Consider the following 57,671-nt stretch of genomic DNA (forward strand, 5'->3'; position numbering starts at 1 on the left):
AACTCAAAATCGACAAAAACGGAAAAAGATCCAGAGAGAGGTAGGGTACCCCACAGGCCGCTAGAAGTACCAGGGCAAAAATCAGATTAAAGAAGTAAGCGATTTTATTGAAAAATGAAAGTCCCTTCATAAGCTAATCTTCCTTGCCGGCCTTGAAAAGAAAGTCCTTTTCCGCTTTGGAAAGACTTTCGTAGCCCGACTTGCTGATCTTGTCTAAAATAGCATCTATCTTTTTTTGATGGGCTTGCTTGTCGTAATTAGCTTTTGAGGTGGTAGCGGTCGATTGTCTGTTCTTGTACACCGTTTTCATGGGGGCTTTCTTTTCGGTTTTTTTGAAAAGGTTGGCTATGGCGTCTATCATTTTTGAAAAACCTTCACCTATGTCCTTTCCATTGTATAGCTGTTTGGCGTACATATAACCTAGAAGGGCACCGCCCAAATGCGCTATGCGTCCTCCAACATTACCTCCCATGGGAATCTGTACCAAATCCATCAGAACAACGAACAGGCCTATTTGCCAGAGCTTTACGTTAAAGAAAATTAGACGGACTTCTTGATTGGGGATGTAGGTACACACAAATATAAGTACGGCCATGACCCCGGCGGATGCCCCGATAAGGGAAGCGTTGATGTTTATTAGTGTTGGGAAAATGTTATAGCTTAAGAGAAATAGGAGTCCACCTAAAATAACGCCCAAAAAATAAATGTTCAAGAATCGCCTGCCGTCAAAAAGATTAAGTAAAATACGGCCCGCCACGTAGAGCACGTACATATTCCAGATAATATGGAAAATTCCACCGTGCAAAAAAGAGTAGGTCACAATGGACCAAGGTTGCGTTAAGAAGTCGAAGAAATCTTTGGGCAGGGCGAACCATTCTTCAAACCTAGGGCTAATAAGCGCCGTAATAAGCCCCATAACGATAAAAACGATAACGTTAATTACTATGAGCTTTTCGGAAACGCTCAACCGGGCATACTGATATTTTAAGTCTCCGTTCGTCATCTTAGTTCCAGCGGTTGTTATTAAACTGATTTTTTTTCCAATACCACATCATTAAAAAGCCGAATAAAGCACCGCCAATGTGGGCAAAATGGGCAATGCCTTGACCGAAAAGACTATATCCGGTTACTCCTGAAAATAAGTCCAATCCTATTAAAACGGGAATAAAGTATTTCGCTTTAATGGGTATGGGAAGGAAAATCAAGAAAAGCTCACTATTGGGGAACATCATTCCAAAGGCTACCAAAACGCCATAGATGGCTCCTGAGGCCCCTACGGCAGGAGTGCTATAGGCCGATAAGAAATTGTCTATGGTGCTTTTCGAAGCAATATTGTACCAATCGGGACTGTATTGGCCCGAGGAGATAATCTCTAAGACGTTGGCTTCGGTCATACCACTATTGACCAAGGCCTGCATGCCTTCGTTAAAATAGTAATAATTGACCCCTGTATGGATCAGTGCCGAACCAAGGCCGGCGGAAAAATAGAAAAATAAAAACTTGTTACGCCCCCATAACTGTTCTAGGGGAGTGCCAAAGGCCCATAAGGCGTACATGTTAAATGCAATGTGGGTGAAGCCGCCATGCATGAACATGTGTGTGATGATTTGATAGATTTCAAAATGCTCGTTCTTGGGAAACCACAAGGAAAACCACTGGTACATTTGGTCGCCGTACAAATAGGTGGCCACAAAAAACAGAATGTTGATGATGAGCAAATGTTTTATGGCTTCTGTAAGTCTTCCCATTTATATGAATTTTTTATCGATGTCATTTTCGGTAATGGTAATATATACCGGTTTATTAAACGGACTTACCATAGATTCCTTACAGGCAAACAGGTCGTTTACCAAGGCAATTTGCGAGGCGTTGTCCAATGTTTCCCCAGTTTTGACCGCCAAAGTCTTTGCCAGGGTTTTTGAAAGTATGTCCGTATGCGAAAAACTATCGTCGGTTACCTCTTGTTGGTAATCCGATATCAGTTGGTCCAATATCATGCCAACTTCGCTTTCGGCCACTAATAGGGGTACTCCGGTAACCGTAATCGATTCACCTTCTATGTTTTCGAAAATGAAGCCGATGGAAACCAAAATATCCTGAATTTCTTTGAGGGCATTGATTTCCGACTTTGAAAAAGAAAGGTGTAGGGGGAATAATAATTGCTGGCTTACCCCTTGTTTTACCGTACTGTTCTTTAGGAATTTCTCGTAGAGGACCCTTTGGTGTGCCCGACTTTGGTCTATGACGACCATCCCTGATTTTATCGTTGTTACAATATATTTTCTTCTGATTTGGAAGGTGGTGGTAACCGCTTCTGTGGTTTCTTTTTCACCTTCAAAGATAGAGCCTGTAATAGTATCGGATTCAAAACTGATACTACCGGGTTCGTCATCGGTGCCCATTTTTGACTCAAGGCCAACGTATAAACTTTCCCAATTGCCGGAACTTTGCTTTTGATAGCTTCTCGAAGCAGGGGACGGAGACGGGCTTTTGGTTTCTTGAAAAGGATTGAAGCCCGCATCTACCGTTACCTTGGGGGGCACGGCGGATTTGTCCTTGAACTCGTATGGGGTCTGTAAATTTGGGTCGTGCTCGAAGTCTAGGGCAGGGGCCACGTTAAATTGGCCCAAGCTGTGCTTTACCGTAGACCGTAAAATGGCGTACAGGCTGTGCTCGTCGTCAAATTTGACCTCCGTTTTGGTCGGGTGTATATTGATATCTATAGAACTTGGATCCACCTCTAAATAAAGAAAATAACCTGGGTAAGAGTCCGATTTTATCAGTCCTTCAAAAGCTGCGACTACGGCATGGTGTAAATACGGACTTTTAATAAATCTGTTGTTGATAAAGAAGAACTGCTCGCCACGGCTTTTTTTTGCGAATTCGGGCTTGGTAATAAACCCTTTTATTTTTACTATCGGAGTTTCTTCCTCTACAGGTACTAATTTTTGATTGGTACGGCTTCCGAAGATATTTACGATACGCTTTCGGTAATTGTCGGAAGGAAGGTTGAAAAGCTCGTTCCCATTATTGTAAAAGTGAAAGGCTATCGAAGGATGGGCCAAGGCCACACGGTGAAATTCGTCGGTGATATGCCTGAGCTCGACTTGATTGCTTTTTAGGAAATTCCGTCGGGCCGGAATATTGAAAAACAGGTTTTTTACCGCCATAGACGTACCCTTGGGGGTAACGCTGGCTTCTTGAAAAACGATTTTACTGCCTTCAATTTTGATATGGGTACCCAATTCCTCGGATTCGGGCCTGGTCTGCATTTCTACATGGGCAATCGCCGCAATGGAAGCCAAGGCCTCGCCGCGGAACCCTTTGGTATTCAGGTTGAAAAGGTCTTCGGCCTTCTGTATTTTAGAAGTAGCGTGACGCTCAAAACTCAAGCGTGCATCGGTCGCACTCATGCCCATACCGTCATCGACAACTTGAATGAGGATTTTCCCTCCTTCTTTAATGATGAGTTTTATAGTGGTGGCACCGGCATCAATAGCGTTTTCAAGCAATTCCTTGACCACCGAGGCAGGGCGTTGAACCACTTCACCCGCTGCAATCTGATTAGCAACATGGTCCGGTAAAAGTTTTATGATATCTGCCATTAGTTAGGAAAGAATATAGAAAGGTCAAAATCGATGATAAAAAGTACGATCAGTACTAAAATGGCCAAAATGATGGCCATACGTATTTTTAGGTTGTTGTCGCCTTGGCGTCTCATGTCGGCCATGGCGTTACCGAATTTCCCTTTTAGTCCTCTTGGGGCATTGAGCGTACTTCTATATTGGTCGAATTTTGGTTCAATTTTGAACGGATTGCCTTTTCCCTTATCGTCAAAATAACGAGGGGCGTATCCAAACTTCTTGTTGCGCTTTAAGCGCGTGAATTTACTTAGCATTCCCATGAACTTCAAAGTTACTTAAAATCAAAAAATATGCCGTCTTGCCAATGCCAAAATTTGTTAACAAGAGCCCGATAAGAGGTGAATTGAAGAAAAACGTAGTAATCTACTCCTTGGTTTGTAGTGTTTTAAGTTGTTGTAGCCCGAAGAGTTGGAGTTTCAAGATGTTAACCGCGTCAAAAGAGGCGGACATATCCGGAAGGGTGCACTTAAAAAGTTTGGGGCGGTTTAGGACTTACTTGCCTAAGCAGGCCATTTGAATGGCGGCAATGGCGGCTTCGGTACCTTTGTTGCCGTGCTTTCCTCCACTGCGTTCCTGTGCTTGTTGCAAATTGTTGTCGGTCAGTACACAGAAAATTACAGGGGTGTCCAGTTGTACGTTCAAATCCTTGATGCCTTGGGCAGTAGCGCTACAAACAAAATCGAAGTGCTTGGTTTCGCCTTGAATAACGCTTCCTATGGCAATAACGGCATCGACCTCTTGTGTGGTGGCCATCTTTTTGCAGCCGTAGGTAAGCTCAAAGCTTCCGGGTACGTCCCAACGTAGTATATTCGACTCAAGCGCACCGCAATCCAAAAGGGCTTCAATAGCCCCGGAGTACAGGCCTTCGGTGATTTCGGTATTCCATTCTGAAACAACAATCCCAAATCGAAGATGCTTCGCATTTGGGATTTTGGTTTTATCGTAAACCGAAAGGTTCTTATTTGCCGTAGCCATTAATTGGAGGTTTTAGCCATTCCTATAAAAGCATCCACGGTACGGGCCTCATCGGAAGATGAATATTCATCTTTGATTTTCTGAAAGTATTTCAAAGCCTTGTCGTTTTGTTTCAATTCAAGTGCCGTAACACCGGCCTTGTATAAAAACTTAGGTCTAGTGTAATCGTTGTTGCTATGGGTGATCGCTTTGTCGTAATACTCCAAAGCATCTTCGGGTTGTTCCAATTGCATAAAGGCATCACCAAGTCCACCTTTGGCCAAAGCCCCTAGAATATCGTCTTCAGATTTGAAATCCTCAAGGTGCGAAATGGCTTCTTGGTACTTTTGCATGTTCAAATAGGCCATACCTGCGGAATAGTTGGCAAGGTTGGCAGCTTTTGTACCACTGTACTCATCGATGATGTCAAGAAAGCCGTATTTGCCCTCTGCGCCGTTCAAGGCGAGGTTGTACAGCGAGTCTTTTGCTGTTGGGCTGTTCAATGCTTGGTCAAAGTATTGTTGCGGGTAGTACATTTCATTGGCCGCATTCGACTCTTTTGGTTTTTCTACGAACTGTACGTAGGCCAAATAGCCAAGAACACTGATTGCTACTACACCAATTACCCCCAAAATATAGTTTTGGTTGCTGGCTACCCATGCTTCTGTTTTAGAGGCGCTTTCGTCAAGCGTACTAAAAACTTCTGCAGTTGCGCTTTCCTGTTCTGTAACTTCTTGCTCTTCTGCTTTGTCTTTCGGTTTGAAGCCCCGCTTTTTGTATGTTGCCATTTTATTTTTTATTGGTCGCGCAAAAATAATGGTTTTATCGAAAACCGAAAGGGTATTTATTCGTTATTTTTGATGTTTTCGAAACGAACCCTATTTTAATTCGAAATTTGGCACATGTTTTTACGCAAATTATCCCTTATAAATTACAAGAATTTTGACTCCAAAGATTTTGAGTTCGACTCAAAGATCAACTGTATGGTGGGGCCGAACGGGATAGGGAAGACTAATGTGCTCGATGCGATCTACCATCTTTCCTTTGGTAAAAGTTACTTCAATCCGGTGTCGACGCAAAACATTCGTCACGACGAAGATTTTTTTGTAATCGAGGGAGAATTTGAAAAAGAAGACCGTCAAGAGAAAATAGTTTGCAGTTTAAAACGTGGATCTAAAAAAATGATCAAGCGAAACGGCAAGGCCTATGATCGGTTGTCAGACCATATCGGTCTATTGCCACTGGTAATTATCTCTCCGGCCGATAGGGATCTTATTATCGAAGGGAGCGATACCCGTAGAAAGTTTATTGACGGTGTTATATCGCAATCCGATAAAAACTATCTTCAAGACCTTCTGAAATACAACAAGGTATTGGCCCAACGGAATTCCCTTTTAAAATATTTTGCGGCTAACCATACCTTTAATAAAGATACCTTATCGGTATATAATGAGCAGTTAAACGATTATGGTAGCAAGATTTTTGAAAAGAGGATAGGCTTCCTTGAACGTTTTATCCCTATTTTTAAGGAACAGTATGTCGCTATTTCCGGAGGGCACGAAGAGGTCTCCCTACGTTATGAAAGCAAGCTAAAGGATCAAGGCTTGTTGGCACTTCTTGAAAGTAATGTGGAAAAGGACAAGGCCTTGCAGTATACCAGTGTAGGGGTCCATAAAGACGATTTGGGCTTTGAGATATCAGGACACCCGATTAAAAAGTTCGGTAGTCAAGGTCAACAAAAATCTTTCTTGATCGCATTGAAATTCGCACAGTTTCAATTTATAAAGATGCAATCGAAAACGACGCCCGTTTTATTGTTAGACGATATTTTTGATAAATTAGACGAGCATAGGGTGTCACATATTGTAGCATTGGTGAACAATGAGAATTTTGGACAGATTTTTATAAGCGATACCCATGCCGATAGAACGGAAGCTGTGGTGAAGCAGATCCATCAGACCTATAAGCTGTTTCGGTTGAATGGTTAAGGTGATGCTTGTAGACAAGTTGTAAATATTGATAGAATAAGGATGAAACGATTTTTTTTAATAGGATGTGCTTTTTTGTTTTTGGGATGCTCTTCTAGGGTGTCGGTAGATGATCTGAACAAACTCAATGGCTATTGGGAAATTACCCGGGTCACTTTTGCTGACGGAAACACCAAGGAGTACAAGGTGAATACCAGTGTAGATTATATCAAGGTCGAAGACCGGAAAGGATTTAGAAAAAAGGTACACCCGAAATTGAACGGTACCTTCGAAACTTCCGATGATGCGGAAACTTTTACCGTTGTCGAAGAAGGAAAAGGTCTTTCCATTCGGTACAAGACCGAACTCAGTGAGTGGTCGGAACTATTGACTGAACTAGACGATGATGTCTTTTCGGTAGTCAACCCAGAGGGTATCCGCTACGATTACAAACGATTTGAACCTATTTCAATTCAATAAAAGATGGCAAAGAGAAGAAACGAGAACCTGAACATGAGCGAGGCTTTGCAAGAATTTATAAAGGAAAACCGCTTGCAGAAGGGGATGGACAAGGTAGATGCCCGTGAGGCCTGGCGTAAACTTATGGGTAACGGCGTGAATAATTATACCACCGACATTGAGCTACGGGGCGACACCCTTTTTGTGGCGCTATCTTCGTCGGTTCTTCGTGAGGAGCTAAGTTTGGGCAAATCTAAAATCGTAACCATGCTCAATGAAGACTTGGGCAAAAACTTGGTGAAGAAACTGGTGTTACGATAAAAGCCCGCAAATATCAACGAATTGATGTCTACGGGCTTTGTATTGATAAGAAGTGTTCTGTCTTTAGTAGATTTCTCTTCCTGAAAAATGAAACGAACCTTCTATGGCAGCGTTTTCATCACTATCGGAACCGTGTACGGCATTTTCTGCGATATCGGTAGCGAACAATTTCCTGATAGTTCCTTCGGCAGCTTCGGCCGGGTTGGTGGCACCGATCAATGCACGGAAATCTTCAACGGCATTGTCTTTTTCTAAAATGGCCGCAACGATAGGGCCTCGGGTCATAAACTCTACCAATTCGCCAAAGAACGGACGTTCTTTGTGGATCGCGTAGAACTCTTGGGCATCACGTGTGCTCAATTGCGTATATTTCATGGCGACGATTTTGAAGCCAGCGGAACTTATTTTTTCCAAAATAGCGCCAATATGGCCATTTTCAACCGCATCGGGTTTAATCATCGTAAAAGTTCTGTTCGTTGTCATTTTAAAAATTTTTTGCAAAAATACGTTTTATTCATCAACAGGCAACTTTTAATAGGCTTGATGTAGTTCTCCCATTATCTTTAGGCCGTCACCGAGCATTTGCATGTGAGTTTCCTTGGTTTTAAAGTTAAATCGGATGAGGCCGAAACTCTTTGTGGAGACGACCTTTCCGACCCTAAACGGATTGGGTTCGTTCTTGAATCGGGTATACGAATGTGTAAGCCCGCTACTCGTAAAATCGATAAGGGGGTAGGGCAGGTCTTCAATTTCCGTTTTGGAAAATTCCGAAATATGTCGGTCTCCAGATAGGATCATAACTCCTTTGGCCTTAGAATCTACGATGAGTTTTTTAAGTTGGTCGACCTCATGGGGAAAGTTGCCCCAGGTCTCAAAGCCGTGTTCGTTCGACAGTATTTGTATGCTGCTCACCAGAACGTTGAAATCGGCCTTCGAATTTTGAAGCTCATTGGCGAGCCATGTCCATTGGCGCTCGCCCAAGACCGTTCCGTCGCCATAAGCGTTCGGTTTGGTGCGTTTCTTGGTCTTGGTGTCGGGCGTTAATGGCGTTCTAAAATATCGGGTGTCGAGTACGATTATTTTTATACTTCCTTGAGGGGTGTTATAGGTATGTGAAGTATATACACCTTCTTGGGTTCTTCTAGGGTCATTTTTTTCAACGCCCATAAAGTTTAAAAATTCTTGTTGGCTTTCCTTCTTTTTGTAAAAGTCGACACCGCCGTCGTTAAGTCCGTAATCATGATCGTCCCAAGTACCTATAACGGGAGTGCTTTCCTTTAGTTTCTTGTAGCCTTCTATGGTATTCTGTTGCTCGTACATGGCTCTTAACCGTTGCATATTGTCGGTATCCGCATAAATGTTATCTCCGCCCCAGACCCATACATCCGGTTGGGTTTTCAGGATGTCGTCCCAGAGAAAGTTGGTTTCGTCCTGCTTGTTGCAAGAGCCGAAGGCCAAGGTGAAATCGGCCGTAACGGTGCTATCTAAATAGGTTGCCGGGTTGTCCATTGGGGTGTGGCTTTGTGGTTTACAGCCAATGGTCATAGAGATCAAGCAAAAGACGATGTATTTGTAGCGCATGGTTTCGTTTTGTACGTTAGCACAAAAATAAGCGATTGTCTTAAAAGGACTACGTTATTAAATTGTATATTTACAAGCATGAATTTGGAGTCTATAAAAGCGGTTAAGCAACTACTTTCCCAACCGCAAAAAATCGTAATCGTACCGCATAAGAACCCCGATGGTGATGCCATTGGTTCAACTTTGGCCCTATGGCACTACCTGACCGACAGGGGGCAAGAGGCCGTTGTTATCGCGCCCAATGATTACCCAAAGTTTTTAAAATGGATGCCCGGAAACGAGAATATCTTGAATTTTGAAAGGGAAAATGGCCAGGCGAAGGATAAAATTGCCGAGGCTACCGTAGTTTTTACATTAGATTTTAATCACTTGGGCCGAATAGGGCAGATGCAGTCGGTTTTAGAAGATTTGACGGTGCCTTTCGTTATGATAGACCATCATCAGGCTCCTTCTGATTATGCCGAAATCATGTACTCCGATGTTTCAATGAGTTCAACCTGTGAAATGGTCTATAACTTCATCGAATTTTTGGGTGACGTGGATAAGATCAGCCTCGAAATCGCAAATTGTCTGTACACGGGAATCATGACCGATACAGGTTCTTTTAAATTTAGGTCCACTACCGGAAGAACCCATCGTATAGTGGCCGATTTAATAGACAAAGGCGCCGAAAATACACAGATACACCATAGGGTGTACGATACGAATACACCGGGGAGACTCCATCTTTTGGGGTGTGCCTTGAAGAATATGGTGATTTTGGATCAGTACAGAACTGCATATATTACCCTAAGTCAAGAAGAACTTGACGCCCATAAATACCAAAAAGGCGATACCGAGGGGTTTGTGAATTACGGACTTACGCTTGAAGGTATTATATTTGCGGTTATTTTTATTGAAAACAAAGAAGAAGGTATTGTAAAAATCTCCTTTCGATCTATTGGAGATTTCTCGGTAAACGAGTTTGCCAGGGCCCATTTTGAAGGCGGTGGACACAATAATGCGGCAGGAGGAAAGAGTGACAGAAGCCTTAAGGAGACCGCCTTATTTTTTGAGTCTTTGTTAGTGAACTATAAAGAGCAATTGACGGCATGAGAATCGTAAGTGTATTATTTTTAATCGTATTGGTCGGTTGTGGAGGCCCTGAAGCTCGAAGACCTGTAGAGGTAAAGTCAGGCAGTTTCTTTAAGCAATCGGTAAAACGGAGCAAAGAGCTTTTGGCCAAAGAAGAGAAGATGATCCAAGATATTATCGATCGCGATACGGTACACGAATATGCCCATAGTGCCAGCGGCTCGTGGTTCTATTATGACGTTAAGAACGATACCGACGAATATACGCCCCAAACCGATGATTTGGTGGTGATGAGCTATAACTTGGTCGGCTTTAATAACGATACCATTTATAGTATGGACGATATAGGGGTCTTAAAATACAAAGTAGATAAGCAAGAATTGTTTCCAGGCTTGCGTAACAGCGTAAAAATGCTAAAGGAGGGAGAGACTGCTACTTTTTTGTTCCCCTCGTCATTGGCATACGGCTATCATGGCGATAACGATAGGATCGGAATCAACGTGCCGGTCAAGGCAACCGTTTCGGTAATGAAAATCGAAAAAAAGGAAGACCAAGAAGCGGCCGAGTAATCCCCATAAATATTAAATCACAAAAGAAATTATAAACAAAGAATTAAAACATGAGAAAATTCTATTACTTGATTACCCTAGCCGTATTGCTAGCCAGTTGTAAAAGTCAATATGCCGAATTGGGCGATGGTCTTTTTGCCGATATACATACCACTAAAGGTGATATTATTGTAAAATTGGAGTACAAGAAAACACCGGTTACCGTAGCAAACTTCGTTTCCTTGGCCGAAGGAAAAAACCCTTTTGTTACCGATAGCCTAAAGGGAAAGAAATTTTATGATAGCATCATATTCCATAGGGTGATCAAAGACTTTATGATTCAAGGGGGCGATCCTACGGGTACCGGTAGGGGCAATCCTGGCTATAAGTTCAAGGATGAGTTTAACGATTCTTTGGTACACGATAGAAAAGGGATACTATCTATGGCAAATTCCGGACCCAAAACGAATGGGAGTCAGTTTTTTATCACCCATAAGGAAACGCCGTTTTTAAACGGAAGACATACCGTATTCGGTCATGTGATAGAAGGTTTGGATGTTGTGGATTCCATTGCCAATGTCGAGACTTCCCAAGACCGAATGACCCAAGATCGACCTTTGGAAGACGTGGTTATGACCAGTGTGGAAATCGTGAGGAATGGTAAAGAGGCCAAAAAATTCGATGCCGTTAAGGTCATGACCGATTATTTTGCCGAAGAGGAAGCACTGATTGCCGCCTTTAATAAAATGAAAAGTGAATTTAAGGCCGAACTCGAAAAGCAAAAAGCCGAGGCTGAAGAATTGGCCAGTGGTCTGAAAATTATGAGAACCAAAGATGGGGGGGGAGATACGCCTAGAACTGGGCAACAAGTATTGGTTCGCTACGCCGGTTTCTTAGAGGATGGAACTTTGTTCGATAGCAATTATGAAGAAGTGGCTACCAAATACAACCAATTCGATGAGAGAAGGAAGCAAGGAGGAGGTTACGAGCCGATACCTATGGAATACAGTCCTGATGCCGCCCTTATTCCTGGTTTTAAGGAAGGACTTTTAAATATGAAGGTAGGGGACAAGGTCAGAATTTTCATTCCGTCACACCTCGGTTATGGGGAACAAGGTGCAGGGCCCATCCCACCAAATTCAAATTTGGTATTTGACCTGGAAATCACCGGTATAGCTGAATAAGCTGTTTTAAAGAAAAGTTAAAAACCCGCATAAAGCGGGTTTTTTTATGCTTTGAAAATCCAAAAACATAAGTATATACGTACAACTATTGTGGTATTAAAGGCTGGTTGTAAGGTAACAGACTGGCCTTTAGTAATATGAACTTAACCTAATAATTTAAAAAGTAGAATTTATGAAAATGATTAAATTAATTTGTGCTGTTGTATGTATGGTTTTGGTTGGATGTGACCCGAATCCGGATACCGAGGAGGTCTTGGTAGAAGACGATGTTACGGTCAAGGCGGAAGATGTGCCTTCTGAAGAAACCGATGATTGCCATGATGGCGACGATACTTCAAAAAGCACGGTGGTTGCCGAGTACGGGCAGCTTAGTGTAGATGGGAAGTTTATGGTAAACCAAGATGGTGAAAAAGTACAATTGAGGGGTATGTCTTTGTTCTGGAGCCAGTGGATGGGCCAATTCTATACCAAGGAGGCCGTGAAATGGCTCAAAGATGATTGGAACGTAACCATTGTACGCGCCTCTATGGGGGTTGAGGACTCAGATGGTTATCTATCCAATCCAGAAAAGGAAAAGGCAAAGGTCTTTGAGGTAATTGAAGCGGCCATAGAAGAAGGGATCTATGTTTTGGTAGATTGGCACAGCCATCACGCCGAAGATCATCTTGACGAGGCCAAACGTTTCTTTGCCGAAGTGGCCGAAAAATACGGATCGCATCCGAATATTATTTATGAAACCTACAATGAGCCTTTGGGGGTTTCTTGGACACAGGTGTTAAAACCATACCATGAAGCGGTAGTGGCTGAAATTAGAAAGTACGACCCTGATAATATTGTGGTCTGTGGAACGCGAAACTGGTCTCAAGCCGTAAACGAAGTGGTAGGGAACGAACTTAATGATCCCAATGTGATGTATACCTTGCATTACTATGCTTCTTCCCATAAAGAAGATTTGCGTAATGCGGCACAGGTGGCCATAGACAATAATATACCCTTGTTCGTAACTGAATACGGAGTAACCGAATATACGGGCAATGGTTATATCGATGTAGAATCGGTAGAGCAATGGTGGAAGTTCTTAGATGATAATTCTATTTCTTGGTGTAATTGGTCGATAGCCGATAAAGAGGAAAGTTCGGCTGCACTTAGGCCAGGGGCGAGCGGTCAAGGCGGTTGGTCTGAAAGCCAGCTTACCCAATCAGGACGTATGGTCCGTGCCGAAATATTGGCGAAGAATCCTAAATTTTAGAAAGACGTGGATTGAATCAAAGCATAGTCAGAAAGGGCTTTGTTAGGCATTTGTGCCTGCGCGTTCAAAACGGTAGGGCCCTATTCTTAAACTATAGTTGTTTATCGTCTTTAGTGGTACAGGGACAAGGGATTCAAGCACCTTGTCCCTGTTTTTTGTGCTAACTGCCAAGTTTTTTGTCTTTTATGTGCAGTTCGTCTAAAAAATCATAATACTTCGCATAGATCTCCGTTTGAAGCATCTATAAACCCTAAATCTTATAACCTATGAATTGGTATTTAAAAGTTTTACAAAACTACGCTGGCTTTGGAGGTCGTGCGCGAAGAAAGGAGTATTGGATGTTCTTTTTGTTCAATTCGCTTATCTCATACGGGCTGTTGATTTTAGCTGGCCTCCTTGAAGTACCTGCACTTGGCTTCTTGTATATGGTCTACGCCTTTGGTGTTCTGATTCCCAGTATAGCGGTGGCCATACGTCGTATGCATGATGTGGGTAAGAGTGGGTGGTTTATCCTAGTGCCTATTTACAATTTGATTTTAGCCTGTACGGACAGCGAAAAGGGCGATAACCAATATGGTCCCAATCCGAAGGCGGAAGAAGTATCCGATTTGCAGAAAGTTTAATTATGGTCGATATATTGTAAAAAGGGGCCTGTCAAACGACAGGCCCCTTTTTTTATGCTTTTGGAGTCTCTTCCAAAATGCTCAATAAGAATTTCCAGAATTTTTGAACCGAAGAAATACTAACGCGTTCATCCGGTGAATGGGCGCCAAGAATGGTAGGTCCAAAACTGATCATATCCATGTCGGGATAATTCTGGCCTAAGATTCCACATTCCAGTCCCGCATGACATGCGGCCACTTTTGGCTTTTCGTTGAACAAGGCCGTGTATTTGTTTTCGGCCACTTTTAATATTTTTGAATTGGGGTTCGGGGTCCAACCGGGGTAGGTACCGCTTAATTCAACATCGCACTTGGCGAGTTCAAAGGTAGACTTAAGGGCATTCGCTAGGTCCATCTTGGCCGAATCGACGGAAGACCGTGTCAAACATCCGATTTTAACCTCTCCGTCCTTGACCAAAACACGGGCCACATTATTTGAGGTCTCTACAAGTCCTGGTATGGTGGCGCTCATGGCATAGACTCCGTTGTGGGCTGCGTAGATACCTTGTAAGAGCCGTTCTTGAGAACCGAGTCCCATTACCGTCTTGGGTAGTTTTGTGGGTTCTACGGCAATATTTAGCTTGGGCTCTATGGCGTTCAATTCTTTTTTTATGATTTCCCCTAATTCTTCTATGGTTGCTTCAAAAGCTTCACTTTGCTTTTTTAAGAGTACTATGGTGGCTACGCTTTCTCGCGGGATGGCGTTTCTTAGGCTACCCCCGTCAATTTCGGAAATACGTAACATATACTTGTTTCCAACGGTATACAGTACACGGTTCATGATTTTGTTGGCATTGCCCAGACCCTTGTGTATTTCAATGCCACTGTGGCCACCTTGAAGTCCGTTAACCGTAATTTTATAGGCAGCACTGGCACGTGGTACCGGTTTTTCACTGTATTGTCGGGTTGCTGTTATGTCTATTCCTCCGGCACATCCTATGTCGAGCTCATCGTCTTCCTCGGTGTCGAGGTTCAATAAGATTTTTCCTTGTAATATCCCTCCTTCAAGTCCCATAGCCCCGGTCATGCCTGTTTCTTCATCTATGGTAAAAAGGGCTTCTAGCGGTGGATGGGCGATATCGGTACTTTCCAATAAGGCCATTATAGCGGCTACCCCCATACCATTATCGGCACCGAGGGTGGTTCCCTTGGCTTTGACCCAGTCTCCATCGACGAACATTTCAATACCCTGGCTGTCGAAATCGAAGTCGGTATCATTGTTCTTTTGGTGCACCATGTCTAGGTGGGATTGTAAGGTGATGGTCATTCGGTCTTCCATTCCCTTACTGGCGGGTTTCCTGATGATTACATTACCGACTTTGTCCTTTAAAGTTTCGAGATTTAGCGATTTTCCAAAATCGATCATAAAATTGATTACCCGCTCTTCCCTTTTAGAGGGGCGCGGTACCGCATTTAGGTCGGCAAACTTGTTCCAGACCGATACGGGGATCAATTCTCTTATAGCTTCGTTCATACGTTGTTATTTTTTTTGCAAAAATACGTAGTCAAAAATTGGTATGGGCGATAATTGGTTAATTTTGATGTTTAACGAACGATAAAGTGCCTATGCGGTACTTCAGTAAAAACGTGTCGACACAAAATTGGTTTTGGTAATCTTTAATTTGAATTTTTGAAGGATAAATTAAAAAACGGAATAGCTTTAAGTTTACTTCCGCAGATTCTTTTGGTTGCATGGTTGGGAGGGAGGCCTGATTTGGTCGAGGCCTATTACAGTAATGGTATTTATCCGCCCATAAGTCAATTTTTCCGCATACTCTTTGGGTGGCTTCCCTTTTCAATCGGCGACATACTCTATGCCTCGCTCATTGTTTTGGGGCTGCGCTACCTTTACAAGAGCCGATTAAAAATAAAAAAACGGCCCCTCTTGTTCCTCAGGAACGTAGTCGTAGTGCTGTCGGTCTTTTATTTCACCTTTAATCTGGTGTGGGGGTTGAACTATTATCGAAAGCCCATTGCCGAAAACTTTGCCATACGTGACAGCGTACAAACCTCAGAAGTGATCGACTTGGCCGAAAGATTGATTTTAAGGACAAATCAACTTCAATTCAAACTGACTGCTGACAGTACAAAGCGAGTGGAGGTGCCTTACAGTCGTGAGGAGGTTTTTGAGAAGACCGTTGATGGTTATCGGCAATTACAGCAAGAATATCCTTTTTTAGAATATCGGCATAGCAGTCTTAAGGCATCTATGTTCAGTACGCTTGCCAGTTATATGGGTATCGGGGGGTATTTGAATCCGTTTACCAATGAAGCCCAAGTAAATGCAACTACGCCCTTGTTCCGGTTTCCGGTGGTCAGTGCACATGAAGTGGGGCATCAAGTGGGGTATAGTAAGGAGAATGAAACCAATTTTATCGGGTATCTGGTTACCCTAAGGAATGATGATATCTATTTTCAATATTCCGCTTCCGCTTATGCCCTGAGCCATTGTTTGAGTGCTGTAAGGCGTTCTGACGAAGCCCTGTTCAAAGAGCTTTATGCCAAGTTGAATTTTGGGGTTCAAGAAAACTACCGGGAGCTCTATGAGCATAGTTTAAAATACGTAAACCCTTTCGAACCTATATTCAAGTCGGTTTTTAATACCTTCTTAAAGGCCAACCAACAAAAGGATGGCATTAAGAGTTATGGTAAGATTGTAGAATTAATGGTCGGGTATCATGAGAAGTATCCCCTTTAAGGCTTAGGCTTGTGGGTATGTTGTAAATTGAGGAACTTTATTTATGAGGCCTGAAAGAAGTCCAATACACTTCCCTTGGCTATTTCTTTATCACCTGCCGGTACGCAAACGAACCCGTCGGCTTGGGCCAAGCTTACCAAATCACCTGAGCCATTGCCTTTAATGGGAAGGGCCAAGATTCGTCCTTGATCCCATTTTGTGGTCACCTGAACGAACAAGGTGAGGGAAGGGTGGGGATGCAAGGGTTCCTCTAAGATAACGGATTGCCTTTGGGGCTCTAACGTCAAGCATTTATTAAGCCAAGGCAAGAAATATACGTGATAGTTGGCAAAAGTTGAAACGGGGTTACCAGGGAAGGAGAAGACAATTTTTTGTTTTTCCTTTTGGATTCCGAACCAAAACGGCTTTCCAGGGCGTTGGGCAACACGATGAAATACTTTTTCTATGCCCAAAGCCTCGAGTACCTCTGGAATAAAATCAAATTTTCCTTTTGAAACCCCTCCGCTGAGCATAAGAATATCATACGTCAAGAGCGCCTCGGCCAGCTTGGTTTCTATATTGTTCTTTTCATCGGGCAAATGAAGGAGGCTAGGTGCGATGCCCACTTTTTCAAGGGCTGATGCCAATGATAGGGCGTTCGATTTTCGAATTTGATGGGGGAGGGGCTTTTCGTTTACTTCCACGAGTTCGTTTCCTGTAGAAACAACACAGATTTTTGGAAGTTTTTTAACCGATACTTCTGTTTTTCCTACCGAGGCCAACACCCCGATTACGGCTGCGGAAATAAGGCTTCCTTTTTTTAATAGGATGGCGCCTTCTTGCTCATCGCTGCCCTGTTGGTGTATGTTTTGTCCTTTTTTTGGCGTTTTGGTGAGGGTAGCCCATCCGTCATGGATTTCTATTTCCTCGTACATTACGATGGTGTCGGCCCCTTTTGGAAGTACGGCCCCCGTCATAATTTCGAGGCAATTATGGTCTGAAGCCAGGTTTTTTTGTGGCATGCCTGCACTAAGAACCCCTTCGATCTTGAAGCGATCTTCACCTCTTTCAACAGCTGAAAATGCAATGGCAATGCCATCTTTGGTTGATCGGTGGAATGGGGGGAAATCCCTGTCGGCCCTAATATCCTCGTCAAGAATTCTTCCAGTACTGTGCGTGAGCGCCACCGTTTCGTTTCCGAAATCCGGCGTGTGCCGTAAAACATGGTCGAAAGCATCCTTAAAAGAAATCATCGCAGGCCTATTTTTTGAAAAAGGGGTTTAAAATCAAGCTTTAGCCTTCTTTTTGTTCCACAACCAACTTCCTACAAAATAAGCGACCAAGGCTATTAGGAAGTATTTGAAATAAGAAACAGGTTCGCCTTCACCGTTTACCGTTGTAAAAATACGGTCCCATCTAGGTTTCCAGTTAAGAATGCCATCGTTAAAGTTGTCAACGCTCAGCCATATAAATATAGGAGTACCTACAATGTGGTTTTCAGGAACATAGCCCCAGGCCCTACTGTCTTCCGAGTGATCGCGGTTATCACCCATCATCCAATAGTAATCTTGTTTAAAGGTGTATTTGTCGGTTGCCTGTCCGTTTATAATGATTTGGTTTCCTGAAACACTTAGGGTGTTGCCTTCGTAGTCCCTTATAATTTTTTTATAAAGCGGTAAGGTCTTGAGGTTTAGGGATACCGTTGCTCCTTTTTCGGGAATGTAAATCGGGCCCATTTGATCATAGTTCCAAGGATAGTCAGGACTCTGTGGGAAAATGTTTCCTCCGGCAACCCCTTTCTTCTCAACGATTCTTACGATGGAATCAAGGCTAGCTTCTTTTTTCAAAACTTCGACCATTTCATCGGTCAGGGGAACGATACGTTTCAGGGCGGTTTCCTCCACCATTGAAATGGCGTTTTTACGTGCCACTGACTGGGGGATACCTGTATATTTGGTGAAGACTTCTAGTTTACCATCATTTCTTTGTCTGTAGCCTCTAACATATTTTTGAATGGCATTCAGTTGTTGTTGGTTCAGTGAGTTGATGATATACTTTCGGTCGTAACCGGTAGCATCCACTTTTTCCAGAAGCTTGGAGGAAACCCCTTTGCTAGAGTAGAGGGCATAGTCATATTGAGGTTTGGCCCTATCGGAAAGCTGTAGTTGCTTGCCGTTGATGTAGACGTATCCGTCTATAACGGCGAGTGAATCACCAGGGATGCCCACACAGCGTTTGACGTAATTCGACTTTTTATCGATAGGCTTTCTGACCCCTTTTTCCTTCTTAAAAAATTGGCGTACCGTATCTGCAGGCCAGCTGAAGACGACAATATCGTTTCGGTCGACCTTGGTGAACCCCGGAATCCTAAAATACGGGAGTTGGGGTTTGTCGAGGTATGATTTTACATGGAGTAGGGGCAGTGTATCGTGTACCATGGGTGCTGCCACGGTGGTCATTGGGGTTCGGGCCCCATAATGGAACTTGCTGACGAACAAAAGGTCTCCTACCCGCAAAGTACGTTCCAATGAAGGTGTCGGAATCACGTAGGGCTGAATGAAATAGGTATGGACCAAGGTAGCTGCAATTATGGCAAAGGCAATGGAACTTACCCATTCGCCGGTAGCCGTCTGGGGGTGGAGGTTACGGTTTTCGATGTATTTTACATCTAGGGCGTAGTTGACGTAATAGATATAAAACCCAAGAGTTAGAATCACCAACCAAGTATCGGCCGTGCTATTGCGACCGAAACTTCGGATTGTCTCGATCCAAACTATAGGAAACATCAATAGGTTGATAATGGGGATGAACAAAAGTACGGTCCACCATTTCGGACGATTGATAATCTGCATCAGTACAATGGCGTTGTAGACCGGTATTGCCGCCTCCCACGCCTTTCTACCTGCTTTTACATATAGTTTCCAAGTTCCTGCAAAATGGATAATCTGAACGATCAGAATAAAAAGTAACCATTGTGTTGCGTCCATTTGTTTGTTTTATTAGTTCTATACTCGATCAAAATCGATGTAAAGTAATGAACAGTAAGTTTTTTTAAGCTAAATAAGCGTAATTAATTTTTGGTACCCCCTGTTGTTAACCAAGGTTGAGCACGTCTTTCATGGTGAAAATACCGGTTTTTCCAACAATCCATTCCGCAGCGGTTACCGCACCAAGGGCAAAACCTTCGCGATTGTGGGCGGTATGTTTGATTTCGATGGAATCGACCGTACTGCTGTAATCAATGCTATGGGTGCCGGGGGTGGCGCCCACTCTTTTAGAAGTGATCGGAATTTCCGTATCACCGGCTTCCTCCAATTTCCAGCCCTTGTATTCGGTATTGTCTATTATGCCTTCTGCCAAGGTAATTGCCGTACCACTGGGTTCGTCAAGTTTTTGGGTATGATGGATTTCTTCCATCGACACTTTGTATTGGTCTAGGTTTTTCATCATGGTGGCCAAGTATCGGTTGAGTTCAAAGAAGACGTTTACGCCTAAGCTGAAGTTCGAAGCGTAGATAAAGGCCCCGTTTTTAGCTTTGCATAGAGCCACGGCCTCATCGTATTTGTCCAGCCAACCTGTGGTTCCGCAGATAACGGGTACGCCGTGTTCAAAACATTTGGTGATGTTGCCATAAGCGGCCGAGGGCATGCTGAAATCAATGGCCACATCCATTTCCGAAAAATCGATATCTACGGTGTCGACATCAACTTTGGCAACGATGGTATGATTTCTGTTCAGGGCGATCTGTTCGATCATTTTTCCCATTTTTCCGTATCCGAATAGTGCTATTTTCACTTTGTGTTCTTGTTAGGTTAATAAGATGTAACTGGTTTAAATTTAGAATATTAAAATTTAATGATAAGTGCCATACCGTAATTGGGATTATTGGTTACGGGATCTAAATCTAAAAAGGGTTGCATATCGAAGCTTAAGTCGTCATCGATATTAAATTGTTTTAAGTGCGCGTCTACATTGGCATCTACAATATTTAAGGCATATAGGGCAATGGATACGAGCAATAATAAATCTCTTTGATTTTGAAAACGTTCTTGCTGACTCTGTAAATCGTCTAATCCTAGAAGAGGCACATTACTTGGGTTACTAGGGTTTGCATAGAATTCGTCATCGGTAAAACCTGCCCTTCGTCTTTTAAATGCTGTTCGGAAACGTTGGTAATTGTTATTGTTCCAAGTATAGCTGTAAACGGCTGCCCCAATGGCACCGTAAACGATGGGAACTTTCCAATAGCGTTTGTTGTAAACTTGTCCTAAGCCTGGAATAACGGCGGAATAGAAGGCCGCCTTGCTCGGGGCGAGCGGATTGATTTTTACTCTTTTCTTTTTCAGGGTGTCGACCACGACGATACCTTGTTCTTTTAAGTCCGATTGAAGGGAGTCTACCTCTGTATTGGCGGGCGTTTCTTCTTGGGCACTGACGGCAAAGGACAAAAAAGCAATAAAAACAAGTGTTAAAAGGGATTTACTCACCTAAGATCAATTTTTTGATTCGTTGAAACTCTTCCTTTGAATGGAATGGAATGGTTATTTTTCCGTTGCCTTTTTCCGATGCGGAAATAGCGACTTTAACGGAAAGGTGGTCAGTAAATTTTTTGATATTGCCTTCGGCAAATTCAGGTATTTTAGTACTCTTTGGTTTTTGTTTTTCAGATGGTCCGCCTTCATGGTAGGCCTTTACGGCGCGTTCGGTCTCACGGACCGATAGGTTTTGGCCTATGATCTTTTCGTAAAGCGCTATTTGGTCCGCCTTCTTTTCAATGTTTACCAAGGCGCGTCCGTGGCCCATACTTAAGAAACCGTCTCGCATACCGGTTTGAATAATAGGGTCAAGGCGTAAAAGTCGCATGTAATTGGTAATGGTCGAGCGTTTTTTGCCCACCCTGTCGCTCAATTGCTCTTGGGTGAGTTGAATTTCGTCGATCAGGCGTTGGTACGAAAGCGCAATTTCAATCGGGTCAAGGTCTTGGCGTTGAATATTCTCGACCAGTGCCATTTCGAGGGACTCTTGGTCATTGGCAATACGTATGTAGGCCGGTATTGTGGTAAGGCCCACCAAGCGTGATGCCCGGTATCTTCGTTCACCCGAAACGAGCTGGTACTTGTTGAATTCTAGCTTTCTAACGGTAATGGGTTGTATTACCCCAAGTTGCCGTATAGACGATGCCAATTCCTTAAGGGCTTCATCATTGAAATTTGAACGCGGCTGAAAAGGGTTCATTTCAATAGCCTCGACATCGAGCTCAACAATGTTGCCGACTACCTTGTCCGCATTCTTGTCGGTTGCCGATTGAATATCATTTTCTGGATCTTTTAGAAGTGCGGACAGACCGCGACCCAGTGCTTGTTTTTTGGTTGCTTTCGCCATTAAGCTATTTCTTTGTTTTTCTTGACGATTTCATGGGCCAGGTTCAAATAATTGGTCGCCCCCTTGCTACTTGCGTCGTATTTTATAATGCTTTCCCCATAACTAGGTGCCTCGCTCAGACGTACATTACGCTGTATGATGGTATCGAAAACCATATCGGCAAAATGTTTACGGACTTCCTCTACCACTTGGTTAGAGAGTCTCAGCCTTGAATCGAACATGGTCAATAACATACCTTCGATGTCTAAGTTGGGGTTGTGGATCTTTTGTACACTTTTTATGGTGTTCAAGAGTTTTCCAAGTCCTTCCAAAGCAAAATATTCGCATTGAATAGGAATGATGACCGCATCTGCCGCAGTCAGTGCATTTAGGGTAAGTAAACCTAGGGAAGGGGCACAATCGATCAATACATAATCGTAGCTGTCCCTTAAGTGGGATATGGCCTTCTTCATCATATACTCCCGTTCATCCTTGTCTACCAATTCGATTTCAATGGCCACCAAGTCAATGTGTGCGGGAATAAGGTCTAGATTTGGGGAGTCGGTTTTAATAATGGCTTCTTGGGCGCTCATAGTGTGCTCGAGAAGTTGGTATGTGCCAAACTCTACACTTTCAACATCTATACCCAAGCCCGATGTGGCATTCGCCTGCGGGTCGGCATCTATTAGCAACACTTTCTTTTCCAAAACACCTAAGGAAGCCGCCAAATTAACTGTTGTAGTGGTTTTACCCACTCCTCCCTTTTGATTCGCAATAGCAATAATCTTGCCCATTTTCAGTCTAAGTTAGGGAGTAAAAATACGATTATTTACAATGCTATTGAAACCATTTTGTTAACAGCGCGTGAATAATTGTTCCGTTTTTCGTTAAAGTTCGTTAATGCATCGGCCTTTTTTTCGCCTCGTAGAAACGAAATGAAGCGAATATTTATTACGATCACATCAAGTGATAGGGTAAAGCGGTGACGGAAAAAAATGACCGAACCAAGAAGCCTTATAATTATGTGTGTGTATTTAACTTATTGATAATTAAAGGGTAATACTTGTTGGGGCTCTTCCTTTGTCGAATGTCTATATTTGATGTTTTGTTAACTTTGATCTTTCTTTTTCGACCGAAATTCACTACCGGAATACGTAGAAAATAGTTATCAACATTTCGGCTGATGACGGAAGTCCAAGTTGGGCGTTTACTCTTTTTTCTTCAGGTCAAGGCTGTCTTCGTATTCTATCAAATAGATTTCTTCATTCTTTTTTTTGAGGAAATATTGCTCTCGGGCAAACTTTTCAAGCTCATCTGGGTCGGATAGTCTTTCAAGTATCCTCTTGTCATTGGCGATTTCCTGCCTTAGGAATTCTTGTTGCTTTTCAAGTTTCTTGATTTCCTTTTTCAATTCAAGATGGATAAGAAGGGAGTTCGTATCGAAAAAGACCATCCATATTACAAAAACGGTAAGGACCAATACGTACATATTGGTCAATAGGCCGAACCATTTTTTTTGTCTTAAATCTTTTAATCCCATTGTTAGGCCAGTTTTTCGTTGATGATGGTCCGCACAATATCGACGGCGACCGTGTTGTACTTATTGTTGGGAATGATGATATCGGCGTACTCTTTGCTCGGTTCTATAAATTGCAGGTGCATGGGCTTGATGTTCGATTGGTATTTTTCGAGCGTTTCGTCTAAGTTCCATCCGCGTTCGTTTACATCCCTCTTCAATCGGCGTATCAGTCGTTCATCGGAATCCGCATGTACGAAGATTTTAATATCCATCATTTTTCTGAGCAGGGAATTGGTCAAGATAAGAATTCCCTCAACGATCAAGACCTTGGTCGGATGCACCAATACCGTTTTTTCGGTACGGTTGCACTCTAAAAACGAATAAACCGGTTGATGGATGGAATGCCCCGATTTTAATAGTTTTAAATGTTCTTCAAGTAGGGTGAAGTCAATAGACTGCGGGTGATCGAAATTGGTCTTTCTCCGTTCTTCCAGTGATAGGTCCGATAGGTCGTTATAGTAGGAGTCTTGCGATATTACGCCTACTTCTCCGTCCGGCAGTTCGTCAATGATCTGATTTACTACCGTAGTTTTACCACAACCAGTGCCTCCGGCTATTCCTATTATCAACATGCTCTTCAATTTTTTGTCAAAAATACATATTTGTAACTCAAATTAAGGTTTATATCTAAAATGAACTTTTCGACCTCGGCTTTCATGGGGATATACCTATTTTTGCACTATGCAGAAAGAGAATGTAAGACCCAATTTCGAGTTCATTGCTTTGATGGCCTCATTGATGTCTATTGTAGCCTTGGCAATCGATGCCTTATTGCCTGCCTTATCACATATTGGTATAACTATAAACAGTTTGGATCCCCTTAAGAACCAGCTCCTTATCACCATGATCTTTTTAGGTTTGGGGGTAGGGCAGTTATTTTTCGGACCCTTATCGGATAGTTATGGCAGAAAGCCAGTGGTCTACGTTGGTTTTGGCTTGTTCGTCATAGCTAGCGTAATCTGTGTATTGGCCCCGTCGCTTGAAGTTATGATCATTGGTCGGGTTTTACAGGGAATCGGCCTTTCGGCTCCCAGAACCATTGCCATATCTATAATTAGGGATACCTATAAAGGAGACTATATGGCGAAAATTATGTCGTTTGTCACCGCATTTTTTATCCTTGTTCCGGTGGTGGCGCCGGCTATAGGTAAATGGATTATGGATGCCTTTGGATGGCAGTCTATATTTTATGTGCAATTATTTTTCGGCTTATTGGTCTGTATCTGGTTTTGGAAGCGCCAGCCTGAAACCCTGAAACTACAGTTTAAGGTTCCTTTTTCTATGGGGGTGTTTGCCAGTGGATTGAAGGAGTTTCTAAAATACAGGGAAACCATAGCCTTTACGTTTGCTTCCGGTTTTGTAACGGGCGCCTTTTTAGTGTATTTGAGCTCTTCACAGCACGTCTTTGAAGATCAATACGGGCTAGTGGAAAATTTCCCATATATATTTGCCGGACTGGCGGGTTCCGTTGGTCTTTCTACGTTTTTGAACGGAACTTTGGTGGTTCGTTTTGGCATGCGAAAACTGGCCTTTATGGCTATGACGGCATTTTGTATAATTGCCTTGACCTATGTGGTTTTGTTTTGGGGAAGACCGAACCCCAGTGTACCGATTTTAGTGGCATTTCTGTTCGTGCAGTTTTTATGTCTGGGCTTTCTATGGGGCAATTTCCGTTCCATTGCCATGGAGCCTATTGGCCATATTGCCGGTATTGGTGCGGCTATCAATGGCTTTATATCGACCATACTGAGCGTGCCTATCGCCAATTTTATCGGAGGATTTGTACAGGATACGGTTTGGCCTATGTTCGTAGGTCTTGCCATATGCGGACTCCTTTCCTTGGGTAGCATGCTATTGGTGCGAAGACCAAAGGTGGTGGCTACCGCTTAGGATATTGTACTTTTTGATTTTCGAAAAAACAATATAGGGCAGGGGAAATAAGACGGGCTGAACCGTATATATTTCCCCTGCACTTTTTTATAGGGAGTTCTCTATGATTTCCTCAACAACTTCGGGGTTCAGTAGTGTACTGGTGTCGCCAAGGTTGGAGATGTCCTTTGAAGCGATTTTACGTAAAATTCGACGCATAATTTTTCCACTTCGGGTTTTTGGCAATCCTGTAACGAACTGGATCTTGTCTAATTTGGCAATAGGCCCGATGTGTTCGGTAATCTGTTGGTTGATTTCCTTTCGTAGGTTTTCGCGGTCTCGGGTTTCCCCAAATTCTTTGAGAATTACATAGCCGTACAAGGCATTTCCCTTTATATCGTGAGGGAAGCCCACAATGGCACTTTCCGCCACGGCAGGGTGTTCGTTAATGGAATCCTCTATAGGGGCCGTGCCCAAGTTATGGCCGGAAACAATGATAACATCGTCGACACGTCCGGTAATTCGGTAGTAGCCTACGGCATCGCGCAATGCACCGTCACCTGTAAAATACATATTCTTGTAGGCTGAGAAATACGTGTCCCTGTACCGGTTGTGATCTCCCCAAATGGTTCGGGCAATAGAAGGCCATGGGAATTTAATGCATAACCTTCCCGATACCTGGTTTCCTTTGATCTCTTTCCCTTCTTCGTCCATCAAGGCCGGTTGTATGCCTATAAATGGCAAGGTGGCGTATGTTGGGGTAGTAGGGGTAACGTAGGGTATGGGGGTGATCATGATACCTCCCGTTTCGGTCTGCCACCAAGTATCTACTATCGGGCTCATTTTTTTACCTACATTATTGTTGTACCAGTGCCACGCTTCTTCGTTAATAGGTTCTCCTACCAAACCTAGTACTTTTAAGGAAGATAGGTCGTACTTATCTATAAAGTCCAAATTTTCCTTCGCTAGGGCCCGTATTGCCGTAGGTGCCGTATAAAATTGATTGACTTTGTGTTTTTGGACCACTTGCCAAAAGCGCCCAAAATCGGGATATGAGGGCACGCCCTCGAACATAACGGTCGTGGCCCCGTTGGCCAAGGGGCCGTAAACGATATACGAATGTCCTGTAATCCATCCGATATCGGCAGTACACCAGTATACGTCTTCTTCCCTGTATTGAAATGTGTTTTTAAATGTATATGCGGTATATACCATGTAACCTGCGGTGGTGTGCACCATACCTTTGGGGCGACCGGTTGAACCTGAAGTGTATAAAATGAATAGTGGGTCTTCGGCATTCATTATTTCGGCCACACAATCGGCGTATGCCTCATCAAGCAAAGGTTGTAGCCATTTGTCTCGGCCCTCCTTCATTTCTACTTTGCCGTTGATGCGATTGGCGACAAGTACGGTATGTACGCCGGGACATTCTTCTAGGGCTTTGTCGACTATGCCTTTCAGGTCTATGGTTTTTGAACCGCGGTACGAACCATCGGAAGTCAAAACTACCTTACAATCGGAATCATTGATGCGGGTGGCCAATGCGTTGGATGAAAAACCGGCAAAGACCACGGAATGTATCGCTCCGATTCGGGCACAGGCCAAAAGGGAAATGGCCAGTTCCGGAATCATGGGGAGGTAGATACAGACCCTATCGCCTTTTTTGACCCCGTGGTCTTTCAGTACGTTTGCCATACGGCAGACCCTTTCGTGAAGTTGTCTATATGTAATACGCTGGGCTTCTTCATCAGGGTCGTTCGGTTCAAATAGAATGGCCGTCTTTTCGCCCCGTGTAGGGAGGTGCCGGTCTATGCAATTCTCGGTGATGTTGAGTTTTGCGCCTTCAAACCATTTAATTTCAGGTTTGCTAAAGTCCCAGCTTAGAACCTTATCCCACTTTTTTCGCCATACAAAGTGCTCTTCGGCGATTTCTTCCCAAAAGGCTTCGGGGTTTCTTACTGATTTTCTGTATACTTGATAATATTCCTCTAAGTGTTTAATGTGATAATTACTCATTATGCCTAAGCTATTTTTATTTGAACGAATCTATATTAATGGCATCATCAGGACCGAGAATAAAATGGGGACGATGTTTGCCTAAAATTACAAAATTTAGTGGTTTATGGCGGTGCCTGCCCCACTGGGAATTCGTATATCTTCAACAATTTCCTGAACATTTATGGGAGGTTCGGGTGTGAACTTCATAATTGCTATCGAAACGATAAAGTTGACCAACATGGCCACACTGCCGAAACCTTCAGGGGATATGCCGAACCACCAGTCTTTTTCAAGGCTTGCTACGGCTTCTTTTCCTCCGTCGAATATGCCGAACTTGAACTTTAGCATATAGAACAGCATCAATGAAATTCCCACGATCATTCCGGCTATTGCGCCTTCCTTGTTCATTTTTTTATAGAAAATACCGAGTATGATGGCCGGAAAGAACGAGGCCGCGGCCAGACCGAAGGCCAAGGCGACTACGGCGGCCACAAATCCGGGCGGGTTGATACCGAAGTAACCGGCAATGACGACGGCTACGGTGGCGGCACCTCTAGCCGTCCAAAGTTCCCCTTTTTCGGAAATGTTCGGAACGAATATTTTTTTGATCAAATCATGCGATACCGAAGCGGAAATTACCAAAAGCAGCCCTGCAGCGGTAGAAAGTGCGGCCGCCAGACCGCCAGCAGCTACGAGTGCGATGACCCAAGCGGGAAGGTTGGCGATTTCCGGGTTGGCCAAAACCATGATATCGGGGTCGACGATCAATTCGTTTTTTGACCGGTCGGCGACATACTGAATTTTTCCATCCCCATTTTTGTCATCAAAGTTCAACAGGCCCGTGGTTTCCCAGTTTTTGAACCACTCGGGCATTTTTGCATATTCTTGATTGCTGACCGTGTGAATCATATTGGTGCGGGCAAATACGGCTACGGCCGGTGCCGCGGTATAAAGAATGGCAATAAGCAGAAGGGCGAACCCAGCTGATTTTCGGGCATCTTTAACCCGTTTTACGGTAAAGAAGCGAACGATTACGTGAGGTAGGCCGGCGGTACCCACCATAAGGGCCAAGGTAATCATGAATATGTCGATGGTCGACTTTTTCCCATCGGTGTATTCGGCGAAACCAAGCTCGGTTGACAGTCCGTTCAGCTTGTCCAAGAGAAACATGCCCGAACCATCGTTGAGTTTAGAGCCCATTCCTAATTGTGGAATAGGGTTTCCGGTCATTTGTATGGAGATAAAGATTGCGGGTACCATAAAGGCGAATATCAAAACACAGAATTGGGCCACTTGTGTATAGGTGATGCCTTTCATTCCTCCTAAAACGGCATAAAAAAGCACAATGACCATGCCGATGATCACCCCGGTATTGATATCGACTTCAAGAAATCGGGAAAATACCACGCCTACACCTCGCATTTGTCCCGCAACATAAGTGAAGGAGACGATCAAGGCGCAAATTACGGCAACGATTCTGGCGGTTTTTGAGTAATAGCGATCCCCTATAAAATCAGGTACGGTGAATTTACCGAATTTACGGAGGTAGGGGGCCAGAAGCAGGGCCAAGAGTACATAGCCGCCCGTCCATCCCATAAGATATACCGAACCGTCATAGCCTGCGAACGAAATAATGCCCGCCATGGAAATGAAAGATGCGGCCGACATCCAGTCCGCTGCGGTGGCCATACCATTGGCCAAAGGGGAAACCCCGCCACCGGCTACGTAAAAATCTTTGGTAGAACCGGCCCGCGACCAGATCGCGATACCGATGTAAAGGGCAAAAGTAATACCGACTAATAGATAGGTCCATGTTTGAACACTCATAAGCTTTGGTTTTGGGTTGGTTTATTCGTTGAAGCCGTATTTTTTATCGAGTTTGTTCATGAGGCGAACATATACGAATATGAGAATGACAAACACATAGATCGAACCTTGCTGGGCAAACCAAAAGCCGAGTTTGAATCCACCTACTTTTATTTCGTTCAATTCATCTTTAAGCAAGATTCCCGCACCATATGATACACCGAACCATATCGATAAAAGAATGGCGAGGTATTTAATGTTCTCTTTCCAGTATGCGGTGGCGTGTTTTTGCTTTTTTGACATGTTTGGTGGTTTATGGGTGTTGAAAATAGCGATTTTTAGGGGAATTTTTAAAGGTTTTTAACTTGGTAGAAAAACTACTCCGCTAGAAGAGTCCGTTTTCGCTCCGGTAACCGAGCTTAGGACATTAATTTTTTCTTCGGCCCTTAGTGCGCCCATTAGGGCGAATACCAAGGCTTCCTTGAACTCAATAAGTTGTTTTGGGGGGACGACCAGTTCTGCCGTATTTCCAAGTTTTTCCCTTAAGGTTTCTATCAAGTAATCGTTTAGGGCCCCGCCTCCGGTTACCAAGAGGGTACTGCCTTCCTTTTGGCTATTTTGCTTTACCTGAATGGCTACTTGGTCGCAAATATGGTGGACGCTTGTGCACAAAAGGTCTTCCATACGATGGGGAAAGGCCTCTACTATGGGGAGAACCTCTTTTATAAACCATTCATAACCGATGGATTTCGGGAAGGGAAGTCGATAGAATTCGAGGGCATTTAGCCTTGAAAGCATTTCGGGGATAATCTTGCCGCTTTTTGCCAGTTTTCCGCCTTTGTCGTATTCAAGGCCGCTTTTTCGGGTAATGTGGTTCAAAATCATGTTCGCCAAGCCAATATCGTAGGCTATTCGCTGGCCTTGGTGTTCGAACGAGACATTGCTGATTCCTCCTAGATTAAGACAAAAATCGTAGGCCCCGAAGAAAAGACGGTCGCCAATTGGTACGAGTGGGGCGCCTTGTCCGCCGAGGGCCACATCGTTCGTTCGGAAATCACAGATAACTTTTTGTCCGCTGGCGTTGGCCAAATGCTGACCGCTGCCAATTTGAAAGGTGAGTCCGTTTTCGGGCTGATGATGGGTAGTATGGCCATGACTGGCAATATAGTCGACATCTAGGGCGTTGGTCTCAATAAATTTTTTGGCCTGTTCGCCGAGCCAAGTGCCATATGAGTTGTGGAACTTGAGTAGGGTGTCGCTGGGGAGTAGGATGGCATCCTTAAGTCTTAACTGCATTTCATTGGTGTACGATATGCTGTTCACAGCCTTTATCTCAAAGGTGTATCGATTGTCTTTTTCTTGGATCAGACAATAGGCCAAATCAAGCCCATCTAGCGATGTGCCCGACATGAGTCCAAGTATTTTGTGTGTTTTTGTCATGACGATATGCTTACGGGCAAAGAGCCTTGGGCGTCTAATTGGTTTAAAAAATGCCGGGCCGCCGTGGTCTGGAAAACTTCAAAATTTTGATAGGCGACAACAAGGGCCTTTGTCTTTTTGTAATTAATATGATTGAGTACATACGGATTTCCGAAGAGATAGAGGACTACCTTTTGGGTAGCGATAAGATGGTTGATATAGGTGATTTCCTCTTCTGAAAAACCAAAGCCATGGGTCGGTTTAACCTGAGGGGGAAAGAGGGCCAATAGAACATTGTTTTCGTTTCTAGAGGGGGATTCCTTCCACTTGATGATACTAGGTTTTTTTTCTGAACGGAGGAGCTCTAAAAAACGATCTTGGGGATCCTTTATGTTGCGGATATAAGTAAAATTGGTTTTTGCGAATTCGGTTATGGTTTGGGAGCTACCTTGCAATAAGGTAAGGCTTTTTTTGGCTATTTTCTGGTTTAGGCTATCGGGGCATGTTAAGAGCTTCGGGTTAGAAGGGGAAAGGAAGTCAATCTTTTCCTTTAGCTTCCAAAGGCGTTGAAAACTTGCTTCAATCTGTTTTTTGTCGGCATTTTTTAAAATAGATTCTATGCCTTCTTGAATATGTTCCGCAAAGCAGAGTACATCGTTTCCGGCATCGAAAGCCAGCCATTCGAGCTCCCCTTTTACGGGATAGTTCTTTGAAACCGCATGCATGTTCAGGGCATCGGAAATAACAAGGCCATCGTATTTCATTGCTGTGCGAAGAACTCCCTTGATCATATCCTTGGAAAGACTGGAAGGGAGGTTCGAACCATTGGCAAGCGCAGGAACCGAAAGGTGGCCCACCATAACGGAATCGACCCCTTGTGCGATTAATTGTTGAAAGGGGGACAGTTCGTTGGCAAACAGGGTTTCTTTTGATTTTTCTATAACCGGAAGCCCCAAATGCGAATCGGTAGCCGTATCGCCATGACCGGGAAAGTGTTTGATGCTGCTTAGTACGCCTTCGCTTTGGGTGCCTTTGATAAAGGCCAGGGCCTTTTGGGTTACCTTGTCTCGGTCTTGACCAAAAGAACGGTAGCCGATGACGGGGTTGTTGGGGTTGTTGTTGATATCGATGCAAGGCGCTAGGTTCCAGTGTATTCCTGCCGTTCTGCAATCTTGGGCAATATGTTTTCCTACTTCGTATATCAAGGCCTCCGAGTCATCGGGAATAGCTCCCAAGGTAATTGCATAGGGGTACTGTGGTGTTTTTTCTATACGCATGGCCAAACCCCATTCCGCATCTATGGCGATCAATAAGGGGTATTTTGCGGCCTTTTGGTAGCGGCGGATCAATTCTTGTAGGGTCTCGAAGCTTTTTTCGTTGGCTATTACTTTTTTCTTCCCCTCAAAGTTGGTGGCCGCACTGGCCCTGCTATGAAAAAAGCAGATGGAACCGATACAGTGTTCCTTGATCAGCGTTTCAAGCCGTTGTATTTCGATCTCACTATCGTTAATAAAGGCGGCGGGCATGAACAGTTGGCCTATTTTTTCTCTTAGGGCAAGGGTTTGCTTTGCTTGGGTATAGGGCAGGGCACTACTCATTTTCAGTACTGGTTTTCTTTCCGAAATCTGCGGGATATTTAATAAAGTTTAAAAGGAAGAGCGCCGGTAGCGCGGCAATGACCACCCAAACAAAAAATCCGCCATAGCCTAACCATTGCTGCATAAATCCGCTTATCATACCCGGAAGCATCATGCCCAAGGCCATAAAACCTGTTGCAATGGCATAATGGGATGTTTTTGACTTGCCCTCGGCGATGTAAATAAGGTACATGAGAAATGCGGCAAAACCGAATCCGTACCCGAATTTCTCGAGAATTACCGTACCGGTCACGGCATAGATATTTGTGGTCTTGCTCATGGCCAATATGGCATAGAGCAGGTTCGGAAGGTTTAACGAAAGTACCATGGGCAGCATCCATTTTTTGAGTCCGTCCCGAGAAATCAAGATACCTCCTAAAATACCGCCAATGGAAAGGAAGATAACTCCCGCCGTCCCGAAAATGGTTCCCAATTGTTCGGTGGAGTAGCCTAATCCGCCCTTGTCGGGGGCGTCTAGCAGAAAGGGGGCGGCCATTTTCACCAATTGCGATTCGCCCAGCCGGTAGGTCAGTATAAAGGCCAAGGCCATGCCGATTCCCGGTTTTTTGAAAAAAGAGGCGAATACTTCAAAAAAGCCCTTGGGGCTCTCCGCGTCATCGTCCTGTTCCGCTTCGTACTTTGGGGCGGCAAAAAAGTTAGAGACCGTTAAGGCCAGCATCAAAAAGGCTGCAGTGGTCATTGTAAGGCTCCATGCTTTGGAGTTGTCGCCATATTTGTTTTCCAAAAACCCGGCCATGACCACGATAAGGCCTTCCCCGGTCACCATGGCCAAACGGTAGAACGTACTTCGCATCCCCACAAAAAAAGATTGTTTCTTTTCCGTCAATCCTAGCATATAGTATCCGTCCGAAGCAATATCGTTGGTAGCCGAGGCAAAAGCCGCCATCCAAAAGCAGGCTAGGGTAGCGGTAAGAAACATATTGCTAGGTATGGTAAGGGCGACCCCAAAAAGGGCTAAGGCAATTAAAAACTGCATGGCCAAGAACCATTTGCGTTTGGTGCTTTTAAGGTCGACAAAAGGACTCCACAGTGGCTTTAAGACCCATGGAAGGTATAATAGACTGGTGTAAAGACCGATGTCTTCATTGCTTACGCCAAGTTGTTTGTACATAATGACCGAGACGCTTACGACCAGTACATACGGTAATCCTTGGGTAAAATATAGAATGGGAACCCATATCCACGCCCCTTTATCTTTTTCTATCATGTAGCGAAATATCTTGCTTGAGGTTTAATTGTGCTTTAAAGCTACCATTTTTTTTGGATGATTTTTCAGGAAGGATAAATACGGATAGGCGATATCCTTTTGGGTAATGTTTCTTTGTTTTTTGTGGTTTCGCCCTTCTTTTTCATTGGGAAGCATTTGGTTTTTAGGTCAAAAACCTTCGTTTTCAATGGAATAAGGAAAGGGGCGATAGGGGTAAAAGTTAAAAAAGAGGCCCGTTCCAGTGAAGGAACCGACCTCTTTTCTATTGTAAATTATTCGAATTTGTGTCGTACAAAAGCTTCCATAGCGGCATAGTGTGAAAGACCTAGGGCCCGATAGCGTTCGGCAGTATCTTTATTGCGTTCTTCTGCCCGCATCCAGAATTCACGGGAATCGTCTCCCTGAAACATGACCCCATCTTTTTGTGATTGGTGGCAGAATATGGCATAGCGTTTTTTAAGGACCTGATCAGGACTCATAGGTACGGCCATTTCTATTTCGTTGACATCCCATTCATGCCAAGCGCCTCGGTAAAGCCATAACCAGCAGTCTTTTATAAAAGGTTCTGATTGTAAGCGTTTCATGGCTTCAAAAACGGCGTCTAAACATACTTTGTGCGTTCCATGCGGGTCGGCCAAATCACCTGCGGCAAAAATCTGGTGCGGTTTGATCTGGGCAATGATATCGATCATAATTTCAATATCGGCTTCGGAAAGATTGTTTTTCTTTATGGTGCCCGTTTCGTAAAAGGGGAGGTCCAAAAAGTGAACGTTCGAATCGTCAAGTCCTAAATACCGTACTGCGGCATAAGATTCCCCTCGGCGTATATTTCCCTTGAGCCTTCTTACTTCCAGCGAATCGAAACTGCTGTCGTTTTTGTTTTTTATACTGTCGATGATCTTCTGTGCTTCTTCAGAAGGTGAAATCCGTTTTGAGATTTCCGCGTAGCGAAGGGCGTCGGTATCCGATACCGCAATATTTCCTGAGGTTTGGTATACGACATGTACATCGTGGCCCTGTTCTACTAGGCGGTCGAAGGTGCCTCCCATGGAAATGACATCGTCATCAGGGTGGGGACTAAAAATAATGACCCTTTTTTTGATCGGTTCGGCACGTTCGGGCCGGCTTGAATCGTCGGCATTCGGTTTTCCGCCGGGCCATCCCGTAATGGTATGTTGTAACCTATTGAACATTTTGATGTTAAGGTCGTACGAATCTTCAAGGGCCAATAGTCCCGACATACCGTTGTCGTTATAATCTTTGTCGGTCAGGCTTAAAATCGATTTTCCGGTGTCGTTACAAAGCCAAACAATGGCTTTTGCCGTGAGTTCTTCCGTCCATTCCAGGGATTCGTCAACCAACCACGGCGTCTTGTTTCGGGTCAATTCGCTTCCCGCTCCGGTGTCCAATACAAAGGTGCAGTTCTTGTGGTTTTGTAGGTAGGTGGCGGGTACTTGGGCGGAAATGGGGCCTTCTACCGTCTTTTTGATAATATCGGCCTTGTTCTGTCCCCATCCTAAAAGAACAATACGTTTAGCGCCCATTACGGTTGAGATCCCCATGGTTATGGCCTTTCTTGGTACGTGGTCGATCCCGAGAAAGGCAGGGGCGGCATCAACACGGGTAATGTGGTCGAGTGTTATTACACGCGTGCCCGAATTGTAGTGCGATCCAGGTTCGTTAAAACCGATGTGTCCGGTACGGCCTATCCCTAAAAGTTGAAAATCGAGCCCCCCGTTTTTTTTGATTTCATTGTCATAGGCAATACAGTATTCAATTACCTTTTCACCGGCAATGGTACCGTCGGGAATATGTATGTTTTCTGCAGGAATGTCTACATGGTTGAAAAGATGCTCGTGCATAAAGTACCAATAGCTCTGCCGATTGTCTTTTTCCATGGGCAGGTATTCGTCAAGATTGAAGGTGACTACGTTTTTAAAACTGAGCCCTTCTTCTTTGTGCATACGGACGAGCTCTTCGTAGACCCGAATCGGTGATGAACCCGTAGCCAGTCCTAAGACGCATTTTTTTCCGGCTTCCTGCTTTTTTTGTATCAAGTCGGCCATTTCTTCGGCCACCTTTATCGAGGCCTCGTTGGAATCGGAAAATATGACATTGTGTATCTTTTCGAATCGGGTTTCTTCAAATTGGCCCACCGGTCTATATGTAATGTCGGTTCCGTTTTTTTCTAGAATTGTTTTCATGCAGTTCGTTTTTTCTGTGTTCTTTGTGTTGAATCATGCAAATATAGGCAATGGGATGATATTTTGCTGTTTGTTGCTGTATTTTGTGCTGTTTTTTGCAACTTTTAATGATTATTTAACTTTAAGGTAGTATAAAACTGCATAATTAGTAAATTGCTATCTTTGTATTAGGAATATAATATATAGTTCTCATGTTAAAAGAAGAACGGCAGCAGACCATATTGAACGAAGTGGAGCTGCACAACCGGATTTTACTGACCGATATTGCCGAAACCTTGGACGTGTCTATCGATACGGTCCGAAGGGATGTAAAAGAGCTTGATGCCGAGAATAAATTGCGACGGGTTCATGGCGGGGCCATTTCATTGGGTTTTACCACCAATAGCACCCGAAATAGCAATATCTATAAGCAAAAGGAAAAAATAAAAATAGCCGAAAAAGCCCTGGAACTGTTGAAAGACGGTGGGGTCGTGTTTATAGATGGGGGGACTACCTGTTTGGAACTGGCGCATCTGGTTCCCTCAAATATCAGGCTCACCTGTTTTACCCATAGTTTGCCGGTGGCCATGGAGCTACTTACAAAACCGAATGTTACGGTTATAACGGTCGGTGGGCAGCTTTCTAGGGAATCGCAAACGGCCATCGGGGCCAATGCCATACACAACTTGGCCGAAATAAAAGTGGATTTTAGCTTTATCGGTACAGGCTATGTAGATTCCCATTACGGACTGACCGAATTTGATTGGGATATCGTACAAGTGAAAAAAGCGGTAATAAAATGCTCGAAAAAAACGGTACTTTTGTCCATCTCGGAAAAACTGAACTCGCAGCATCGGTATAAGACCTGTGATATTAATGCCATTAATACCATTATAACGGAGTTGGATCCCGAGAACGACCTGTTAATCTCATTTAGAAACCACGATATTAGAATTCTCTAAGAACTATGGAGTATACCAAAATAACCGAAACCCCTTCAAACCATAATGATTTGGAGAAGATGGACAGCTTGTCCCTTCTGCGGAAGATAAACGAGGAAGACCAAAAAGTGGCCGATGCGGTGGCCGAGGTCATTCCACAAATATCAAAACTTGTAGACGGACTCGCCGAACGTTTTGAAAAAGGGGGACGGTTGTTTTATATCGGTGCCGGAACCAGTGGTAGGCTGGGTATTCTCGACGCTTCTGAAATCCCGCCCACCTTCGGAATGCCCCATAGTAGGGTAATCGGACTTATAGCCGGAGGGGATACCGCAATAAGAAAGGCGGTAGAAAATGCGGAAGACGATCGGGTACAGGCGTGGAAAGATATGATGGAACACCATATTACCGATAATGATGTTGTTGTGGGAATAGCTGCTTCGGGAACCACACCTTATGTGTTGGGAGGTATAGCCGATGCAAAGAAACACGGGGTATTGACCGCAGGTATAACGAACAATCCCGGTTCTCCTTTGGCTTTGGCAGTTGATATCCCTATAGAAATTAACGTAGGGCCCGAGTTTGTAACCGGAAGCACCCGTATGAAAAGCGGTACCTCTCAAAAATTGGCCCTCAATATGATTTCTACGGCCTTGATGATACGCATCGGGCGGGTAAAGGGTAATAAAATGGTCAATATGCAACTGAGCAATAGCAAGTTGGTGGACAGGGGAGCGAGGTACGTGTCGGAAGGATTGGGCATTGATTACGCCGAGGCTGAGAAATTATTAAAAAAACACGGTTCGGTAAAAGCGGCAATAGATGCCGGGCGCTAGCTTATTTTTCTATAGCGGCTACTTCGTCGACAGTTACCATTTTCTTTGAAGTGTTGCCCCAAGAATTCATTATATAATTCATGACATCGGCAATTTCTTCATCTTCTAGTCCCATAGAGGGCATGATATTGTTGTACGATATTCCGTTTACGGTCATTTTACCTTGTTGGCCATATTTTACCCCGCGAATACTGGCTTCTCGGTTTTGGGCCAGATAATCGGAATTGGCCAAGGGCGGAAAGGTACTTTGGATGCCTTCGCCGTTTTCTAGATGGCAGTTTATACAGAAGTCGGCATAAATTTCACTACCTCGCATCATACTTTCCGCTAATACGGATTCTTGTGCATGGATAATCGATCCGAAAAGGAAAAGTGCAAGGGGTATTATAAATGATTTTATACCAAAGGTTTTCATAGGGATAGATATAGGGTAGGAGGTCATGGGGTCGGCACTAATTTATAGATGCCCTTTCCTTCCACGGCCACGTAAATCAGTCCGTCCGGACCTTCTTTAATATCACGGACACGGCCTAGGTCGGACAATAGTTTTTCACGTTTGACCACTTTGTTGCCTTCCATCTGAAGCCGTTCCATATACTGAAATTTCAACGAGCCGACGAGAATACTTCCTTTCCAGCCTTTATATGTGTCCGTGGTTACAAACGCCATTCCGCTAGGGGCTATACTTGGTACCCAATAATGAATGGGCTGGGTCATTCCTTCCATTTCGGTTTTGTCGGTAATGGAGGTGCCACTGTAGTTTATGCCATAGGTGACCAAAGGCCAGCCGTAGTTGGCCCCGGCCTTTATGATATTGATTTCATCCCCACCCCTCGGACCGTGCTCGTTTTCCCAAATCTCCCCAGTTTCGGGGTGTATGGCCAAGCCTTGCGGGTTTCTGTGCCCATAACTGTAAATGGCGGTTTTGGCATTTTTCTTTGCTGTAAACGGATTGTCTTCAGGAATTCTTCCATCATCGTAAAAGCGATAAATTTTTCCACCGTCACGGGTAATATCTTGAGGGTTTTCATCGCGGGCCCCGCGCTCGCCAATAGACAAATAGAGGTAGCCATCGTTGTCAAATTCAATACGTGAACCAAAATGTTGGCCCTTGGTAGTGTTGGGAGAGGCCTTGTATAACAACTCCTTATGGCTTAGTGAGTTGTCTTTTAGTTTGCAGCGCATCAAAGCTGTATGTCCGCCCTTGCCTTCCCCTTCCTGGGAGGCGTATGAAATATAGATCCAACCATTGTTTTTGAAATCGGGATGTAGTTCAATATCCAACAGACCGCCCTGACCACGAGCATAGACTTCGGGTACATTCTTGATTTTTGTTTTGTTTCCATCTTTGTAATGGATCAGTTCCCCTGATTTTTCCGTAATCAGCAGTTCGTTTTCCCCTAGAAAAACAAATCCCCACGGAGTCTGCAGTTCATCGATCATAAGCTCGGCCGAAAAGGGGGTGTTTTCAGGTGTATCTACCTTGTTTTCAGTGCTTTGTGCGCAAGAATAACTAAGGGTTATGGCGGCTAGGGCAATCGATAGTACACTATTTCGCATAATTTGACGTTAAATGATAATAATTTAAGGTACCTCGTTGTGGTTAAAGATAACGAGAATTTATAAGTTTAAAAGAATTAGACAAGAGAAAGTGACGCAGCCCAAATCGCTCATTTTCTTTTAAAAACGACTTAACCTATGCTCCCAAAAAAAACAAGGCGTATTGTTTATGCCCTACTGTTAATGACTTTTTCAGTAGTTTGTACTTCAGCTATTGCAGGCAAGAAGGCTTTCTCGGTTTATGAGGAGGTCGCTTCGGCAATTAAAGCGGCCACTTCTTCAAAGACCGGGGCCGTTGAAAAGACCGCGCTTAAGAATTCATCCATAACCGAGAAAAAAGAAACGGTGAGTGCTGCGGCGGCTCCTATGTTCGCGACTATTATTCAAGGCTATGACGATGTCGATAACTGTACGAGTGATGGTTCTACCATTGCCCGTTTTATTCTTTGTGGTGATTCCGATGATAGAAATATCACCTTGTCCACTTCCGGAAGTGTTTCTTGGCAGAGATTAACGGGGGCTGCCCCAAATACAAACTTACCTTGTCCGAATACCAATGGTGGGGACTATACCGAGGTGTCTACCGCGTCGACTTTTAATTTGGATGCCAGTTCTATTTCAGCTGCAACAGGGGCCGAATATAGGGTTCAGGTGAACGGAGGCCAGTATTATTACTTTGAGGTAATAAAAAGTACGATTACCCAGAGTTATACGAAGAAGGATTTTGTTTGTAATAACCCGGGTCGAATAGAGATTACCGGGCTTCCTAATAGTTACCAATTTAGAATTCGCGAAGCGAGCGGAGCCTTTGGACCGTATCAATCTTCATCTATTTTTCCAAATCTTGATCCTGGGTTCTATACCGTTCAGGCGCGTTTGAACATAGCGGGCGAGGTTTGTGAATATTTATATGATGTTATAGAGATCAAGCAAGTAGATATCGAAATCGATGTCACCTATACCAACCCGGTATGTAGCGGTGAGACCGGTAGTATCGATGTAACCGTTAACCCCGAAGTTCCGGGGCCTTATGTGTATACCTTATTGGATGAGAACGGTGTGGAAATTGAATTCACCTCTACCATATCTAGTAACACCTATACTTTTGGGGCTGTTAGTGAAGGTACATATGCCGTTAAAGTAGAAACGAATGATTGTAAGGAGGATATTCCCAATGGCATACCTGCGCCTATACAATATACCGATACCAGTGGTAATGCGATAACGGTAGGTACGGGCTTGAGTCCGATTAGTGTAGTAACCGACACAAACGGTATGAGCTTTGGCTGTTCTACTATATCTAGTGTAGATATCGACGTAACCCCTTCGGGAGGTTCTGGTTCGTATAGTTATACCGTTAGTGATGGCGGTGATTCAGGCGGGTTTTTCTCGGGTACGAGTTCGTATACCGTAACAAGTCCGGGAACTTATACCTTTTATATTACCGATGATCAGGGTTGTACGGCGGAAAAATCGGAGTATGTTGCCGAATTGACACCTCCAGACGTTACGGCCGCTCCTATTATAGGGACCTGTACCAATGGTGGGGGAAAGGTTGATTTTAATGTTAGCGACCCTAAAGGTTTTAACCTAGAATTTAGGGCGACCAATAATGCAGGGGATCCTTTTACTTCATCACCTACCATACCTGTTGCGGATGGTACCTACAGTATTGTAGAAGTGCGTTACTCGCAAGGGGCGTTCAGTTGTGTTCTGTCTTTGCCTGCCGTTACCGTTACTTCCGCTGGGGGTCTCAGTGGTAGTGCATCGTTGACCCAAGATTATACGTGTGTCAATGGCGGGGGAATTATTGATTTTGCACCGGCTACAGGTGGATCGGGATCAGGTTATGAATATAGTATCGATAATGTTACATACCAATCGGGAACGACTTTTACCGGCTTGGCCCCAGGTTCATACATTCCTTATATAAAGGATGATGCCGGATGTTTCCAGGCCCTGTCTCCAATAGATATTACGGAACCGACCCCTCCGGGAGCGATTACCTTTGCCCAAGACAACCTTAATTGTGCTACAGGCACGAGTAGGGTTACTATTGACGTGTTGCCAGCAGGTTTTGCTACTCAATACGAGGTGATTTCCGCTATTCCGACAGCACCACTTCCCGGACCGCAAGCGAGCAATGTCTTTAATGGGTTGCGATTGGATACGTCATACCAATTTGAGATTACCGATGCCAATGGTTGTACATATACGGCCAGTTTTACCACGGGAGGTTTTAGTTCTATCCGTGCCAGGGTAAAATCGGGAGGAGATAGAAAGGTTTGTCCTGGTGCCACTGATGGTAACGGCGCCTTCTTGGTCGATGGTTTTGCTACGGATTATGACTATACCGTGGTTCAATTGCCAGCTACACCTGTTGTGAGTGGAACAAGTAGCGATCTCGAGATTCCGATCACTGGTTTAGGTGCCGGTACCTACGAGATTACGGTAACCGATAACGATACTAATTGTACCTCTACCGCTTCCTTCGATGTGGAAGAGGCCAGCACCCCTTTAAGCGTAAGTCCTACGGTAACCGATATGAGCTGTCAGAACAACAATATTGGTCGGGTCGTGGCCAGTGCTAGTGGAGGTTTCGGTGGATATCGCTATCAGTTGGATTGGCCGCCTAGCGATGGAAGAACACAAGGCCCCAAAACAGGAGGGACATTTGGTAACTTGACCGAGGAAGGAACCTATACCTTAACGGTTACTGATTCCGAGGGTTGTAGTGCTTCTACAACGTTCACCCTTACCAGTGTTGATGCTCCGGCAATTAGCTTTGACTCGGCCGATTACTGTTATACAACTGTCAACACCGCAGAAATTACCGTTTCTTCTACCCCGGGCTCCGCTGCAATAGGTACGCATCAGTACCGAATTAATGGAGGGGCATTGGTGACATCGGGTACACCGGGCACCCATACTTTTACAGGCCTGGTTCCTGGTAATTATACTATTGAAGTTGTTGATGGAAATGGTTGTATCGCTTCTACCTCGGCAATTCGAATCCCGCCCCAGCTTCAGGTAAGTCTGAACCTTAATCGTGAAATTGATTGTGGTGGTGATGGTGAAATGCAGATTACCATTACAGGTGGTGATATTACTGATCTTTCTACTACTTCATATACTATATACCGGGATGGAACCGCGGTAGCCAGTCATACCGGCCTTCCACTTCCGTCTGGCTCGTTTACCTATAATATGTTGTTTACGGAGTTTGGGGATTATACGGTAGAGGTAAGCGATAGTAATGGTTGTAGTGCCATATCTGAACCCTTGACTTTTGTAGAACCGACCAATATTATCGCCACCCACCGAATAGTCGGCCCTAGTTGTGGTGATGCCAATAGTGGTTTTGTAGAAATAATTCCTGATGTGGCGTCGGGTGTACCTCCATTTGAGGTGGTATTTGCCCCGGCAGGTGAATTGCAGAACAATCCATTGGATCCCAACAATCCGGCAGGACCTGATACGATCGATTATGCTTTTTCTTCCCAAACCATTTATTCAGGTTTAGCGGCAGGAAGCTATGAATATGTAGTAAAAGATGCCAGAAATTGTGTTACCGCTGTGACTCCGGTTGAGGTAGTGACAGATCCCGTATTAGCTCCAGATGCTACGGTAAATCCTATTGATGCTACTTGTGCACCGGCACCGCTCTCTGGCGGGGTTATTGTAGATTTACCTCTTACGCCGGCCCCCGGAGCCGGGGTGCCTGACTATACGGTTATAGTAGAGGATAATTTTGGAAATCCTCTTGTGACCTTGAATAATGTGGTACCAGGTGATTTTCCGTTGACCATAGAGGATTCAATTTTGGAACCGGGAGATTATCAGGTGATTGTGTTGGATTCACGTGGATGTAGGGATATTGAGCCCTTTACGATCAACAGTGGCTCCCTTGATATCATCCCTGAACCGTTTCCTGGATTTACATGTACGGCAAGTGGAACTACCGTGTGTGTGAATATAACCGGAGGTACGATGCCTTTAGATTACAGTATACGTTTAACGGATCCAGATCCGCTTGCGGGGTGGACCTCCCCAAGTAGTCCGCCGGACAGGCATTGTTTTAACAATTTGCTTTTTGGGGTAACGTATACCGTAGATGTTCGTGATAACAATACAGGATGTATTTATTCTGAAGAAATAACACTCCCAACCGGACCGGGCACGGATGTTACTCTAGCAAGTGACTATCGTTGTGGTGTGGGTGAAGTAGAGTTGAGGTATACGGTCGGATCGGGTGTAGCCCCCTTCGATATTGTGATTACCGACTTAGATACCGGAGCGGTCGTTCATACCGAAACAGGGGTGTCCCCGGTTTTAGGAACTGAAGTAATCGTGCCTACGGGAGTAGATTTAGGACGCTATGGAATTTCTATTGTAGATGCTAATGGCTGTACGGATGGAGCAACGGTAGATACCATTATAAACTTACCTCGAGTAGATGTCATTGATAACCAAAATGCAAATTGTAACGCCCTTGGTCAATTGACGGTAAGGGGAAGTGGAGGAACGCCTTTTGCTTCGGGAAGTCCTTATTTATACGCCTTTATGCCTGCCGGAACACCACCGACGAATGCAGATTTCAGTGATGCCGTTACGGTAGGCCTACCGGGTTCATTAACCGGTATTGATTACGATATTTGGGTAAAAGATGCTAATGATTGTGCCTATCGTATTTCTGCGGCCATCATACAGCTGAATCCTGATTTGCCTTTGTTGGATCCTGTGGTTGAAAATCAATGTGATGTAACCGCTACCGCTGCTGGAGGGTTTGATATTACCTTAAGTTTACCAGGGGATTTCGATACGCCTACCTTTACCTTGAACGGTATTAGTCAGACAGTGGCCAACTCAGGTGACCCTGCTGTCAATACTACGGCGACATTTACCGTAAACAGCGTTGGGGCCTATGATTATAATATCATCGATGCCAATGGGTGTGAAATCAATGGTGTGGCCGAAGTGTTCCAAGTTTTATCGGCTTCGGGCGATTTTACCACGGAACCGAGTTGTGAGGTAGACAATGGGGTTATCACGATTACTGCCGATGGTGGTAGTGGCGATTTTAGTTATAGACTTACGGGAACCGATATCTTTGGAGGGGCGGTAGATATAACCGACCCAGATGACGATGGTATTTTTCCCGGGATACCCGCTGGTGATTACCAGGTGGTGGTAACTGATAATTTGGTGGATGATGGTGTAAATAACTGTACCTTCACCGTAGATGGTATTGTAAGGTCTGCACCCGTAAGTCCCGTTATCGACGATACGGGCGCCTCTGACGTAAGCTGTAACGGTGCCGGTGACGGAAGTATTTCCGCCTCCTTGACGCCAGGTACAGATGTAGATGGTGTTAAGGAATACAACCTGTATTCCGGTCCCGAGGGGGCATTGCCGGCGACTTTGGATACTTCAAGCCGAATCAACACTAATCTATCGGGTTCTTTTACGGCCTTGGCACCAGGGACCTATGTAATAGAGGTAGTTACCGATAGGGATTGTTTCGATAGGGAGGAAGTGGTAATCAATGAACCGCCCCCATTTGAAATTGATGTGACTTCGGGTACATTGGTCTGTAATCCGGCAGCCAACCAATATAGTACTACGATTGTAAGTGCAGCTATAGTTGGTGGAAATGTAGGTAACGGGGCGCCATATGGATACAAAATAAATCTTGCGGATAGTTATCAGTCAAGTCCTGATTTTGAAATAGTCGATACGGGGTCTGATCAGGTCATTACCATTTACGCAAGGGATTCCAATGGTTGTGAGTTCTTTGACTCGGTAACGGTATTGGCGCCTAATACGGTCACGGCAACGATTACCCAAATATCGCCAATGGATTGTGAGAATCCAGAACGTATTCGAATAGATGTTACCGGAAGCACCAATTTTATAATTGAAGATCAAGGTTTTTCCGTAGCACCAGTGGCCGACCAGGCCCAACCTAGTGGCAGTTTTGTTGAGTTTGATCTGCCCATGGTGGCCGGGGAGTACAATTTACGGGTAAACGATATAGGGGGATGTTCGTATCCGATTGTCGCCTATGTAGTAGATGAGCCTGTTTTGCCTACGGTTTCCATTAGCCAGAATGAACCTGTTGGTTGTTTTGGTACTACCGATGGTATATTGAATATAGAAATAACCAATTTGGCCAGTTTGACCAACTTCTCAGGAGTGTATGAATATACGGTTTACGATGCGTCGGACCCAGGTTTTAGCGGAGGGGCCTTCGGTGCTCCGGTAGGAGGGAACTCCACGGGGACTATTGATGCCACTGTGAATAATCCGGCAACCATTACCGGATTGGAAGGGGGTAACTTAAGGGTGGTTATTCGTGAGCAGGGTAAATCTGCGACAACCTGTGATGTTTTTAGCAACATGAGTACGATAGAAATGCCTAACGAACAACTTCTTATTACGAATATGGAAGAAATTGGTCGTGTTGGTTGTGAAGATAATCTCGGTGAAATTTTTGTCACTACACAAGGGGGATGGGATAGTTCGCCTTATGAATATATGTTAGAGTATGAAAATCCTGTAGGTAGTGGTTTTGCGCCACATAGCAATGCGGCCTATGCCTCATTTGCCGCCAACGGAACCAATAACCGTTTTACCGGCTTGTCCAGTGGTAATTATAGGGTGACGGTTCGCGATATCGAAGGGTGTACCCATACTGCAGAACTTGAATTGCTACCTGTGGCTCCAATTGAGGCGGATGCTATTGTTACTCGAGAACTTGAATGTCCGACAGGAAACGATGCGGTAATTGTTGCCGTAGAACCTGGTACCACAATACCAGGGGCCATAGGGGGTGTACCTGGTGGTGGCTACCAATATAGGTTGTTGCATTTGGGTAGTAACGATATTACCGATATAGAATCGAGCACTGGTTTGCAAACCAGTCCTGAATTTGTTGGAACCGCGGGTACTGGAGTGATTCCGGGAGGTTGGTATGCCATTGAGGTGGTCTCTACTTTAAACTGTAGCATGATAACCGCTCCGGTACAGGTAATTCCGCCACCGGCGATTAACCCTGCCCTGATTCAAACTTCGGTTCCAGCTTGTGGTAATGAAGCAACAATGATGATTCGGGTGAACAATCCACAAGGCGGTACATATGAATTTAGTGTCAATGGTTCAGGAGGACCATGGTCGCCAATTGATGAGGTCGATGGAAATGGACTTCCTGTAAAAACTGGATTACCTGGTGTTATTGGAAATTCGTATCGCTATGAGGTTCGTAAGGTAGGAAGTGCAAGTTCATGTCTCGCCCGGAAAACCAATGGTATTACCATTACCGATGCCGAGCCTTTAAGTCTAGACCCAGCTTCGCCTACTTTTAATGTGTCTTGTGCCTATGAGGTTGATGGTAGAATAGAGGCGATTGCCAATGGAGGTACCGGTATTTACGAATTTAGAATTTATGACTATGATCCAGGTGCTGATGCGTTTGCGGCAGAAAGCATGCCGACCTATAGAAGTTTACCGGCTCAAGATTTCGGTACTTTTGAAAACTTGGAAGCAGGTGATTATTGGATATCGGTAATCAGTCGTGCTACATGTGGACTCGTAGAAGGTCCGTTCACCATTGCCCCTGCGGTACCGGTTGTTCTGTCGCCGACTTCGACACCGACCACTTGTTATGGGGCTTCCGACGGAACCATTACCATGACGGTAGACAGTGGGGCATCAGGATTGGTGCAATTCGCCATAGAGCCGAATTTGAGTGAGTTCTTTAGTGACCCTGATAATCCAACGACCTATACCTTTACCGATTTGCCGGCGAATACCCCGAGCAATCCATCGTATACCGTGTTGGCACAAGATGCCGAAGGTTGTCCGCAAACTTTTGAAATTATAGTAACGGCACCTGAAGAGTTACAAATTGTAGACTTTAGCTCAACGCCTGAAACCTGTATCGGTTTTGAAGATGGTACGGCACGTTTGAACGTAACCGGTGGAACCCCTTTTGTGGATCCGGTGACTTTCGTAGAATACTACGAAACCCGATTAGTGGGACCGAATTCAGACGGGACAGAGGTTTTCTTGAGAAATGATGACCTATCGTTCGATAGTTTGATAGGTGGTGAAGGCTATATTGTCTATGTGCGCGATGCCAATATGTGTGAGACGAATGTGTTCATTCCTATAGAAATTGGAGTGGACCTTACGGCGGATCCATTGGTGCAATATGGTTGTGAGGGAATTTTTCCAAATAGCACGGCCTCCGTACAGATGCAAGATGAAAGTCTATTGTCCGAATTATTGTTTGCGTTGGATCCGATCGATCCTACGGATGCCATAACGGCCTTGGCCGGATCGGAACGCTCATGGGGAGATTTACCGGCAGGAGACCATACGGTATATATCTATCATGAAAACGGTTGTACCAACTTTGTTGAATTTACCATAGAAGCGTACGATCCGTTAACATTGACAGCGGAAAAAACCGGACCGAACGAGATTACGGCCACTGCCGAAGGAGGTTTTGGGGGATATGAATTCTTCTTTGATGGCGTGTCTTACGGTAGTGAAGGTCTTTATACCACCACGGAAAGCGGTACTGTAGAAATTAAGGTAGTCGACCAAAATGGTTGTGAGGCTATAGCGGTAATTCCGTTCGAATTTACCGGAATGCTCGAAATACCCAATTTCTTTACGCCCAATGGTGATAATGAAAACGATTTTTGGGCACCGGGCAACCGAGAGTTCTTCCCTAATATAGAGGTAATCATCTATGACCGTTACGGTAGGGTGGTTGCAGAACTGGATCAAGTTAGTAATTGGGACGGACGCTATGAAGGAAAAGAGCTGCCAAGTGGTGATTATTGGTATGTGGTAAATCAAAACGATGACCGGGATATACGTTACGTCGGGCATTTTACCCTGTATCGATAAGCTTTGAATGATATAGATGATATAGAAACGGATGCCTATTTTGGCATCCGTTTTTTTTTGCGCTACATTTAAAATTGTACTTTAACCGATGAATTCTGTCATACCTATTTGCGGAAAAGAAGAGATCAATGTTGCGAAAATTATATTTCATTTTACTTTGTGGTGTCCTACAGGGCTGTGCCGCCCAATCAAAATATAAACTCATAGATGCCGAACAAGAAACGGTCATAACCGAGAACTACAGCTATTATCTGTACTATCCAGAGGAATATGAGGAGCGTCAAGAGGAAAAATTCCCTCTCTTGCTGTTTTTACATGGGGGAGGAGAGTCTGGGGATAGTTTGGTATATGTAAAGAGAAACGGACCGCCTAAATTGATAAAACGGGGCAAAAAATTCCCATTTTTAATTCTTGCACCACAAAATCCCTATAAGAAAATGTGGTGGAATACCCGCTCGGTCATCCAATTGCTCGACACCATTGTAAAAAACAATCGGGTGGACACGACTAGGATTTATTTAACGGGACTTAGTAGAGGTGGAGGGGCAGCATGGGAAATGGCCGTTCAGTATCCTAAAAAATTTGCGGCCATGGCCGTAGTTTGCGGTATGACTCCCTTGCCATATGCTTCGTGGATCGACAAGAAAATGCCCATCTGGGTTTTTCATGGGGAAGAAGATCAGTCCATTCCCATATCCGAATCGGATACTATGGTGGCCAAGTTAAAAAGTATGGGGTACGAGGTGCGTTTCACTCGATATCCAGGTGTGGGCCACGACGCATGGGTGCCAGCTTACGAGAATGAAGAATTGTACGAATGGTTTGTGGCACAAAAACGCCAAGAGTGATATGGTGTTTTGCCTGCTTTTATAAATGAAAGGAACTTAAACGAATCGTGGACTTCCTGTGGGGAGGCAGAATGAAATGGGAAAAATGTGCACCTGTTTCAGCCATTCCGTCCAAATAAGAAAAGCCATTTTTCATAGGTTTAATATGAAAAATGGCTTTTAAAAAAGCTAATAATTTAGGGCTAGAAGTATCCCGGATTTTGCTTCAAGGTGGGTTGCCCACTAGCATCTAAGCTTAAATCGATTTGCGCTTGTGGTATAGGGTAGTACTCATGTATGCCTGAAAAGAACCTCCCTCCTCGAACATCTGTGGTAATCTCACCTTGATATTCGAAGTAGGCGTTTAACGTTTCTTCGGCGATGCCCCATCTTACCAAATCGAAAAAACGATGCCCTTCCATGGCCAACTCTAGTTTTCGTTCAAAATAGATAGCCTTTAAAGCATTTTCTTTTGTAGAAAATTGAGCTAGGGTATATGGGGCGATGTTGTAGTTTGCTGCATCTTTACTTTCATCGAATCCTGCCAATGGGTTAGAACTGTCAATATAGTCTTTTAAGAAGCCTTCAGGGTTGGCGGCCCTGTTTCTGACCCTATTGACATACGCCATGGCTTGGTCTAGGCTTCCTGCTTGCGCCTCTGCTTCGGCAGCCATTAAGAGCACATCGGCAAAACGGATAACGTGCACGTTAATGGCGGTACCAGGAGCCCAACTACTTTGATCGGAGTATTGATCAGCTGTTGCTTGATAGTAGATATTCTTTTTAGGGGAATAGGGGCCTCCGTAAGTTTGCTCCCGAATCCATTCTGCTCCAGGGTGGTACCCCCAGTCGTGATATGGAAGACCACGTCTTCCAACTGTCCAATCCAATCTTGGGTCCAGTGGTCCCGTGTAAGGGGTGAAAGGTTCAGGAGAGAGAATACCCATATCACTTTTAACCGGTTCGGTATTGTAGTCGTCTAAATTAGGTAAACCTGTTACTTCGTCTGTTTTATATGAGTTTACCAAGTCTTGTGTGGGTTGGTAGAAGCCACAACAACGAAAGGGACTGTTGCCGTAAGGGAAATTTAGTTTTCCGCCTTGATTTGAATTAGCTATTGTGCCCGTACCATCATTGGCTACCATTTGGATATCGAAAACCGTTTCTGCATTGTTTTCGGTAGCGGCATCAAAATTATCCTTAAATAAGGGAACCAAGTCATATTTGGTGCCTCCAGAGTTGACACCAGAGCTGATGACAGTGGTAAATATGTCTTTTGCTTCGGTATACTTGTGCTGGAATAAATAGCTTTTTCCTAAATATGCAGCTGCAGCCCATTTATTGGCCCTACCAAATTCAGACTGGGTTTCAGGAAGATTTTCATAAGCAAATTTAAAATCATCTTCGATATTGGGCCAGATATCTTCTGTATTAGGTTGTTTCGGGTCTTCTGTATTTTCATCGATCCATGGAACCATGTTCCACATTTTTTTCAATTCAAAATAATAGTGACCTCTCAAAAAACGAGCTTGGCCTGCGATGTCTTTACGGTCTGAGTCTGAAATAGTTTCATCATTTGCTAATTGCCGTAGTACATTGTTGCATCTCTTAACGCCTTCATATACGGCTTTCCATTTGGTATTGTAATAACCATTGGAAGGGTTGGAATTGAATTTGACAATTTGGTCGATGGCGGGTTGATCACCTCCAAAGCTACCTTTACTGGCAACACCTCCTGCAACGGAGCCGTACACCCAGTTATCAGGTGCCGCTTGCCATGGGCCACCTCCACCTAACGCGTTGTCAGCATCTTCTTGCCCATCTAGGGCCGCGTATGCACTTATCAAAAGTTTGTCGATACCTACTTCGTTGGAAACTACACCTTCGTTTAGTGATCCTAAGGCAGGTTGATCTAAAAAGCTGTCGGCACAAGAGCCTGTTAATAAAAGTATAGCAGGAAATACTAACAGCGACCTTAATTTTTTATTTATAAATTTCATGTTTTTTAATTTTTTATCGCTAGTTATTAAAATATGACATTAACACCGAAAAGGACTTGCTTTTGATTTGGGTATGCACCTTCATCAATACCGAAGTTTACCGAGTCTCCTGAAATTTCGGGGTCGATTCCGGAATAAGAAGTTATTGTAAACGGATTTACTACTTGCGCATATAACCTTAATTTGGAGAGGCTAATTGATTTTAATACATCCGAAGGAAAGGTGTAACCTAATTGAATCTGTCTTGCTCGTAGGTATGATCCATCTTCAACAAAGTAAGAGTTAGGAACGTCAGCTGTACTGAACGATCCCCCGGTTTCTTGAATAGGAGCACTGGCATTCATGTTTTGTGGTGTCCAAGAATCATATAGGGCCGTCTTACTTTTCGCGCCTGTAAAGGAGCTGTAAAAGTCGTGCCACCATTTGACATTATTCCATATGTCATTCCCTTGAGATCCATAAACAAACATACTTAAGTCCCAATTTTTATATAGTAATTCAATATTGAGACCATAAGTAAAGTCGGGGTTGGGATCTCCAATGAAAGTACGGTCTCCATCAGTAATTATACCGTCACCGTTTACATCGGCATATCTAAATCTACCAACGGCAACGTCTGTTTGGTAGGTTGCGTTTGGATTTGCGGCATCTCTTACTCCGGCATTGGCTTCGTCGATTTCTTCTTGGGAATTCCAGAATCCTTCAATTTGATAACCAAAGAATTCACTAACCGAACGTCCTACGGCATTTCTAATGATTGTACTTCCGTTAAAGCGTCTACCTTCTAAATCGAAATAATACACACCATCTGCAATTCTTTCTATTTCGTTGTTGTACGTGGTGAAGGTTGCAGATGTATTCAATCTCAAATCGTCATTGATTTGAAAATAAGTAGATAGGTCAATATCGATACCATTGTTGGACATCTTACCAACATTTACGTAAGGAGCGATAGCTGTACCGTTTGTAGCCGGTAAGTTAGGATTGTAAAGTAAATCTTCCACTTCTTTTTTGTAGTAGTCTGCGGTAAGTTGTACTTTTCCGTTAAATAGACTGGCATCTAAACCAAGGTTGTAATTGATATTTTTCTCCCACTTTGCATCTGGGTTTCCAATCCTAGTTTGGCGAAAACCTTCTGATAGTGTAGAATTGTCTCCCGTGATAGGGTAGTAGGAGTTTAACTGGTCTCCTCCAAATGTTGTAAATGAATTAGGGGGGTCTACGTTAATTTGGTTACCTACAATACCGTAACCACCCCTTAGTTTTAAATCATTAAGCCAATCAGATTCTGGTATGAACTCTTCATTGAGGATATTCCAACCGGCACTTACAGCGGGAAACCAACCGTATTGTTCTTTTAAAAACCTAGAGGATCCATCACGACGAAGAGTGGCGCTTAGTAGGTATCTGTCGTCATAATTATAGTCTGCCCTACTAATGATGGAGGACAGGGCATCGGCATATTTGAAACTGTAATTTGTTTGTGTTCCCGAACCAGTGTCCAAGGTTACATAATCAGGGTCAAAAGAGAAATAATCTTGGGTTGTTCCCCCAACTTCCCTTCCTTTGTTTTGGTATGCTTCCGTACCGACCAAAACGGTTAGGTTGTGTTTGTCCGCAAAAGTGTTCTTGTATTGAATGGTGTTGGTCCAAGTCCAATTAAAATTGGTCGAAGCGGCTTCGGTGTACTGGTTCACGGAAAGATTTTCCGCATTTTCGTATTCTGGAAACTGGAAAGAATTAAAGCTATTCGAATAATACTGTCCCCCGAAACTGGTTCTAAAAGTAAAATTCTTCAGAAAGTCGATTTCCGCAAAGATATTGCCGAAGATTCGGTTTGATGTGCCTCTATTATTACGTAATCTATCCGCTATGGCAACAGGGTTTTTTGCGTTTCCGAGATCAGAACCATAGGAACCGGCATAGTTGCCTTTTATGTCGTAAACAGGTATGATGGGTTGTTCTCTCATTGCCATACCAATAACACTGCCTTCTGTCAATGCGTCGATTTGTGGATTTTCGCGAATAGCGACGCTTAAATTTTCTCCTATACGTATGTTTTCAGTAACATTGTATACAGAATTGGCGCGAATCGTATAACGTCGTAGATAGGTGTTGTTAATACTGCCTTGTTGGTCGAAATAATTCATTGAAAACAAGTAACTTCCTTGGTCGTTACCGTTGCTTATCGATAAATTATGGCTTGTTATACTAGCAGGGCTGAAAATTTCCTGAAACCAGTTTGTACCTTCTTTGTTTGCTTTTACAATTCTGTAAAAGCTTTCCAAATCACTTGAATTGGTGTAATTAGGGTTTACGTAATACAGTGCCTCATCTACTGTTTGTGCCCCTGCGGGAGCAATGTAGTTCGGCAAAACGGGAGAACTGCCATTGCCGTATTGGGAATGGTTGATAGGGTCATCGGGATTGGTATTTTTTAAAGCTATGAACGTTAATTCTGCTTGTTCTTGGGAGTTTAGTATGTCCCATGGGTTTCCGTTTTGAACAAGTTGAACACCATAGTAAGAATCATAGGTGACCTTTAACTTTCCCGAGCCTTTTTTAGTAGTAATGATTATTACACCATTTGCAGCTCTTGATCCATAAATAGAAGCAGAGGCGGCGTCTTTAAGAACTTGCATGCTGGCAATGTCATTCGGGTTAATGTCGTTTATATTGTCGGTAGGGATACCGTCTACAACGTATAAGGGGGTGTTGTTACCGAAGGTATTGGATCCCCTGATTTTAATTTGAGGGCTTTCACCCGGTTGTCCGCCACCTGTAATTGTTACCCCTGATACTCTACCTTGTAATTGGCTGGTAACTTGACCTGAAGGTTGTTGTGCTAGTTCATCAACTTTAACAACGGAGACGGCTCCTGTCAAATCTTGCTTTCGCTGTGTACCGTATCCAACGACAACAACCTCTTCGAGAGCGGCAGCATCTTCTACCATAGTTACATCAACAGTGGTTTGGCCATTTAAGGCAACCTCTTGATTTTTAAAACCAATGTAGCTAAAGACCAAGATTGCTCCATCTTCTGCATTGAGTGAGTAGTTACCGTCAAAATCGGTTTGGGTACCGATGGTCGTTCCTTTAACGATAACATTGGCACCAGGTAAGGGAAGCCCAGATGAATCAAGTACGGTTCCCGTAATCGTACTTTGAAAAACATCTTTGACCTCTGTTTTGAGGCTGGAGTTTGAATTTGCTAAGGAACTTTGTGGCGCAGAGCAAATCAACAATGAGAAAAGCCCAATTCCAAGAGAGGAAATCTTGCCTTTGGGTCTTAACGAATTTAATTTTCGTTTTTTGTTCATAATAATGAGTGTTGTTTGTTAGTTTAAAATGTGATATTCTCAATTTTAAAACGGACTATTAAGAAAATCATAAATAAATGTAGGGATAATAAGTCTATTCAAAAAGCTATAGTCTTATATTCAAAACAATGTAAGGGAAGTTTTAAGTGTAAATGTCTGATTAAAAGGTAATAAACTGTATTTTTAGTCTATTTTGGAATAGTGTTAAAATATAATATGTAGTCTAATTCTGAAGTATTTAAAAGTTAAATAACTACTAATTAATTATTTTTCTTATAACTTTATGTAAGTTCGTTATTCGAATTTTACAATAAAAAAGACCCCACCTCCTCCCCAAAACTAAACTTTAGAGCCGATGATAACGGTGGCCTTTTTTTCTAGGTTTGTAGCAAAGAAGATATAGTGCTCCCCCCCGTCTTTAATGCGGAACTTCTTTCGAATATCGGCTACGCTATCGGGAAAATTGCGTGTTGTGATATTGGCCTTCCTTATGGCATTTCGCTTGAGTTCCTTTTTGTTGTAAGGAAGCACTTTTTCGATTTTGAACCGTCTTCCCGGAAAATCGATCAGTTCATCGGAGGTATATAAATGGGTGTGCTCCTGTAGTTTTTTCAGTTGATAGCTATGACCAATGGTTTTAAAGGCCCCAGATTTTAAAATTGCGGCATTCGGCTCGTATAGGTATGATAGGGGAAGGGAAAAACTTGAATCGCATTTCCTTTCTTGATCGAGCCCGAAGCTAAAACTTTGGTCGTCTAATTTGGTTTTGTTAACGGTTTTGATGGTTACTTCTCCTTTGAAACCTCGTTCTAAAACCCATAGGAGTTCTTTTACTTCGTTGTTTAGGGCTACGATATGTATTTCCTTGATGTGCTTCAGTTCGTTTATCCCTGCGGAAATATCGAGTAGGGGGGCTGTTTTAATTAAGATGTACCCCGTTTTGGAAAACAATAGGTCTAAGTTTTCGATTACATCGGGTTGGCAATCCGATAATAAAAAAACACGTTGTTTGATGTCATTTCGCCTTGAGGGGTCGATGTAGATCCAATCAAAATTCCGTTCCGAATTCCTGATGAAATCCAAACCGCTTTCCGCATTTGCCTCTATATTATCCGCACCTAAAACCTCAAAGTTATGGGACGCGATTTCGGACAAGTTTTTGTTGATTTCACAGTGGAAAACGTGGTCTATTCTTTTGCTGAAAAAATAGCTGTCTACACCAAAGCCTCCGGTAAGGTCGACAAGCGATTTTCCCGATACTATTTCCGACTTGTAGCGGGCCGTAATTTCAGAAGAGGTTTGCTCAATATTCAGCTTGTTAGGGTAGTAGATGTTCGATGTGCTGAACCAAGTATTGAGTTTTTTTTCACTCTTTTTTCGCGACTCTAATTGCTCGGCGAGTTCTTTGTTCGAAACTAGCTCAAAATAGGGTTTTTTAAGTAATACTGACATGATGTCAGTGTTTAAATTTTTTAATATAAAATTCTGTACACCAGTATTTAATATGTTTTTATTCAAACCTTAACTATAAACTTTTTGTAATGGATTTAACGAGCTTGTTTTCTGATAAAAATTCCTTTAAGATCACTTTTATGGCGGTGTATCCGGGTACGGCTACGATCATTCCGACCACACCGAAAAGCAATCCGGCAATGATAATGATCAAGAAGATTTCTAAAGGGTGCGACTTAACACTGTTGCTAAAAATAAAGGGTTGCGAAAAGAAATTATCAACGAGTTGTCCTATCAATAACCCGATTAAAACATAGCCAGCTTTGGGGAGGATTACGGTGCTAAAATCCATACCTAAGTTACTGGTCATTGTGAGTACTACCATAATGACCCCGCCGATGATCGGACCGATGTACGGAATGATGTTGAAGAGGGCGCACAAAAAAGCGATGACAATGGCGTTTTCTATACCTAAAATCAACAGTGTTATCGTGTAGATCACGAAAAGGATAAAAATCTGAAGAAGTAGGCCGACAAAGTATCTTGAGAGTAGATTGTTTATTTTTTCAATGGATTTCACGGTGCGTTTTTCATTCTTTTCGTTAACAAAAGCCAGAATGCCACTTTGAAAAAGATTGCTGTCCTTTAGAAAGAAAAAGGAAATGAACAAAACGGAAAAGAGTCCGATACTGGCGGTGCTAAGAACGTCTAGGAACGAGTTGAGAAAGTTGGGTATAAATCCAATATTAAGGCTGTCTACAATTGTTTTTTCAAAGTCGGTGTCTTCGATTATTTCGTCCACTACGTTTGGCGCGGTGCCTATGAAATTGATGATCTGCTCGTGCAGTGAATCTAGGTTCCGTTCGAGTTGGTTAATGTCAAGTAGTGAGAGGTTTTTGCCTTGTTCTGTTAGGAGTGGGACAAAAAGTGCGATAATTCCGCTCAATACGCCTACCATTAAGGCCATGGTCAAGATTACGGCAATCGTATTGGGCAACTTGAGCCTACGTCTGAAAAAGAACACGACAGGGCGGCCAATCAGGGCTACGACCGCTGCAATGGCTAAATAGGCGATAACGGACTGGATTTTCCATAAAAAATAAAGCAGCAGGGCGGTGCTGAGAATGATTCCTACGGCGCGCAGAATTCCATTGCTGATAGTTTTTGAGTTCATTTCTTTATTGCGTTTTGTGGGCGTGTATTTACTTGGTAAAAGCGTATTGAATGATGTTGGCGCCCATTTGAAGCGCCTTGGTCCTTATTTCGTCGGGGTCATTGTGTACGCTGGGGTCTTCCCATCCGTCCCCGAGGTCGCTTTCTACGGTGAAGAGCAGGATCAGTCGGTTCTCGTCAAAAATGCCCAGGGCCTGGGGGCGCTTACCATCGTGCTCGTGTATTTTGGGTAGTCCGTCAGGAAACGAATAGACTTGCTTGAATATAGGGTGGTCGCTGGGGAGTTCTTCCAAAGTTTTGTCGGGAAAGACTTTTTCAAGGGCTTTTTTGAGATAGGGGGCCATGCCGTAATTATCGTCGATATGTAGAAAACCCCCGGATAGAAGGTAGGTCCTTAGGTTTTCTGCTTCCTCGTCGGAAAAGACTACGTTGCCATGTCCGGTCATATGAATGAACGGATATTGAAAAATGGTGCTGCTTCCTACTTCAACGGTTTCGGGTTTTGGGGGCAGGGCGGTCCCGATATTTTCATTGCAAAATACAATGAGATTAGGTAAGGCGGTGGGGTTGGCGTACCAGTCTCCTCCTCCCTTATATTTTAATATGGCAATCTCTTGGGCGGATAGGGAAACTGTTATCAACAGGGTAAAGAATGCTAAGTAATGGGGCAATCGTTTCATTTTAAGGTCGTACTAAGGAACTATTATTCAAATGTATGAATTATGAGGTATAAACGAATTGTTTACATATCGATTGTTTGGGAGTAGGTGATAGATATGTGGGAACTGTTTTTGTTGAAGAAGTGGATCGAAGCTTTCTGTCCTAGTTGGTTTATGGTCTTTGGGAACATGTGAAATCTTTTGTATAGCGGGAGGGGAAAAAGCTTGTGTTCGTGGTTTGGCTTCCTATGAATTATTGATTATGGTGACGGTGGTGCAGGCTACAATGGCCGCTGTTTCGGTTCGTAAGCGGTATTCGCCTAAAGAAACGGGTAGAAAGCCGCTTTTGCGGGCCAATTGTATTTCGTCGGGAGAAAAGTCGCCTTCGGGTCCGATTAATATGGTGACGTCCGTGTCGGCAGCGACCCTTCTTTTTAGATCTACTTTTTCTTCTTCTTCGCAGTGTGCGATGAACAAGAGTCCGTTTTGTGGCTGGGCGATGTAGTCTTTGTAGGCTATGGCGTCGTTCAATTTGGGGAGGTAACTACGTAGGCTTTGTTTCATGGCCGATTGGACCACTTTTT

The 57,671-nt window shown here is 43.8% G+C and carries 47 protein-coding genes (2 of these 47 running past the window's edge); 14 read left to right on the forward strand and 33 right to left on the reverse strand.

The features are described 5' to 3' along the window. The 7 genes from BW980_RS06750 to BW980_RS06780 all read right to left on the reverse strand — a co-directional run. On the reverse strand, positions 1 to 130 hold the 5' portion of the coding sequence (locus tag BW980_RS06750; protein ID WP_076454166.1) for an endonuclease/exonuclease/phosphatase family protein. Its footprint begins 896 nt before the window's first position; the window shows 130 of its 1,026 coding nt (coding positions 1–130); the start codon lies at positions 128 to 130; its stop codon lies beyond the left edge, outside the window. A gap of 3 nt (positions 131 to 133) precedes the next feature. Then, positions 134 to 1,003, reverse strand: coding sequence for a rhomboid family protein (locus tag BW980_RS06755; RefSeq protein ID WP_076454167.1), 870 nt, complete (start codon positions 1,001 to 1,003; stop codon positions 134 to 136). Position 1,004: 1 nt separating this feature from the next. Further along, positions 1,005 to 1,748, reverse strand: a complete 744-nt coding sequence (locus BW980_RS06760) for a rhomboid family intramembrane serine protease (RefSeq protein WP_076454168.1) — start codon at positions 1,746 to 1,748, stop codon at positions 1,005 to 1,007. Next, positions 1,749 to 3,605: a DNA mismatch repair endonuclease MutL gene (gene mutL, locus BW980_RS06765; RefSeq protein WP_076454169.1), complete on the reverse strand. Its 1,857-nt coding sequence runs from the start codon at positions 3,603 to 3,605 to the stop codon at positions 1,749 to 1,751. It abuts the gene before it with no gap. Next, complete coding sequence (locus BW980_RS06770) at positions 3,605 to 3,898, reverse strand: riboflavin synthase subunit beta (protein WP_317042186.1); 294 nt, start codon at positions 3,896 to 3,898, stop codon at positions 3,605 to 3,607. Before BW980_RS06770 ends, mutL begins: the two co-directional genes overlap by 1 nt. Before the next feature lie 238 nt (positions 3,899 to 4,136). Continuing rightward, on the reverse strand, positions 4,137 to 4,619 hold the full coding sequence (gene ribH / locus BW980_RS06775; protein ID WP_076454171.1) for a 6,7-dimethyl-8-ribityllumazine synthase: 483 nt from the start codon (positions 4,617 to 4,619) through the stop codon (positions 4,137 to 4,139). After that, positions 4,619 to 5,386 carry a tetratricopeptide repeat protein gene (locus tag BW980_RS06780; protein WP_076454172.1) on the reverse strand — a complete coding sequence of 256 codons (768 nt, stop codon included), beginning with the start codon at positions 5,384 to 5,386 and terminating at the stop codon, positions 4,619 to 4,621. The genes ribH and BW980_RS06780 overlap by 1 nt, the downstream gene beginning before the upstream one ends. 114 nt (positions 5,387 to 5,500) lie before the next feature. On the opposite strand from BW980_RS06780, the gene recF reads away from it, so the two are divergent. From recF to BW980_RS06795, 3 genes are read left to right on the forward strand one after another with little or no spacing between them, the layout of a single operon-like run. Then, on the forward strand, positions 5,501 to 6,586 hold the full coding sequence (gene recF, locus BW980_RS06785) for a DNA replication/repair protein RecF (RefSeq protein WP_076454173.1): 1,086 nt from the start codon (positions 5,501 to 5,503) through the stop codon (positions 6,584 to 6,586). A 42-nt stretch (positions 6,587 to 6,628) separates the two neighbouring features. Beyond that, a complete protein-coding gene (locus tag BW980_RS06790) occupies positions 6,629 to 7,045 on the forward strand; it encodes a lipocalin family protein (RefSeq protein ID WP_076454174.1) in 417 nt (138 codons plus the stop codon). A 3-nt stretch (positions 7,046 to 7,048) separates the two neighbouring features. Continuing rightward, entirely contained in the window at positions 7,049 to 7,345 is a 297-nt protein-coding gene (locus BW980_RS06795) for a DciA family protein (protein ID WP_013995025.1), read from the forward strand. 63 nt (positions 7,346 to 7,408) lie between these two features. Here the strand turns inward: BW980_RS06795 and BW980_RS06800 are convergent, their stop codons facing one another. Together BW980_RS06800 and BW980_RS06805 are read right to left on the reverse strand one after the other, a co-directional pair. Beyond that, the gene (locus BW980_RS06800; protein ID WP_076454175.1) at positions 7,409 to 7,828 is read right to left on the reverse strand and encodes a nucleoside-diphosphate kinase; all 420 of its coding nucleotides are present in this window, start codon (positions 7,826 to 7,828) and stop codon (positions 7,409 to 7,411) included. Between the two features lie 48 nt (positions 7,829 to 7,876). Beyond that, the gene (locus BW980_RS06805) at positions 7,877 to 8,926 is read right to left on the reverse strand and encodes an alkaline phosphatase D family protein (protein WP_076454176.1); all 1,050 of its coding nucleotides are present in this window, start codon (positions 8,924 to 8,926) and stop codon (positions 7,877 to 7,879) included. A gap of 78 nt (positions 8,927 to 9,004) precedes the next feature. On the opposite strand from BW980_RS06805, the gene BW980_RS06810 reads away from it, so the two are divergent. From BW980_RS06810 to BW980_RS06830, 5 genes are all read left to right on the forward strand, one after another. After that, the gene (locus tag BW980_RS06810; RefSeq protein WP_076454177.1) at positions 9,005 to 10,021 is read left to right on the forward strand and encodes a DHH family phosphoesterase; all 1,017 of its coding nucleotides are present in this window, start codon (positions 9,005 to 9,007) and stop codon (positions 10,019 to 10,021) included. Next, a complete protein-coding gene (gldI, locus tag BW980_RS06815; RefSeq protein WP_083690396.1) occupies positions 10,018 to 10,569 on the forward strand; it encodes a gliding motility-associated peptidyl-prolyl isomerase GldI in 552 nt (183 codons plus the stop codon). Before BW980_RS06810 ends, gldI begins: the two co-directional genes overlap by 4 nt. 50 nt (positions 10,570 to 10,619) lie before the next feature. Beyond that, positions 10,620 to 11,732, forward strand: a complete 1,113-nt coding sequence (locus BW980_RS06820) for a peptidylprolyl isomerase (RefSeq protein ID WP_076454178.1) — start codon at positions 10,620 to 10,622, stop codon at positions 11,730 to 11,732. Between the two features lie 172 nt (positions 11,733 to 11,904). Then, complete coding sequence (locus BW980_RS06825) at positions 11,905 to 12,981, forward strand: glycoside hydrolase family 5 protein (RefSeq protein WP_076454179.1); 1,077 nt, start codon at positions 11,905 to 11,907, stop codon at positions 12,979 to 12,981. 266 nt (positions 12,982 to 13,247) lie between these two features. Further along, entirely contained in the window at positions 13,248 to 13,604 is a 357-nt protein-coding gene (locus BW980_RS06830; protein WP_076454180.1) for a DUF805 domain-containing protein, read from the forward strand. A gap of 52 nt (positions 13,605 to 13,656) precedes the next feature. Here the strand turns inward: BW980_RS06830 and BW980_RS06835 are convergent, their stop codons facing one another. After that, complete coding sequence (locus tag BW980_RS06835) at positions 13,657 to 15,117, reverse strand: aminoacyl-histidine dipeptidase (RefSeq protein ID WP_076454181.1); 1,461 nt, start codon at positions 15,115 to 15,117, stop codon at positions 13,657 to 13,659. 156 nt (positions 15,118 to 15,273) lie between these two features. Here BW980_RS06835 and BW980_RS06840 point away from each other — a divergent pair, with 156 nt between their 5' ends. Next, positions 15,274 to 16,341 (forward strand): DUF3810 domain-containing protein, encoded by a 1,068-nt coding sequence (locus BW980_RS06840; protein ID WP_076454182.1) that lies wholly within the window; start codon positions 15,274 to 15,276, stop codon positions 16,339 to 16,341. A gap of 41 nt (positions 16,342 to 16,382) precedes the next feature. On the opposite strand, the gene BW980_RS06845 is transcribed toward BW980_RS06840, so the two are convergent. From BW980_RS06845 to udk, 8 genes are all read right to left on the reverse strand, one after another. Continuing rightward, entirely contained in the window at positions 16,383 to 17,573 is a 1,191-nt protein-coding gene (locus BW980_RS06845) for a molybdopterin molybdotransferase MoeA (protein WP_076454183.1), read from the reverse strand. A gap of 33 nt (positions 17,574 to 17,606) precedes the next feature. Continuing rightward, entirely contained in the window at positions 17,607 to 19,307 is a 1,701-nt protein-coding gene (lepB, locus tag BW980_RS06850; RefSeq protein ID WP_076454184.1) for a signal peptidase I, read from the reverse strand. Between the two features lie 106 nt (positions 19,308 to 19,413). Further along, positions 19,414 to 20,115, reverse strand: coding sequence for a 4-hydroxy-tetrahydrodipicolinate reductase (gene dapB / locus BW980_RS06855; protein WP_076454185.1), 702 nt, complete (start codon positions 20,113 to 20,115; stop codon positions 19,414 to 19,416). A 50-nt stretch (positions 20,116 to 20,165) separates the two neighbouring features. Then, positions 20,166 to 20,807, reverse strand: a complete 642-nt coding sequence (locus BW980_RS06860; protein ID WP_076454186.1) for a DUF5683 domain-containing protein — start codon at positions 20,805 to 20,807, stop codon at positions 20,166 to 20,168. Next, positions 20,800 to 21,702 carry a ParB/RepB/Spo0J family partition protein gene (locus BW980_RS06865; RefSeq protein WP_076454187.1) on the reverse strand — a complete coding sequence of 301 codons (903 nt, stop codon included), beginning with the start codon at positions 21,700 to 21,702 and terminating at the stop codon, positions 20,800 to 20,802. The genes BW980_RS06860 and BW980_RS06865 overlap by 8 nt, the downstream gene beginning before the upstream one ends. Further along, a complete protein-coding gene (locus BW980_RS06870; RefSeq protein ID WP_013995040.1) occupies positions 21,702 to 22,475 on the reverse strand; it encodes a ParA family protein in 774 nt (257 codons plus the stop codon). The genes BW980_RS06865 and BW980_RS06870 overlap by 1 nt, the downstream gene beginning before the upstream one ends. 413 nt (positions 22,476 to 22,888) lie before the next feature. Then, a complete protein-coding gene (locus BW980_RS06875) occupies positions 22,889 to 23,221 on the reverse strand; it encodes an FtsB family cell division protein (RefSeq protein WP_013995041.1) in 333 nt (110 codons plus the stop codon). Positions 23,222 to 23,223: 2 nt separating this feature from the next. Continuing rightward, positions 23,224 to 23,832 (reverse strand): uridine kinase, encoded by a 609-nt coding sequence (gene udk, locus BW980_RS06880; protein ID WP_013995042.1) that lies wholly within the window; start codon positions 23,830 to 23,832, stop codon positions 23,224 to 23,226. 109 nt (positions 23,833 to 23,941) lie between these two features. Between udk and BW980_RS06885 the strand changes: the two genes are divergently transcribed. After that, complete coding sequence (locus tag BW980_RS06885; protein ID WP_076454188.1) at positions 23,942 to 25,150, forward strand: multidrug effflux MFS transporter; 1,209 nt, start codon at positions 23,942 to 23,944, stop codon at positions 25,148 to 25,150. A gap of 87 nt (positions 25,151 to 25,237) precedes the next feature. Here BW980_RS06885 and acs read toward each other — a convergent pair whose 3' ends face one another. The 7 genes from acs to nagB all read right to left on the reverse strand — a co-directional run bounded on the left by acs (position 25,238) and on the right by nagB (position 35,421). Continuing rightward, complete coding sequence (acs, locus tag BW980_RS06890; RefSeq protein ID WP_076454189.1) at positions 25,238 to 27,145, reverse strand: acetate--CoA ligase; 1,908 nt, start codon at positions 27,143 to 27,145, stop codon at positions 25,238 to 25,240. 96 nt (positions 27,146 to 27,241) lie between these two features. Continuing rightward, the gene (locus tag BW980_RS06895) at positions 27,242 to 28,954 is read right to left on the reverse strand and encodes a sodium:solute symporter family protein (protein WP_076454190.1); all 1,713 of its coding nucleotides are present in this window, start codon (positions 28,952 to 28,954) and stop codon (positions 27,242 to 27,244) included. Positions 28,955 to 28,975: 21 nt separating this feature from the next. Next, positions 28,976 to 29,236 carry a DUF4212 domain-containing protein gene (locus tag BW980_RS06900; protein WP_013995046.1) on the reverse strand — a complete coding sequence of 87 codons (261 nt, stop codon included), beginning with the start codon at positions 29,234 to 29,236 and terminating at the stop codon, positions 28,976 to 28,978. 57 nt (positions 29,237 to 29,293) lie between these two features. Next, positions 29,294 to 30,373, reverse strand: a complete 1,080-nt coding sequence (locus tag BW980_RS06905; RefSeq protein WP_076454191.1) for an anhydro-N-acetylmuramic acid kinase — start codon at positions 30,371 to 30,373, stop codon at positions 29,294 to 29,296. Further along, positions 30,370 to 31,950: a glycoside hydrolase family 3 protein gene (locus BW980_RS06910; RefSeq protein WP_076454192.1), complete on the reverse strand. Its 1,581-nt coding sequence runs from the start codon at positions 31,948 to 31,950 to the stop codon at positions 30,370 to 30,372. The genes BW980_RS06905 and BW980_RS06910 overlap by 4 nt, the downstream gene beginning before the upstream one ends. After that, entirely contained in the window at positions 31,943 to 33,217 is a 1,275-nt protein-coding gene (locus BW980_RS06915) for an MFS transporter (protein WP_076454193.1), read from the reverse strand. Before BW980_RS06915 ends, BW980_RS06910 begins: the two co-directional genes overlap by 8 nt. A 272-nt stretch (positions 33,218 to 33,489) precedes the next feature. Then, positions 33,490 to 35,421, reverse strand: a complete 1,932-nt coding sequence (nagB, locus tag BW980_RS06920) for a glucosamine-6-phosphate deaminase (protein WP_076454194.1) — start codon at positions 35,419 to 35,421, stop codon at positions 33,490 to 33,492. A gap of 191 nt (positions 35,422 to 35,612) precedes the next feature. Here nagB and BW980_RS06925 point away from each other — a divergent pair, with 191 nt between their 5' ends. Further along, entirely contained in the window at positions 35,613 to 36,362 is a 750-nt protein-coding gene (locus BW980_RS06925; protein ID WP_076454195.1) for a DeoR/GlpR family DNA-binding transcription regulator, read from the forward strand. A 5-nt stretch (positions 36,363 to 36,367) separates the two neighbouring features. Further along, positions 36,368 to 37,177 carry an N-acetylmuramic acid 6-phosphate etherase gene (gene murQ, locus BW980_RS06930; RefSeq protein ID WP_076454196.1) on the forward strand — a complete coding sequence of 270 codons (810 nt, stop codon included), beginning with the start codon at positions 36,368 to 36,370 and terminating at the stop codon, positions 37,175 to 37,177. Between the two features lies 1 nt (position 37,178). Here murQ and BW980_RS06935 read toward each other — a convergent pair whose 3' ends face one another. Next, complete coding sequence (locus tag BW980_RS06935; protein ID WP_076454745.1) at positions 37,179 to 37,592, reverse strand: c-type cytochrome; 414 nt, start codon at positions 37,590 to 37,592, stop codon at positions 37,179 to 37,181. A 23-nt stretch (positions 37,593 to 37,615) separates the two neighbouring features. Further along, positions 37,616 to 38,737: a PQQ-dependent sugar dehydrogenase gene (locus BW980_RS06940; protein ID WP_076454197.1), complete on the reverse strand. Its 1,122-nt coding sequence runs from the start codon at positions 38,735 to 38,737 to the stop codon at positions 37,616 to 37,618. Between the two features lie 138 nt (positions 38,738 to 38,875). Here BW980_RS06940 and BW980_RS06945 point away from each other — a divergent pair, with 138 nt between their 5' ends. Together BW980_RS06945 and BW980_RS06950 are read left to right on the forward strand one after the other, a co-directional pair. Continuing rightward, positions 38,876 to 47,656 carry a T9SS type B sorting domain-containing protein gene (locus tag BW980_RS06945; RefSeq protein WP_076454198.1) on the forward strand — a complete coding sequence of 2,927 codons (8,781 nt, stop codon included), beginning with the start codon at positions 38,876 to 38,878 and terminating at the stop codon, positions 47,654 to 47,656. Positions 47,657 to 47,784: 128 nt separating this feature from the next. After that, positions 47,785 to 48,504 (forward strand): carboxylesterase family protein, encoded by a 720-nt coding sequence (locus BW980_RS06950; protein WP_076454199.1) that lies wholly within the window; start codon positions 47,785 to 47,787, stop codon positions 48,502 to 48,504. 182 nt (positions 48,505 to 48,686) lie between these two features. On the opposite strand, the gene BW980_RS06955 is transcribed toward BW980_RS06950, so the two are convergent. From BW980_RS06955 to BW980_RS06980, 6 genes are all read right to left on the reverse strand, one after another. Next, positions 48,687 to 50,483: a RagB/SusD family nutrient uptake outer membrane protein gene (locus tag BW980_RS06955; RefSeq protein WP_076454200.1), complete on the reverse strand. Its 1,797-nt coding sequence runs from the start codon at positions 50,481 to 50,483 to the stop codon at positions 48,687 to 48,689. A 26-nt stretch (positions 50,484 to 50,509) separates the two neighbouring features. After that, the gene (locus BW980_RS06960; RefSeq protein ID WP_083690397.1) at positions 50,510 to 53,803 is read right to left on the reverse strand and encodes a SusC/RagA family TonB-linked outer membrane protein; all 3,294 of its coding nucleotides are present in this window, start codon (positions 53,801 to 53,803) and stop codon (positions 50,510 to 50,512) included. Positions 53,804 to 54,142: 339 nt separating this feature from the next. Continuing rightward, entirely contained in the window at positions 54,143 to 55,255 is a 1,113-nt protein-coding gene (locus BW980_RS06965; protein WP_317042187.1) for a THUMP-like domain-containing protein, read from the reverse strand. 73 nt (positions 55,256 to 55,328) lie between these two features. Then, complete coding sequence (locus BW980_RS06970) at positions 55,329 to 56,429, reverse strand: AI-2E family transporter (protein ID WP_076454202.1); 1,101 nt, start codon at positions 56,427 to 56,429, stop codon at positions 55,329 to 55,331. 28 nt (positions 56,430 to 56,457) lie between these two features. Next, positions 56,458 to 57,108, reverse strand: coding sequence for a DUF4159 domain-containing protein (locus tag BW980_RS06975; RefSeq protein WP_076454203.1), 651 nt, complete (start codon positions 57,106 to 57,108; stop codon positions 56,458 to 56,460). A 225-nt stretch (positions 57,109 to 57,333) separates the two neighbouring features. After that, on the reverse strand, positions 57,334 to 57,671 hold the end of the coding sequence (locus BW980_RS06980) for a 16S rRNA (uracil(1498)-N(3))-methyltransferase (protein WP_076454204.1). Its footprint extends 370 nt past the window's final position; only the last 338 of its 708 coding nucleotides appear in the window; its start codon lies beyond the right edge, outside the window; the stop codon is at positions 57,334 to 57,336.

The organism is Zobellia uliginosa, assembly GCF_900156625.1.
Taxonomy (GTDB): domain Bacteria; phylum Bacteroidota; class Bacteroidia; order Flavobacteriales; family Flavobacteriaceae; genus Zobellia; species Zobellia uliginosa.

Bases quoted from the DNA above. Each gene is read 5' to 3' on its own strand.
- BW980_RS06755 (WP_076454167.1), bottom strand. From the start codon at position 1,003: ATGACGAACGGAGACTTAAAATATCAGTATGCCCGGTTGAGCGTTTCC.
- BW980_RS06760 (WP_076454168.1), bottom strand. From the start codon at position 1,748: ATGGGAAGACTTACAGAAGCCATAAAACATTTGCTCATCATCAACATT.
- mutL (WP_076454169.1), bottom strand. From the start codon at position 3,605: ATGGCAGATATCATAAAACTTTTACCGGACCATGTTGCTAATCAGATT.
- BW980_RS06770 (WP_317042186.1), bottom strand. From the start codon at position 3,898: ATGCTAAGTAAATTCACGCGCTTAAAGCGCAACAAGAAGTTTGGATAC.
- ribH (WP_076454171.1), bottom strand. From the start codon at position 4,619: ATGGCTACGGCAAATAAGAACCTTTCGGTTTACGATAAAACCAAAATC.
- BW980_RS06780 (WP_076454172.1), bottom strand. From the start codon at position 5,386: ATGGCAACATACAAAAAGCGGGGCTTCAAACCGAAAGACAAAGCAGAA.
- recF (WP_076454173.1), top strand. From the start codon at position 5,501: ATGTTTTTACGCAAATTATCCCTTATAAATTACAAGAATTTTGACTCC.
- BW980_RS06790 (WP_076454174.1), top strand. From the start codon at position 6,629: ATGAAACGATTTTTTTTAATAGGATGTGCTTTTTTGTTTTTGGGATGC.
- BW980_RS06795 (WP_013995025.1), top strand. From the start codon at position 7,049: ATGGCAAAGAGAAGAAACGAGAACCTGAACATGAGCGAGGCTTTGCAA.
- BW980_RS06800 (WP_076454175.1), bottom strand. From the start codon at position 7,828: ATGACAACGAACAGAACTTTTACGATGATTAAACCCGATGCGGTTGAA.
- BW980_RS06805 (WP_076454176.1), bottom strand. From the start codon at position 8,926: ATGCGCTACAAATACATCGTCTTTTGCTTGATCTCTATGACCATTGGC.
- BW980_RS06810 (WP_076454177.1), top strand. From the start codon at position 9,005: ATGAATTTGGAGTCTATAAAAGCGGTTAAGCAACTACTTTCCCAACCG.
- gldI (WP_083690396.1), top strand. From the start codon at position 10,018: ATGAGAATCGTAAGTGTATTATTTTTAATCGTATTGGTCGGTTGTGGA.
- BW980_RS06820 (WP_076454178.1), top strand. From the start codon at position 10,620: ATGAGAAAATTCTATTACTTGATTACCCTAGCCGTATTGCTAGCCAGT.
- BW980_RS06825 (WP_076454179.1), top strand. From the start codon at position 11,905: ATGAAAATGATTAAATTAATTTGTGCTGTTGTATGTATGGTTTTGGTT.
- BW980_RS06830 (WP_076454180.1), top strand. From the start codon at position 13,248: ATGAATTGGTATTTAAAAGTTTTACAAAACTACGCTGGCTTTGGAGGT.
- BW980_RS06835 (WP_076454181.1), bottom strand. From the start codon at position 15,117: ATGAACGAAGCTATAAGAGAATTGATCCCCGTATCGGTCTGGAACAAG.
- BW980_RS06845 (WP_076454183.1), bottom strand. From the start codon at position 17,573: ATGATTTCTTTTAAGGATGCTTTCGACCATGTTTTACGGCACACGCCG.
- lepB (WP_076454184.1), bottom strand. From the start codon at position 19,307: ATGGACGCAACACAATGGTTACTTTTTATTCTGATCGTTCAGATTATC.
- BW980_RS06865 (WP_076454187.1), bottom strand. From the start codon at position 21,702: ATGGCGAAAGCAACCAAAAAACAAGCACTGGGTCGCGGTCTGTCCGCA.
- BW980_RS06870 (WP_013995040.1), bottom strand. From the start codon at position 22,475: ATGGGCAAGATTATTGCTATTGCGAATCAAAAGGGAGGAGTGGGTAAA.
- BW980_RS06875 (WP_013995041.1), bottom strand. From the start codon at position 23,221: ATGGGATTAAAAGATTTAAGACAAAAAAAATGGTTCGGCCTATTGACC.
- udk (WP_013995042.1), bottom strand. From the start codon at position 23,832: ATGTTGATAATAGGAATAGCCGGAGGCACTGGTTGTGGTAAAACTACG.
- BW980_RS06885 (WP_076454188.1), top strand. From the start codon at position 23,942: ATGCAGAAAGAGAATGTAAGACCCAATTTCGAGTTCATTGCTTTGATG.
- acs (WP_076454189.1), bottom strand. From the start codon at position 27,145: ATGAGTAATTATCACATTAAACACTTAGAGGAATATTATCAAGTATAC.
- BW980_RS06895 (WP_076454190.1), bottom strand. From the start codon at position 28,954: ATGAGTGTTCAAACATGGACCTATCTATTAGTCGGTATTACTTTTGCC.
- BW980_RS06900 (WP_013995046.1), bottom strand. From the start codon at position 29,236: ATGTCAAAAAAGCAAAAACACGCCACCGCATACTGGAAAGAGAACATT.
- BW980_RS06905 (WP_076454191.1), bottom strand. From the start codon at position 30,373: ATGACAAAAACACACAAAATACTTGGACTCATGTCGGGCACATCGCTA.
- BW980_RS06910 (WP_076454192.1), bottom strand. From the start codon at position 31,950: ATGAGTAGTGCCCTGCCCTATACCCAAGCAAAGCAAACCCTTGCCCTA.
- BW980_RS06915 (WP_076454193.1), bottom strand. From the start codon at position 33,217: ATGATAGAAAAAGATAAAGGGGCGTGGATATGGGTTCCCATTCTATAT.
- nagB (WP_076454194.1), bottom strand. From the start codon at position 35,421: ATGAAAACAATTCTAGAAAAAAACGGAACCGACATTACATATAGACCG.
- BW980_RS06925 (WP_076454195.1), top strand. From the start codon at position 35,613: ATGTTAAAAGAAGAACGGCAGCAGACCATATTGAACGAAGTGGAGCTG.
- murQ (WP_076454196.1), top strand. From the start codon at position 36,368: ATGGAGTATACCAAAATAACCGAAACCCCTTCAAACCATAATGATTTG.
- BW980_RS06935 (WP_076454745.1), bottom strand. From the start codon at position 37,592: ATGAAAACCTTTGGTATAAAATCATTTATAATACCCCTTGCACTTTTC.
- BW980_RS06940 (WP_076454197.1), bottom strand. From the start codon at position 38,737: ATGCGAAATAGTGTACTATCGATTGCCCTAGCCGCCATAACCCTTAGT.
- BW980_RS06945 (WP_076454198.1), top strand. From the start codon at position 38,876: ATGCTCCCAAAAAAAACAAGGCGTATTGTTTATGCCCTACTGTTAATG.
- BW980_RS06950 (WP_076454199.1), top strand. From the start codon at position 47,785: ATGTTGCGAAAATTATATTTCATTTTACTTTGTGGTGTCCTACAGGGC.
- BW980_RS06955 (WP_076454200.1), bottom strand. From the start codon at position 50,483: ATGAAATTTATAAATAAAAAATTAAGGTCGCTGTTAGTATTTCCTGCT.
- BW980_RS06960 (WP_083690397.1), bottom strand. From the start codon at position 53,803: ATGAACAAAAAACGAAAATTAAATTCGTTAAGACCCAAAGGCAAGATT.
- BW980_RS06965 (WP_317042187.1), bottom strand. From the start codon at position 55,255: ATGTCAGTATTACTTAAAAAACCCTATTTTGAGCTAGTTTCGAACAAA.
- BW980_RS06970 (WP_076454202.1), bottom strand. From the start codon at position 56,429: ATGAACTCAAAAACTATCAGCAATGGAATTCTGCGCGCCGTAGGAATC.
- BW980_RS06975 (WP_076454203.1), bottom strand. From the start codon at position 57,108: ATGAAACGATTGCCCCATTACTTAGCATTCTTTACCCTGTTGATAACA.